At 34.4% G+C, this 44176-nt stretch carries 33 protein-coding genes (1 of these 33 running past the window's edge); 5 read left to right on the top strand and 28 right to left on the bottom strand.

Annotation, left to right across the window (positions count from 1 at the left end; translation table 11 throughout):
• The 4 genes from lpxA to AR685_RS17240 form a co-directional block, all read right to left on the bottom strand.
• Positions 1–173, bottom strand: the 5' end (the start) of a protein-coding gene (lpxA, locus tag AR685_RS17225; protein ID WP_047445360.1) for an acyl-ACP--UDP-N-acetylglucosamine O-acyltransferase. Its footprint begins 616 nt before the window's first position; the window shows 173 of its 789 coding nt (coding positions 1–173); it begins with the start codon at positions 171–173; its stop codon lies off the left edge, out of view.
• Entirely contained in the window at positions 174–1571 is a 1398-nt protein-coding gene (locus AR685_RS17230; RefSeq protein ID WP_047445358.1) for a bifunctional UDP-3-O-[3-hydroxymyristoyl] N-acetylglucosamine deacetylase/3-hydroxyacyl-ACP dehydratase, read from the bottom strand.
• Positions 1564–2595, bottom strand: coding sequence for a UDP-3-O-(3-hydroxymyristoyl)glucosamine N-acyltransferase (gene lpxD, locus AR685_RS17235; RefSeq protein ID WP_059125356.1), 1032 nt, complete (start codon positions 2593–2595; stop codon positions 1564–1566). The genes AR685_RS17230 and lpxD overlap by 8 nt, the downstream gene beginning before the upstream one ends.
• A gap of 90 nt (positions 2596–2685) precedes the next feature.
• Positions 2686–3891, bottom strand: a complete 1206-nt coding sequence (locus tag AR685_RS17240) for an HD domain-containing protein (protein ID WP_059125357.1) — start codon at positions 3889–3891, stop codon at positions 2686–2688.
• Between the two features lie 256 nt (positions 3892–4147).
• Here AR685_RS17240 and AR685_RS17245 point away from each other — a divergent pair, with 256 nt between their 5' ends.
• Both AR685_RS17245 and AR685_RS17250 read left to right on the top strand, forming a co-directional pair.
• Positions 4148–5692: a bifunctional response regulator/alkaline phosphatase family protein gene (locus tag AR685_RS17245; RefSeq protein ID WP_059125358.1), complete on the top strand. Its 1545-nt coding sequence runs from the start codon at positions 4148–4150 to the stop codon at positions 5690–5692.
• Between the two features lie 252 nt (positions 5693–5944).
• The gene (locus tag AR685_RS17250) at positions 5945–6709 is read left to right on the top strand and encodes an exodeoxyribonuclease III (protein ID WP_047445350.1); all 765 of its coding nucleotides are present in this window, start codon (positions 5945–5947) and stop codon (positions 6707–6709) included.
• A gap of 59 nt (positions 6710–6768) precedes the next feature.
• Here AR685_RS17250 and AR685_RS17255 read toward each other — a convergent pair whose 3' ends face one another.
• The 21 genes from AR685_RS17255 to AR685_RS17365 form a co-directional block, all read right to left on the bottom strand.
• Complete coding sequence (locus tag AR685_RS17255) at positions 6769–7140, bottom strand: septal ring lytic transglycosylase RlpA family protein (RefSeq protein ID WP_047445349.1); 372 nt, start codon at positions 7138–7140, stop codon at positions 6769–6771.
• A 395-nt stretch (positions 7141–7535) separates the two neighbouring features.
• A complete protein-coding gene (gene rimO / locus AR685_RS17260; protein WP_047445347.1) occupies positions 7536–8837 on the bottom strand; it encodes a 30S ribosomal protein S12 methylthiotransferase RimO in 1302 nt (433 codons plus the stop codon).
• Between the two features lie 146 nt (positions 8838–8983).
• Complete coding sequence (locus AR685_RS17265; protein WP_059125359.1) at positions 8984–10372, bottom strand: exopolysaccharide biosynthesis polyprenyl glycosylphosphotransferase; 1389 nt, start codon at positions 10370–10372, stop codon at positions 8984–8986.
• A gap of 88 nt (positions 10373–10460) precedes the next feature.
• Entirely contained in the window at positions 10461–11006 is a 546-nt protein-coding gene (gene rfbC / locus AR685_RS17270) for a dTDP-4-dehydrorhamnose 3,5-epimerase (protein ID WP_059125360.1), read from the bottom strand.
• A gap of 93 nt (positions 11007–11099) precedes the next feature.
• Positions 11100–12197 (bottom strand): glycosyltransferase, encoded by a 1098-nt coding sequence (locus AR685_RS17275; RefSeq protein ID WP_059125361.1) that lies wholly within the window; start codon positions 12195–12197, stop codon positions 11100–11102.
• A gap of 62 nt (positions 12198–12259) precedes the next feature.
• Positions 12260–13552: a GH39 family glycosyl hydrolase gene (locus AR685_RS17280; RefSeq protein ID WP_059125362.1), complete on the bottom strand. Its 1293-nt coding sequence runs from the start codon at positions 13550–13552 to the stop codon at positions 12260–12262.
• Positions 13553–13670: 118 nt separating this feature from the next.
• Positions 13671–14633 (bottom strand): glycosyltransferase family 2 protein, encoded by a 963-nt coding sequence (locus AR685_RS17285; RefSeq protein WP_059125363.1) that lies wholly within the window; start codon positions 14631–14633, stop codon positions 13671–13673.
• 23 nt (positions 14634–14656) lie between these two features.
• Positions 14657–15799: a glycosyltransferase family 4 protein gene (locus AR685_RS17290; protein WP_059125364.1), complete on the bottom strand. Its 1143-nt coding sequence runs from the start codon at positions 15797–15799 to the stop codon at positions 14657–14659.
• Positions 15800–15804: 5 nt separating this feature from the next.
• Positions 15805–17028 (bottom strand): EpsG family protein, encoded by a 1224-nt coding sequence (locus AR685_RS17295; protein ID WP_059125365.1) that lies wholly within the window; start codon positions 17026–17028, stop codon positions 15805–15807.
• A 99-nt stretch (positions 17029–17127) separates the two neighbouring features.
• The gene (locus AR685_RS17300) at positions 17128–18030 is read right to left on the bottom strand and encodes a glycosyltransferase family 2 protein (protein ID WP_059125366.1); all 903 of its coding nucleotides are present in this window, start codon (positions 18028–18030) and stop codon (positions 17128–17130) included.
• A complete protein-coding gene (locus AR685_RS17305) occupies positions 18027–19163 on the bottom strand; it encodes an NAD-dependent epimerase/dehydratase family protein (RefSeq protein WP_059125367.1) in 1137 nt (378 codons plus the stop codon). The genes AR685_RS17300 and AR685_RS17305 overlap by 4 nt, the downstream gene beginning before the upstream one ends.
• On the bottom strand, positions 19160–20092 hold the full coding sequence (locus AR685_RS17310) for a class I SAM-dependent methyltransferase (RefSeq protein WP_059125368.1): 933 nt from the start codon (positions 20090–20092) through the stop codon (positions 19160–19162). Before AR685_RS17310 ends, AR685_RS17305 begins: the two co-directional genes overlap by 4 nt.
• 197 nt (positions 20093–20289) lie before the next feature.
• On the bottom strand, positions 20290–20886 hold the full coding sequence (locus AR685_RS17315) for an acyltransferase (protein ID WP_059125369.1): 597 nt from the start codon (positions 20884–20886) through the stop codon (positions 20290–20292).
• 4 nt (positions 20887–20890) lie between these two features.
• Complete coding sequence (locus AR685_RS17320; protein WP_059125370.1) at positions 20891–21565, bottom strand: CatB-related O-acetyltransferase; 675 nt, start codon at positions 21563–21565, stop codon at positions 20891–20893.
• Positions 21558–23054 carry an oligosaccharide flippase family protein gene (locus tag AR685_RS17325; RefSeq protein WP_059125371.1) on the bottom strand — a complete coding sequence of 499 codons (1497 nt, stop codon included), beginning with the start codon at positions 23052–23054 and terminating at the stop codon, positions 21558–21560. The genes AR685_RS17320 and AR685_RS17325 overlap by 8 nt, the downstream gene beginning before the upstream one ends.
• Positions 23055–23133: 79 nt before the next feature.
• Positions 23134–25476: a GumC family protein gene (locus tag AR685_RS17330; RefSeq protein ID WP_117584651.1), complete on the bottom strand. Its 2343-nt coding sequence runs from the start codon at positions 25474–25476 to the stop codon at positions 23134–23136.
• Positions 25477–25671: 195 nt separating this feature from the next.
• Positions 25672–26307, bottom strand: coding sequence for a DUF3575 domain-containing protein (locus AR685_RS17335; protein WP_228376462.1), 636 nt, complete (start codon positions 26305–26307; stop codon positions 25672–25674).
• A gap of 14 nt (positions 26308–26321) precedes the next feature.
• A complete protein-coding gene (locus tag AR685_RS17340) occupies positions 26322–26891 on the bottom strand; it encodes a sugar transferase (protein WP_410492937.1) in 570 nt (189 codons plus the stop codon).
• 539 nt (positions 26892–27430) lie between these two features.
• Positions 27431–28567: a DegT/DnrJ/EryC1/StrS family aminotransferase gene (locus AR685_RS17350; RefSeq protein ID WP_059125375.1), complete on the bottom strand. Its 1137-nt coding sequence runs from the start codon at positions 28565–28567 to the stop codon at positions 27431–27433.
• Between the two features lie 1123 nt (positions 28568–29690).
• Positions 29691–30539 (bottom strand): RteC domain-containing protein, encoded by an 849-nt coding sequence (locus AR685_RS17360; protein WP_059125377.1) that lies wholly within the window; start codon positions 30537–30539, stop codon positions 29691–29693.
• Between the two features lie 1886 nt (positions 30540–32425).
• Positions 32426–34015, bottom strand: coding sequence for an AraC family transcriptional regulator (locus AR685_RS17365; protein ID WP_165592835.1), 1590 nt, complete (start codon positions 34013–34015; stop codon positions 32426–32428).
• Between the two features lie 753 nt (positions 34016–34768).
• Here AR685_RS17365 and AR685_RS18190 point away from each other — a divergent pair.
• From AR685_RS18190 to AR685_RS18195, 3 genes are read left to right on the top strand one after another with little or no spacing between them, the layout of a single operon-like run.
• A complete protein-coding gene (locus AR685_RS18190; protein ID WP_165592836.1) occupies positions 34769–34936 on the top strand; it encodes a hypothetical protein in 168 nt (55 codons plus the stop codon).
• Positions 34937–34963: 27 nt separating this feature from the next.
• Positions 34964–36478: a MauE/DoxX family redox-associated membrane protein gene (locus tag AR685_RS17375; RefSeq protein WP_131777652.1), complete on the top strand. Its 1515-nt coding sequence runs from the start codon at positions 34964–34966 to the stop codon at positions 36476–36478.
• A 27-nt stretch (positions 36479–36505) separates the two neighbouring features.
• Entirely contained in the window at positions 36506–36658 is a 153-nt protein-coding gene (locus tag AR685_RS18195) for a hypothetical protein (protein ID WP_165592837.1), read from the top strand.
• A 232-nt stretch (positions 36659–36890) separates the two neighbouring features.
• On the opposite strand, the gene AR685_RS17380 is transcribed toward AR685_RS18195, so the two are convergent.
• The 3 genes from AR685_RS17380 to AR685_RS17390 are packed head-to-tail and all read right to left on the bottom strand — an operon-like array spanning position 36891 to position 43812.
• Positions 36891–39386 (bottom strand): prolyl oligopeptidase family serine peptidase, encoded by a 2496-nt coding sequence (locus AR685_RS17380; RefSeq protein ID WP_059125381.1) that lies wholly within the window; start codon positions 39384–39386, stop codon positions 36891–36893.
• Positions 39376–40752, bottom strand: a complete 1377-nt coding sequence (locus tag AR685_RS17385) for a RagB/SusD family nutrient uptake outer membrane protein (protein WP_059125382.1) — start codon at positions 40750–40752, stop codon at positions 39376–39378. The genes AR685_RS17380 and AR685_RS17385 overlap by 11 nt, the downstream gene beginning before the upstream one ends.
• A gap of 60 nt (positions 40753–40812) precedes the next feature.
• Positions 40813–43812, bottom strand: coding sequence for a SusC/RagA family TonB-linked outer membrane protein (locus AR685_RS17390; protein ID WP_059125383.1), 3000 nt, complete (start codon positions 43810–43812; stop codon positions 40813–40815).
• Positions 43813–44176: the final 364 nt, after the last annotated feature.

Below are 44176 nucleotides of genomic sequence, written 5' to 3' on the forward strand. Positions count from 1 at the left end.
GGGAAAATCCTGCAGTTTTTTCCGATTCTTGCACCATCCATAATGGTCACATTAGAACCGATCCAGGTACCTTCACCTATTTCCACATCACCTGCAATAGTAGTAAATGGTTCTACAATTACATTTTTACTGATTTTTGCACGTTTATCAACGGCGGCTAATTGATGAATCATTTAGTCAACTTTATTTTTTGCAACCTGAGCCATAAGCTCAGCTTCTACAGCTATTGTATCACCAACGTATCCGTAACCCTGCATATGCACGATCCCTCTTCTGATTGGTTCAATCAATTCGATTTTAAAAATCATCGTATCTCCAGGAACTACTTTTCTCTTGAACTTTACTTTATCCATTTTAATGAAATAAGTAGAATAGTTTTCAGGATCCGGCACACTTGCCAAAACAAGAATACCTCCTGTCTGCGCCAAAGCCTCAACCTGTAAAACACCAGGCATTACAGGCTCTTTCGGGAAGTGACCTACGAAGAAAGGTTCGTTCATCGTCACATTCTTTAAGCCTACAACATGTGAATCTGATAATTCAAGAATCTTGTCAATTAATAAGAACGGTGGTCTGTGAGGCATTAATCTCATGATTCCGTTGATATCGAATACAGGCTCTTTATTTAAATCAAAATCAGGAACGTTTTTCTTTTTCTGTAATTTCCATTGACGGTTCAGTTTTTTAGCAAACTGAGTATTTACAAAATGTCCTGGTTTGTTTGCGATAATTTTACCCTTAATTTTAACTCCACATAAAGCTAAATCACCGATTACATCCAATAATTTATGTCTTGCAGCTTCATTTGGATAGTTTAAAGTTAAATTATCAAGAATACCATTGGCTCTGATTGCCACGTGATCTTTCCCAAAAGCTTTCTTTAATTTTTCTGTTGTTTCAGCAGTAAGATCTTTATCAACATATACTATCGCATTAGAAATATCTCCCCCTTTGATCAAGCCGTGATCAAGAAGCATCTCTAATTCATGTAAAAAGCTAAATGTTCTTGCAGAAGAAATTTCTTCTTTAAACTCTGAAATATTTTTTAGAGTAGCATTCTGAGTTCCTAAAACTTTAGTCCCAAAATCTACCATTGTTGTGATTTCGTAATTATCTGAAGGGATAATGGTAATCTCAGAACCTGTTGCCGGATCGCTGTAGCTTAAAACTTCTTTTACCACCAAATACTCTCTGGCAGTTTTTTGTTCCACAATTCCTACGCTCTCGATTGCTTCTACGAAATACTTAGAAGAACCATCTAAAATTGGTGGTTCCGAAGCATCCATCTCTAAGTAAGCATTGTCGATATCACAACCTACCAATGCAGCTAAAAGATGCTCGCAAGTGTTGATTTTCACGCCAAGTTTCTCCAGAGTTGTTCCTCTTTCAGTAGCTACAACGTAGTTTACATCAGCTTCGACCTGAGGGTGACCCTCCAAATCTGTTCTTACGAAGATGAAACCTGTATTTTCTTTAGCAGGTTTGATGGTCAGTTTTACTTCTTTACCAGTATGAAGGCCAATTCCGGATAGAGTAACCTCTTCCTGAAGTGTTTTTTGCATATCACTCATTAGTCTGATCTTTTGAGTTATTCTCAAGATTATTTATTCGTTTTACGAGCACCGGAAGATTCCTGAAATGAACGTAACTTCTTAGATAGTCGTTATAGCTGATTGCCGGTGAACCGTAAACGGTCTCTCTGTCATTCACATGAGAATTCACACCACTTTGAGCCTGAATTTTCACCTGATTTCCAATTTTAATATGTCCCACGATACCTACCTGACCGCCAATCTGGTTCCAGTCACCAACAATTGTAGATCCTGCGATACCGGTTTGTGAAGCTATGACATTATTCTGACCGATTTTCACGTTGTGAGCAATTTGTATCAGATTATCGATTTTTGTTCCTTTCCCGATTACCGTTGAACCAATTGTGGCTCTGTCGATACTGCAATTCGAACCTATTTCAACATCATCTTCGATAATAACGTTGCCCAATTGAGGGATTTTTTTGAAACCTTCAGCAGTCGGCTGAAAACCAAAACCATCACCACCAATCACGGTGTTGGAATGAATCACACAATTATCGCCGATAATACAGTAATCATAAATTCTTGCACCGCTGTCAATTTTGCAGTTCTTACCAATTTTCACTCCTTTTCCGATGTAGACCTGAGGATAAATCTGTGATCCTTCACCGATTTTGGCTTTCTCAGAAATATAAGTAAATGCTCCGACATACGCGTTATCACCTACCACAGCAGTGTCGTGAATAGAAGCGCCATCTTCAACGCCTTCTTTTCTTCCCTGCATTTCCTGATATAAATTCATCAGAACCTGAAAAGAAAGGTAAGCATCTTTCACAGCAATAATCGTCTGGTTATAACTGTCTTTGGTTAAAATATTTTCCGAAACTATAAGAACGGAACAATTTGAAGTATCTAAATAATGAGAAAAACGTTCTTGGGCAATAAAAGAAAGATGCCCTGCTTCCCCACTTTCAATAGGCGAAACTCCTGTTATAAGTGCATTTTCATCACCTATAATTTTTCCGTCAATAAAACTCGCAATTTGCGAAGCTGTGAATTCCATATTCTGCAAAGATAACAAATTCTATTATTCACCAACATTTTTTAGATTGAGGAATACAGATTTTAATATTCTTTAAGAAATTTAAACTCGCTAATGTCTGGGAAACGTAAGAATATACCTTGTCGTTTTATTGGTAATCAAACCCGACAAAAGCTGGTCTTCCGATTCGTCAAGTCTTAATATTGTTCCGCTTTTCTGTAATAAAAAGATGGGCTGCTTGTCTGTGTTGTAAGGTAAAAGAGTTCTTTCAATCTCGTGTACAAGTTCGTGAGCGTTATCTATTCCCAAAAATTCATTGGTGCTTTTGATCTTTTCTTCAACAAATTTTGGATCGAAAGGCTGTGAGGAAATAATTGTTTTCGGAAGGTTACGTTGGATCACGCACTGACACCAATATGACAAAAGAAAATCCTCGGAAGTCTGCCACAATTTCATTGCATGAATAATATCATTATCATCCATTTGGGTGAATCTTTGCACATCTTCGTCGGTTTCTTCACTTTTTTCACGATTCAGAAAGTACTTTAAATTTTCCGTTGCCGGTAGATCTACTCCCTGTGAAGCCAAATATTTTGCTCTCTGTAAAATTTTAACCAAAATAAATTCCGCCAAAGCTGATGTTTTATGATAATACACCTGCCAATACATAAACATTCTTGCGGTAAGGAAGTTTTCAATTGAGTAAACACCTTTTGCATCAATCACCAGCTCGTCTTCGCAGACATTCATCATTGAGATAATTCTTTGGGTATTTACATTTCCCTCAGAAACACCTGTGAAAAAACTGTCTCTTTTTAAATAATCCAAACGGTCAACATCCAATTGTGAACTGATCAGCTGATTAAAAAACTTTCGGTGATATTTACCCTGAAACATTTCTATCGCAGTCGACAGCTGGCCGTTAAATTCATCATTTAATCTGTTCATTAATAATAAAGAGAGATTTTCATGATGCCAATCGTCCATCAGCATATTTTCTAATGCATGAGAAAACGGACCATGACCAATATCATGCATTAAGATTGCCAACATTGCCCCCTTCTCCTCCTCTACAGAAATGTCAATTCCTTTTTGTTTTAAAGTTTCCAAAGCCGTAAACATCAAATGCATCGCTCCTAAAGCATGATGGAATCTTGTATGCGTCGCTCCAGGGAAAATTAAATTTAAAAGTCCGGTCTGCGAAATCCTCCTTAATCTCTGAAAATAAGGATGTTCTATAACGTCAAAAAGAATCTCGTGAGGAATTTTAATAAAACCGTGTACAGGATCGTTGATAATTTTAAGCTTGTTCTGCATTGAAATAACTGTGAGTAATGCAAAATTAAGGTAATAAACTTAATTGAGCGAAAATTGAGAAATTAAATCAAATGAATTTTTATTAATAAATGCTTTAAAACCTAGAGATTTTAACGTATCTTCATACCACACATCATGATGGAAAATAGCGATGTTTTTTAACTTAGATTTAACTTTTAACTGCATCAAATTTGGCTTTTGTTAAAGGATTTTGGTCGCAGTTTTGATACAATAACCATAGAAAAATTAAACTTTTATGTCCGAAAAAATATTATGGATCGATGATGAAATAGATTTACTCAAACCTCATATCGTATTTTTAGAAAAGAAGGGTTACCACGTAACTCCTGTAAACAATGTGAACGAGGCTTTAGAATTGATAGATTCAGAAAAATTTGCATTGACGCTTATAGATGAAAATATGCCCGGAATTTCCGGCCTTGAAGCAATTCCGATGATCAAAGAGAAAGACAGTTCTCTGAAAATAGTAATGGTTACGAAAAGTGAGGAAGAACACATTATGGAAGAGGCTATCGGTTCTCAGATTGCAGATTACATTTTGAAGCCGGTGAATCCCAACCAAATATTATTATCATTAAAGAAAAACCTGCAGGAAGATAATCTTGTAGAGCAAAAAACGATTCTTCAGTATCAACAGGAGTTTAGAAATCTTTCCATGGAGCTTTCTTATTTGAGAACATATCAGGATTGGGCAGAATATTATAAAAAAATCGTTAACTGGGAGTTGAAATTTGACAAGGTTGCCGATAATGAATTCGCTGATTTGCTACAGTCCCAAAAAGAAGAAGCCAATATTCAGTTTGCAAAATTTATTGAAAACAATTACGAAGACTGGTTGAATGGAAATGACAAACCATTAATGAGTCACACTTTATTCAGAGACAAAGTAAAACCGGAAGTTGAGAAAGACAAAGTTCTTTTACTGATGGTTGATAATCTGCGATATGACCAATGGAAAGTAATTGAGCCATTATTCACCAAATATTACAATAAAGTATCTGAAGACTATTATTACAGTATTCTTCCGACTGCTACTCAATATGCAAGAAACTCATTTTTTGCGGGAATGCTTCCTTCAGAAATTGAAAAACGTTTTCCAGACAAATGGTTTAATGACAATGAAGAAGGAAACAAAAATGAGTATGAGCGTGATTTCTTAGAAGATCAGATGAAAAGAATTGGTCTGAATTCTAAATCAATGAAATATCTTAAAGTTCTGAATGCCGATTTTGAGAAAAAGATCTACGAAGATTTTAATCAGCATAAAAATAATGACCTGTTGGTGATTGTTTATAATTTTATCGATATTTTATCTCACGCAAAGACAGACAACCATATTGTTGACCAATTAATTAGAGATGATAAAACTTTCCGTTCTTTGACCTCCAACTGGTTTGAAAATTCATCATTAATTAAAATCATCAAATTAGCAGCGGAAAGCGTCTACAAATTAGTAATCACTACTGATCATGGAACTGTTTACGTTAAAAAACCAAGTCGTGTTGTAGGAGACAGAGAAACCTCAACTAACATCCGCTATAAAACGGGGAAAAGTTTAACGTATGATGAAAAAGATGTTTGGGCGGTAACCAATCCTGAGAAAATATTTTTACCAAAAGGAAATTTAAGTTCGAAATATATTTTCGCAAAAAACAATACTTTTCTAGCATATCCGAAAAATTACAATCACTTTGTCAATTATTATAAAGAAACCTATCAGCATGGTGGAATTTCTTTAGAAGAATGTATTATTCCAATAAGTATTTTGGAACCTAAATAGTTTTTTTCATAGTTATTATTTTGGGCTCGGGAGGAAAAAATCTTTGATTTTTTCCTCCCGATTTTTTTCAAAATGATCATAGTACTTTTGCTAAAGGTAAATACTGAAGAGAAATCGCTTTTTTTAAAGCTCATAAAATAATGATTATCCCTCTCTTAAATTCATGAAGTTCTTCTTATCAAAAACTTTCTTTTGGTATTTTTGCGATAAACAAAATAGATTTTCAATATTTTAATACATACCTCCATTTAAATGAAATTAATCACTTACAACGTCAACGGAATCAGAGCCGCTTTTACAAAAGATTTTTTGGGTTGGCTGAAAACTGCCGATCCCGATATCATCTGCATTCAGGAAAGCAAAGCCGGAAACGACCAAATAGATATCGAAAGCCTTGAGAAAATCGGTTATCACAGTTATTGGCATTCTGCTGTAAGAAAAGGCTATAGCGGCGTAGGAATTGCCTCTAAAACAAAACCTCATCATATAGAATATGGATGTGGAATTGAAAGTTATGATAATGAAGGAAGAATCATTCGTGCCGACTTTGATGGATATTCTGTAATATCAGTGTATGTTCCGTCAGCTTCTAATATTGAAAGACTTGATTTCAAAATGCAGTTCTGTCATGACTTTTTAGAATACATTAAAAATTTAAAGAAAGAAATTCCAAATCTTATTGTTTCAGGAGACTTTAACATCTGTCATGAAGCGATTGACATCCATAATCCTGTTGGTTTAAAAAACACTTCCGGGTTCTTACCGATGGAAAGGGAATGGATGACGAATTTCATTAATGAATGTGAATTGATAGACAGCTTCAGGTTTTTTAATAATGAGCCTGATAATTATACGTGGTGGAGCTACAGACAGAACTCAAGAGCCAATAACAAAGGATGGAGACTTGATTATAATTTTGCCTCATACTCTTTGAAGGATAAACTTTCGCGAGCGGTAATCTTAAAGGAAGCGGTGCATTCTGATCACTGTCCCGCGATGATTGAATTAGACCTCTAGAAAACAGTAAAGCCAGCTAAATTAGCTGGCTTTATTTAATTTTAAGAATCGTATTAAATTTAATCGACAATTTCGTACTCTACTGGGATAATACCTTTACTGATTCCCCCAATTTCATCGAACGCTGCTTTAGACATATCTAATGCTCTTGATGAATGAAAAGGCCCTCTATCATTAATCGTTACAATTACCTCTTCTCCATTGTTCAGATTGGTTACCTTAATTTCGGTTCCAAAAGGAAGCGTTCTGTGTGCTGCAGTTAATTTAGAATTACTAAAAATTTCTCCGCTTGCTGTTTTTCTACCATTAAACTTGTCGTGGTAGTACGACGCATAACTTGTTTTCTTCGCATCTTCGGTACTATTTTTGAAAGAATAAATACCTAGTGTTGAAATCATCATTATGATTACGAGAATGAATCTTTTCATCATTTTGAATTATTTTATTGTTTGACAAGGCAAAAGTATACTGAAACTTTTTACTCACCTATTTTAAACGTTAACAACTGTTAATAAAAAGTTAAATTTATATTAATTACTGTTGTAACTTCCTATTATCAGGGCATTTAAGTGACTATGTTAAAAAACGTTAAAAAAAAAAGTTAAAAGTTAATGGAATTAACTGCTTTAAACTCACTCAGACAGCGATTTCAATTTCAACATATTTAAAATCAGCAATTTACAAAATGCAAATTTTGCTAAAATTCAATTTAAAACCCTAATAAATCTTCATCAAATAAACTTAAAAATAAAATCCGGGAATCTTTTTAAGCAAAAAACCAGTAAATTAATCACTGGTTTTTATTTCGTATCTATTTTCTCTTATCTTATACTAGTTCTCCATACAAATCAAATTCCTCAGCGGAAGTAATTTTTACATTCGCAAACTCACCAATCGAAATGTAGGTATTTTCTGCGGAAACCAAAACCGTATTGTCTACATCTGGAGAATCATATTCTGTTCGACCCACAAAATAATTGCCTTCTTTTCTGTCAAAAACACATTTATATACCTGTCCGATCTTCGTCTGGTTCTTTTCCCATGAAATCTGTGACTGCAGCTCCATGATTTCTTCCACTCTGGCTTCTTTAATTTCCTGCGAAATATCATCTTCTAAAACATAAGCGCCTGTATTTTCTTCATGAGAATATGTGAAACATCCCAATCTGTCGAATTTCTGATCTCTCACCCACTCTTTAAGTTCCTGGAATCTTTCTTCAGTTTCGCCTGGATACCCGACGATTAATGTCGTTCTAATTGCCATATCAGGTACTTTCTCTCTGAATTTATCTAACAACGCATTTGTCTTTTCGTGCGTGGTTCCTCTCTTCATTGATTTCAACAAATCTGAATTGATATGCTGAAGCGGAATATCTATATAATTACAAACTTTAGGTTCTTCTCTGATAATATCTAAAACATCTTCAGGAAAACCGCTTGGGAAAGCGTAATGAAGACGAATCCACTCAATTCCTTCGACTTTTACCAGCTCTTTTAAAAGTTCGCCTAAAGCTCTTTTCTTATATATATCTAAACCATAATACGTTAAATCCTGAGCAATTAAGATTAATTCTTTCACCCCCACTTTTGCCAGTTTCTGAGCTTCTTTTACCAATTTCTCAATCGGTGTAGAAACGTGACCACCTCTCATTAAAGGTATTGCACAGAAAGAACAAGGTCTATCACATCCTTCAGAAATTTTAAGGTATGCATAATGCTTCGGTGTTGTCGTCAATCGCTCTCCTACCAACTCGTGCTTGTAATCTGCCCCCAAATGTTTTAATAGAATAGGCAAGTCTCTTGTTCCGAAATATTGGTCAACATCGGGAATTTCCTTAATCAAATCCGGTTTGTATCTTTCAGAAAGACAACCTGTAACGAAAACTTTCTCTACTTCGCCTCTGTTTTTAGCATCAACGTACTCTAAAATGGTATTGATAGACTCTTCTTTTGCATTATCAATAAATCCGCAGGTGTTAATGACCACAATATCTCCTCTGTCCTCATGCACCACCTCTTTACCATTGGCTTTTAGCTGGCTCATCAAAACTTCTGAATCGTAAACATTCTTGGAGCATCCAAGCGTTACAATATTAATTTTCTTCTTTCCTACAGATTTTGTACGCATCTTTCTATTTTGAGTGTGCAAAGATACAAAATATAAATCTGTATCTTAAACATATAAAAACCACTTACAAATAAGTGGTTATGGTTTTCATTTTAATAATTTATCTTCGTATTTTCTTCAGAGCGGTATTTTATTTTATCACAAAACTAATAAGCCTGTTCGTCACCTTTGATTATATTATATAGTGTGAGAAAGATAATTTTTATATCCAAAAAAAACGACCAATTCTGGATATACCAAATATCTTTCTCGATGCGCTTTTCCATATCTCTATGAGAAAATATTTCACCTCTTGAACCCATCACTTGTGCCCAGCCAGTAATACCCGGTTTTACAATATGGCGAGTCATATACTTTTTAGTGATTTTAGAATATATTTCTGTCTGAGATACCATATGCGGCCTGGGACCTACTATTGACATCTCTCCGAGAAAAACATTGATAAACTGTGGCAACTCATCAATACTTGTTTTTCTCATAAAAGCTCCAAATCTTGTAATTCTTGGATCATTCTTCGTAGCAGTTTTAAGATCAGCATTGTTATTAACTGTCATACTTCTGAATTTTATGCAGCTGAATGTCTCATTATTAAGCCCTGATCTTTTTTGTAAAAAAAACACCGATGCATTGTTTTCTAATCTTATAATGACTGCAACGACGGGTATCAGCCACGACAATACAAATAATATTACAAAAAATGAAAAACCAATATCAAACGCACGTTTTAAAACTTGTTTTTTGGGGTTCGACAAAGGCTCTTTTAGCAATTTAAGAAATGGAATTTCATGAATTACATCTAGATAATTAGGCCCAAGATTACTATATTTAAAACTCGGCACCATATAAATCCGTATCATGTTATGTTCAGCAACATCTACAATTCGCTTATATAATTCAACGTCAATATGATCATCACAAAATATAATGCTCCTTATTTTAGTCTTTTCAATATCTTCAAATAATTGATTTATATCACCTAAATATTTGCTTGTAATTTTTGTACTATCTGATGCATAGGTGCCTCTGATTCCTATTGATCTCCTTAGATTGTTATTCGACAACAATGACGTCGACATATGGTTTTCCCCTATAAGTACAGTATTAAAAGAAATAGATTTCCTTCCTAATCTAACCCGGTTTTTCTTTCTATAAAGGAAGAGAAGAAATCGGGTTAAAGTCATAAAAAAACCAACCAGAACAAAATACAAAAACATATTTCTGTAGTCGATTTTCACTGAAAAAATCAAATTAAGGTAAATTAAAGAAGTAAAAATCAACAGAACGAAAGATTTTGTCAGTGCATTAAAATGTATTGACGATTCTTTGATTTTTAAACTTTTATATGGCTTTGTTATGATGGTAATAACTAACCATGATATATTGAGAAGGAGAAAATGCGCTCTGTAATCTTGGGCGAAATTCTTAGTATCAAATTCAAAAAAATATAATTTACCTACAACAAAAAAAAGATTGATAATAATATAATCACCTATCAGAAAAATTTTGGGTAAATGTTTTAAAAAATAAACTAGCATAAAATCCGGTAATTATAGTTTTTAATCATAAAAACTGTTGCACATCAACAATGATTAAGATTAAATACTTATCAAATTTCTAAATGTATTAAAAATTTTTCAAAGAAAAAACCGGTTGAATCCTGTCTTTGTCGGATAAGATAATATCTTCAGAAGGAAGCTGCCAATCGATCTCGAGCTCGGGATCATTCCAAAGAACACCTCCTTCTGACTCTTTATTATAAAAGTTGTCACATTTATATGAAAACACTGCCGTTTTGCTAAGTACAGAAAACCCATGTCCGAAACCTCTGGGAACATACAATTGCAATTTATTTTCCGCCGTTAATTCTAGAGAAAACCATTTTCCGAATGTGGGTGAATCTTCTCTTAGATCAACTGCTACATCTAAAACCTTTCCTTCTAAGCAAGACACTAATTTAGCCTGAGCTTTATCTCCCTTTTGAAGATGGAGACCTCTAAGGACCCCATAGCTTGATTTTGAAATATTATCCTGTACAAAATGACCGTTCATCCCGGTCACTTGTTCAAATTTCTGTTCGTTGAATTTTTCGTAAAAATACCCTCTGTCATCATTAAAAATAGTCGGTTCAATTATATAGCAATCTTTAAGCGGGGTTTCTTTTATCTTCATAACCTGTTTAGATTCGATATATTAAAAATAATATCTGTTTATAATTTTTTGTTCAAACACAAATATAGAATTAGTCTTGTGAAAACAAACAATTTATTTAAAATCTCTTTTATAAGTATTGATCAGCTGCAGAAAATTAGTATTCTTATTATATTCTTCAAAAACCTTTTTATAAGAATTATTACCCATTTCAAATCTTTTAGTTTTATCAAAATAATATTTTATTTTTTCTACAGCTTCGTGTTCTGTGTTATAAATAAACCCATTAAAATCTTCATTAACAGTATCTTTATTACCCATAACATTGCTCACCAAAAGAGGTTTCCTCATTGCCATTGCTTCTAATATTGCAATTGGAAGTCCCTCCCATAAAGACACTTGTATATACAAATCAAGTGTATTTATTTTTTGCAATAATTCTTTTCTCGTTCTCACCCAACCGGTAACCGTAATATTTTCCGATGTAATATCACCAATAAGCTCTCCATTACCAATCCACACAAAATCAATATTTGGGAATTTTGATGCAATTTCATTGAACATTTTGGGATTTTTCTGTGGTGTTAATCTTCCAACAGTACCGACAGTGAATCTTTGATTATTCACCGGAATATATATTTCATTCGGCAATTCAAAATCAACACCGTTTCTGATGAGAATTGTCTTAGCTATTTTTTTTGCTGTTTCAAATTCAGTATCACCGGAAGCAACGATTGTCCCTCCGAATAAAAACGGCATGACAAATTCTATTATCTTAAATAGAAAAATTTTTGGTTTTGAGATATTTTGCTGAACAAAAGAAAATCCGTGTGGTGAATAATAAACATTTTTTTTTGATACCAATCCAAGACAAGCTAGTCTACCGATTACTCCTGCTTTTGCAGAATGAAGGTGAATAATGTCTGGCTTTATTTTTTTAAGAATTTTTCGTGTTTCTCTGACAACAATCTGATCTTTTTTTAGACTGATTTGACGTTGCATATCCAATTCATAAAGAAAAATTTCCGGATGAATTTCTTTCAGAAAAAGTTCTTTATCCAATTCTACCCGATTGGGGCTATAAATCAGATGTACTTCACAATTGATATCTGACTGATGGGTAATTAAAAAATTGCTCAAATCTTTAACATAGGTATAAACTCCCCCTCCAAATGCTTCTACAAATTGAACTATTTTAATTTTCTTTTCCAAATCAAAGTGTATATTGTTAATAAATGAAAATTTGATATTATATAAATCTTACCTCACATTTTTCATCTTGAGATCGATATATAATAAACTGTTTTGGGGCTTATTGCTGGTATTGTGATTTCTGTAGTATTTTTAACAATATTAATCTTCTGACTTTTATTAAAAATCATTTTTTCCAATGGCTCTTCACGAGTGTTAGGAATCTCATAGATTTTTAAAAGTAATTTTTTGGTTGTCCCAAATACAGATTGCAAATTTTTGATTTTCACAACTGTATTGACTACTTTATTTCCACTATTATTATTTACAATAATGTAACCGCCTTTTTTATCATAGGAAGCAAATACAGATGTCTGATCATAATTAGTCCAATCTTTTACTCTGTTTTTTGTACTGTGATTGTAGATTTCATAAGCCCAATATATGGATCTGGGATTCCCATTTTTATCTAACAATCCATTCATAGAATTATTACAGTTAAAAACGCCATCACTTTCTGCCCAGCAAGCTTTGCAGGTACCATCAATACCGTTATTTTCAAAAGATTTAAAATTTTGCAAAGCTTCTGATGCAGATAACATGGAGTATTGGTTAAGTATTTCAGTCAAAACAATTTTTTTTACACCAACTTTTTGATATTTTGGAAGAATTTTGGTTCTTAATTTTATCATATCGTTACTGAAATCTTTCAAGCCTTCTTGATCCCTAAACTCATGCCAGCATAATACATCTACCCTTATGTTATTTGAGTTACAAAAATTTAGAAAATCATCCATTTCTTTTTCATTATAATTATCAAGAGATGGTCCCGTAATCATTGCTTTATCTCCTCCGGGAAGAGATCTTATTATATCATGTCCTTTTTTAAATATCTGATAAAATTCTTCTTTGTCAAAATCACCAAATCCTGCTTGGTGAAAAGGCTCATTCCAAATATCATAAATTACAGTATTTTTGAATTTCTGATATTCTGCTGTTATTAATGTTTTTAGCTTTTCAGTAGATAAAGGGTGTGGCCAATTTTTATTATTTTTTATTCCGGGATAACCGTACAAATCCGAGATTACCAAGATAGGAGTTATCCCAAAACTCCGTAGATATGTTATGTCATCTGGAGATTTGTAAGACCAGCCAATACGCCAATATTTTGGTTTGAGTTCTTTTATATTCTTTTCAAGAAGTCTTACATTATCGTAATGTAAAAACCCAGACATAGAGTTTACATTTCCAAGTTTTTTGCTAAAATCAACTTCTACTTTTACCGAGTCTTTGATTCTCTGACTTTTGACAGAAAAAAACATCAAAAAAAAGACAATAACGACAAAAAGCTTTTTATTTGAATGAGGTAAAATCATTTTTTTTAAATTTAATTAAATTAGGCATTTAGTATGTAAATATTTTCATTCAAGGATTCTAAATTATTTACAGGAAGAAATCCATCAAAAGACTCTTTTTTTTCCATAACCAAGTGATTTAATGTCTTGATTTGCCGTAGTTATAAAAAAATCTTAAAACCGAAATCCCAAAAAATGACAAAAGAATTGAAATTGTTGTTTTTTTTCGAGCATTAAAATCTTTTAAAACTTTTAATCTATATTTTTTTATCATATTAAAAATCATATTTTCATAATCACTATTTTTTTCTGTTTCAAATAAGAGATGAAATAGAAAATTTAAAATACGGCAATCAATAGCTTTTGAAAATTCAAGATTTTTTAGTTTATAAATTTCCAATTCTTCAATAATCTTCAAGAGGCTTTCATATTTTTTTTTGCTAAAAGGAGATCCTTCTATACTATTAGATCTTATTAAATAACAATAAGTTTCTTTAGTTGAAAAAGTAACTTTATCACTTTTCCGAATAAGCTTATATGTAGTTGCTAAGTCTTCATACAATAGTCCTACTGGATAACGTAATCCGTCTGAAAACAAAGATCTATGATACAATTTTGCCCAAGCACTGGTGTCAAATTTTTGTTGATAAAACATTTCTTTAACAGCGTTGTCTGAAGAAAAAACATATTCTTTTATTACTTCATTACCAACTTTTAAAACATCATCCTGTTCAAATCTAATAAAACCAGATGCCGATATTTTACAGTCATTCTTTTTTATTAATTCATACAAAGTCGAAGCATAATCCTCACTTATATAATCATCACTGTCAACAAATGTAATATATTCTCCAAATGCCACATCTATGGCTACGTTTCTAGCATCAGAAAGACCTCCGTTTTTTTTATGAATGACTTTAATTCTAGAATCTTTTTTTGCATATCTTTCACATATCTCACCGCATTGATCTGGAGAACCATCATCTACTAAAATAATTTCCAAATCTGGATAGTCTTGATTGATTACGCTATCCAAACATTTTTCTAAATATTGCTCGACATTATAAACTGGTATAATTACCGTTATTAGAGGGTTTTTCATAAATTTAGAATGTTTTTAGGTAATTATTTTATGTTTTCAAGTGCTTCAATAAATCGATTTGCAGAACTTGTCCAACTTTTTTCTCCTGAAAAATACAACTTTTCAATATTCTGAGACATTGTTTGTAATAAACAACTGTTATTGTACAATTCAAGTATGGTATTCTTGATTGCTTCTGAGTTTTGGGGCTCGATGATGATCCCGGTCGATCGATCTTTAACCATTTCTGGCAACCCACCGACATTTGTTGCTATGACAGGTTTTTTGAAGGCATAGGCAGACATCACCACCCCACTTTGTGTCGCATCGATATATGGGCAAACAACTACAGAAGAATTGAAAATAAGATTGGCAAGATTTTCCGGATAAATATACTGATTCAGAATTTTAATTTCTGGATGTTGTCTGTAAGATTCAATTTCAAAATCAAAATTTCCGCTACCTGCGATTGTCAGCGTCATATTTGGATATTTTTTAGTTGACAGAATTTCTACAAAAGCATCTAGCAAGAATTTGATTCCTTTATAAGGAGATATACGACCAAAAAACAAGATGTTAAAATTATCAGAAACAACAAATTCTTTCGTTTTAAAATAATTCAGAAAATCGTATACACTCAGAAAAGATGTATGAATATCTTTTGAATTATAATTATAATGTGCTATAAATTCATTTTTTTGATTTTCATTTAAGAGCATTTTTTGTTTAATCAAGCTAAAATGTATTTTTCTCAAAACTCTGTCTATGAACAAATTTTCTCCAGAGTGCAAAAAAGGATCGTGTACTACTAACAACATTTTTTTTCTTAGGGCTATTGTAGAAACAAAATAAGTGAGCATATTGTTATCGATGATGATAACATCTGGTTTGATTTCTTTTAGACATTGATGGATTTGGTAAGATATATAAAGCTTTTTAATAACATTGGAATTCCGAGTTCCTTTGATTACAAAAGTTTTGTCAAGATCAATCAAATCTCGAAAACGTTCCAGTTGATCTACCTCTGTTCCTTTGGATATGGTCTTCGTTAATTTTTTTTTATCAAGAAAATTAAATATTTCGTATAATGCTTCCGTAAAAAAATAAACATCACTGTTATGTTTAAGTGCATTTATTAGAGATATATTGGCATCCAAAGCAAATGTAGATAAAAAGGCAATTTTCATGTTTATTATTTCTTTTTAGGGTCAAGTACTTTGTCTACATGCTTATTAAAAATGAAATACGCTCTGGAAATAGTTGGCTTATTCCACAAAATATTTTCGTAATTCCTTAATATATTATTATTGGAATAAACCATTTTGTAAATCCCAAAAAACAATAACACTACCGTAAACACAACCTTTAGCTCCTGTTTTACCGTTTCATATAGATAAGGATATAATATCCAATAGGAGAAAACAAACAAGGTTGTAATCCTGTCTATAAAAACCGAATATTCTGACAAGAAGAAATAAGTAATGATATAAATAAAAAATAAATTGTAAAAAATATTAAGTGTTTTTTCGTCCTTAATCTTTTCACCAATTTTTTCGTAGGATTGATATAAAATAATAAACGTGAATACCTTTTCTAAATAACCGATAGAAATACTATAGCTACTGTTGTATAACTTATTGTTAGAGTAGCCTTCTGCCAATAAGGCGTATGCTCCACCAAAAAAATCTCCTACAGCAATTACAATTGGGGTTATGTATTTGATCTGTCCCAAAAACAGAACATTCCCTAATAGAAACGTGCCCCAAACAAAAGGCATTGGAATTTTTTTATGCAAAAAGAAATACATTGGAAAAAAGAAAATTGCTGATGAATGAAATAAAATACCGATGCCATTGCATATAAAAAATTTCACAGCATTTCTTTCTTTGATAAATTGAAGTGAATATATAAAAAGAAATATAGCCTTGGAGTTTCGTAACAAATTGATTTCTATAATTAATCCAGAAAAAATCAAGTACATAATAAAACCTAAAACATACTGTGGAGAATATTTTTTGAAAAAATAATTCAGAAAAAGAACATTTATAAAAGAAGAGAAAATCTGGAGTGTTAAATAATCCTCATTCATACTTTTTAACAGGACTAAAATGACTTTGAAACCTGGTTCAATTTTCAATAAAATATCTTCATGGATGCCAGAGAAAAATTTTGCAATTCCTTTGGTATCATCGATGGTTGGGGCCATATCATAGAGTGGATAATATACTGTAAAATCTGTATCCAAATAGCCTCTAAAGCCAAAGAAAACAAAAAAGACCAACATACATAAGTATCTTACCATCTTGATATTCCCTTCTTTCTTTCTTATTTTATTTTCCCAAAGAAAAAGAACAAAAAATATCAAGAAAAGGATAATATATGGATAAGAATACGTTGTACTAAAAGTCGGCTGCATAAATTATTGTAATATTATTGATTTATTTTTTTAATGAAATCAGCTAAAAAAATCTCTCTTTCAAATTGATTTTGAGTCTCCAATAGATTCGTTTATAAATTATCCGTACACGGGCTTACTGTTCATATACAAATCCAATCCCTCTTTATACGATTTCAAAGCAAGCCGCCACTGATTACTTGGATATTTAAAATATAATATGATTAAAATGTACAAAAAATTATATAACACAACATATCGCGCATAGAAAAAACTATAATTCTTCAATGAAAAATAGACCAAATTCCGCCACAAAAACTTAACATAAAAATCACTCATTTTTTCCGTAGAATTAGATTCGTTATGATGGATGAGCGACTCATAGGTATACCAGAGTTTCTTATTTTTTTGGATAGCCCTGTGAACAAAGTCTGTGTCATCATAATACACAAAATAGTTCTCATCCATTAAACCTACACTGTCAAAAATTTCTCTTTTGATCAGCATAAAACAAGTTGGAGAATAGGTCACATCCTGGTCTTTATCAAACTGTCCTTTGTCCTCTTCTCCCTGTCCATAATGTATTGTGAGACCGTTGCGTTTTTTATAACCACCACCAGCGCACCATATTTTGTTGGTTCCATAAAAATAGATTTTGGGAACCACCATATCTGCGTTATGTTGATCCACACCTATCAAAAGCTTTTCGATAGAGTCATCTTCCAAAGCTATATCATTATTGGACAACAAAACCAAATCACATTGATCCATTATTGCTTTTCTAATCCCAATATTATTACCTTTTGCAACACCATAATTGGCATCATTTGCAATAATTACTGTTTTAAACTGGTATTCCGAAGATAATTTTTGGCTTAATTCCAAAGAATTATCAGGCGATAAATTATCCACGACATATAATGTGAAATTCTTATATGTCTGATTATTCAAAGTCCTGAAAAATTCTTCTAGAACAGACTCACTATTATATAAGACGGTTACTATACCTATTTTTTCACTCATTTATACAAGCCTTTCTTCTTCATTTCTTCAATAGAGCATTCATATTTATCTTCTGGGATTTCTTGCTCATTAACCCATTTTGTAAATGTTTCAATTCCGTTATCAAAATTCCATTTTGGCACAAAACCTAATTCTGATTTTATTTTGGAAATATCTGCAAAATTATGTCTTATGTCTCCTAATCTATAATTACCAGAGATTTGTATCGGAATCTCTTTATTATAAAATTTTGATAAAGTGTTTGCTACAGTTATCACATCTATTGCAACACCTGTCCCAACATTATAAACCTGACCATTAGCTTCATCTTTTTCTAGTCCTAAAATTGTAGCCTCAGCAACATCTTCTATGTAAACAAAATCTCTGGTTTCTTTCCCATCTTCAAAGATATTGATAGAATTTCCGTTTTTGATTCTGGTCGAAAAAATGGATAAAATGCCAGTGTACGGATTGGACAAGGATTGTCCCGGTCCATATACATTTTGATATCTGTAACCTACCGCTGCAATCCCTAAAGATTTGCAAACCGTCAAGACCATTTGCTCTTGGTTTTGTTTGGTAATTCCGTAAACGGATGTAGGATGAATTTTGCTATCTTCTGTTGTTGAAAGTATTTCGACAGTATTATAACATATCGGACATTTGCACTGGAAATCGCCTTTTGCCATATCTTCATCCAATCTCTCTGTTGGATAAACTATTCCGTGTTCACTACATTTATATTTTCCTTCTCCATAAATAGCTCTTGAGGCAGCAACAACAATTTTTTTAATTTTATGAGGATTGTTTGCAAGTACATCCAGCATTATTGCCGTACCACCAATATTGACATCAATATATTTTTGAATCTCATACATAGATTGTCCGGTTCCTGTTTCAGCGGCTAGATGTATAATTGCGTCTTGTTCATCAATAGCTTCAGCCCATTTTTCTTTGGATGTTACAGAGCCATTAATAAAATTAACTTTATTGATGATACTTCTGTAAAGTGGTGAAGTGATTTCTGGATTGTCTCCATGAATTTGTGGTGACAGATTATCCAAAACGGTTACATTCAGTCCTTTATCAATAAGTTTCAAGGCGATATTTGAGCCTATAAAACCTGCGCCACCGGTAATCAATATATTTTTCATCTAGAAACTGTCTTTGTTTTGACAAAAGTAATTTCCATACAGTCACCTCGTTTGAATACATTGCTTAATCGAGCTATTTGATGGAAGATGATTCTATTATATTTGCTATGAAACCATCCATCACTACTTTTTTTCTTGTTTTTTAAATTAAGCAAAATCTGAATACCGCTAACAAAACTAGAATAATTAGCATTGTAGTTGATCTTTTCCATTTTGAATCCATATTGTTCGCATAATTGGATAAGATTGTCTGGGTTATATGAAAATGGATGGAAAGGAACACCCAGATAATACCAATTTTTTCCAAACAAACGAAATGTCCAACTTTTTGTGTTTGGTACGCCAATAAAAAGCCTCCCTTTTTCTTTTAAAATTCTATTGATTTCTTCTAACAATTCGCGAGGTTCGGTAATGTGTTCAAAAGAATGATTACTTCTTATATAATCAAAAAAATCCGATTGGTAATTTGCCTCAAACAAGGTGCCTTTCGATACTTTTAAACCCAGCTTTTCGCCGATTATGCAGGCTGATTCTCGAATTTCCGTTCCATACGCTTCGGCACCTTGCTTGTGTAGGACATAAAGTTGTTCACAATCTCCTACACCCAAATCAAGCACTTTTTTCCCAGCAAAAGACAATTTCAAATCTTTTGCTTTTGCTCCTATTAAAAAATCCTTAAGAAAATTTGGTTGACTTTTTTTTATAATATCATTTGCTGTTTGCATGCTTGTATCATAATAATCTTCTGGATATAGTGCAAATAATTCGCTGTCATCAATCATCGGATTCAGAAAAAGCAATTTACATTTTGTGCAAGAATAAACATCGTATTTTTTTTCTGTATGCCCATAATGTTTATCGTATGTATTTGTGTAAAAATCAATACGATTGTCGCCACATACAGGGCAGTTTTTTCTGATTTCTTTCATGTTAGTTATTTTTTTATACAGTACTTGCTTAAGGTAAAATGCAATTCATTTTTTTACGCACAAAAGTTATTTGAGTTTTATAGGTTTCTCTTTAAAGTTTAAAAGAAACTGCCTTTTTTAATTTTAAAACGTCATTTATTTTCTTAAATCTTTTGTGGCTTTTGTGCTTATAAATTTACTTTAAACAAGTCATTTATTTATTTTTTCTCCCAAATTTTAGTGTCTGAATTGTACTTTTTAACAATTTTCGCTGGCGCACCAACGATGACACAATAATCGTCAAAATATCCGGAAACTACACTGTTAGCTCCTATTGTACAATGTTTTCCAATTTTTGTTCCTTGCATAATAACAACATTATTATAAATTTTACAACCTTCTCCTATATATACAGGTTTTGTTGTTATATTCTGTTGTTCTATTGGCACATGAATATCATCATAAGGATGATGAATATCCGTTATGGTTACATTGGCCGCAATTGCAGTATTTTTACCAATTTCTATAGATTCTGCACAAGTCAAATGTAGATTTTGTTGAATAGTTACACCATCATTAAGAATAATTTTCGGATCAAATTTTTCAGCTTCATAGTGTTGTACACCTTCTATTCTTGCATTATTTCCTATAGAAACTCTGTCACCCAAAATAATTGATTCTGGAGTAATTTTTAATGGGTTTATTACAACACAATATTTTCCAATTTTTTTAAATAAAAACCGATACCAAAAAACAGCCTTAAGTCTATGCCACTTACCGTTAAAAATCAACATCAAATTATATATTAATGTCATAGTTTTACTTTTTATGAAAATGACAATAATCTTCTATATTCAAAAATAATTGAGCATTTTCATCAATCCAATCAATATTTTTATCCCACCATTTGGATTCATTCAAAACATCTATCTGTTCATCTTTAAATCTTTTTCTGATAAATTTTGCAGGAATACCACCCATTATCGAATAAGGCTCAACATCTGCTGTTACAACTGCATTTGCAGCGATAATAGCTCCATCTCCAATTTTTACTCCATCCGCAATCACTGCATTGGCACAAAGCCAAACATCGTTACCTATCACAACATTTCTTGTTGGATTATGTTGATCTTTGGTTTGAAAATTTTTGAGACAACAGTCTGGATTAGAATATATTGCAGGATGAGTACTAACAAAAGTATGTGTTGGATGTTTTCCTGGTGCTATTCTGACATTGGGACCTATTGAACAAAACTTGCCCATAATTGTTTCATTAATAACTGAACCATCAGATATATATGAAAAATCGCCTATAGAAGAATTTATCATTATTACATTATTCCCAGTCCAATTATATTTCCCGAAAGTAGTATTAAATAATTTTGACATGTACCCAACCCGAAGATATTTATACTTAGACTGGTATTTTATTTTAGTCACTATCCAATTAAAATATTCTCGCAATGGACTTTGTAAATATGATCTATCAAACATATTTTTTACTTTTTACGGATGAAATTGTTTCTTTAACGTTTTTATTCTTTAAAATGAAAGGTAAATATAGAAAAAGTGTAGATAAGCTAATGGCTATTTTAATAATTTTATTGTCAATAGGTACGAATTGATAAAATAAAATATTAAAAATAATAATTCCCAAACCAACTAATATCAACTTAAATTCTTCTTTTTGAAAAACGTCGAGTATACTAATTTTCAGTGTTTTATTATAATTGAAAATCAGAACCAAAGAACCGCCTGCAAGAGCAATAGCCCATGCAATAATAATTCCATATCCACCTGCATAAAGTCCTAAAATTATCCCAATGACAATATTTGCAAACGCCATTCCTACATGTACTAATACTAATATATTTAATCTACCTTGCCCCATCGAACTGAAATAAGCCGGACCACACATCACATTAAAAAAAGTTGCTACGGAGAGAATTAATACAGAAAAAATAAAATCAAAATTAAAATTACCAAGCCATAATAAAGAAATTAAAGGTGCGGCTATAATTAATGATGTTGATAATGGTAAATTAAATAAAAGCAAAACACGATTCATTTTTATATAAAAAGCTTGCATGAAAGAAGCTTCTTCTAATTTTGCTTTTTCTGCAACAACAGGAACTACAACTTGATTTGCATTTGTTAACAAAGCTCTGAACTGGCTCACTACTTTGTTTGCCATCTCATAATGTCCAAGAAATGCGAGCCCTCCATATTTACCTAGTAGCAACTTTGTTGCAGGTTCATAGAGCATTTGGCATACGGAAACCAATTGGAATTTATAGCCGTAATTGAATAGTTCTTTGAAAGATTGTGTACTCCATCTCCAATGACGGATTTTATTATTTGGATTAATTTTTATAGTAAAGATCATGGCTGCTAAAAAAATAAAACCCGATTGTAAAAGTTGTGCAATAGCAACACCTTCTAGCTGGTATAACGGCGTTAATAAAATAGCCCCTACATACATTACAATACCAGAAATAATATATATAAAGTTTCTGATGTAATTTTTCTGATGGCCTTCTAATACAGACGTAAACACGCCTCCTATTGCATTAATACACAAAGAGCCTAATGAATATGGGAGTATTACTAATGCAATATCCAAAAATTTTTTATCAATTACATATCCTAAGAAAAATTGCGCTCCGGAAAGGATAACTAAACTAAGAAATATAAATAAAATGGACATCGATACAATAGAAGTAAAAATGAGTTTGCCTAGTTTACTTTTATCATCTTCTAGTATATATTCCGCAACAAATTTTACTAATCCTGAAGTTAGCCCCATATTAGCCAAGTTAGCAATCGAAGAAAATGATAATATTAGCGACCAAATTCCTAATTGTTCTACACCAATGGATCTTAATAAATATTTATACAAAAAAAAATACAAAAAAGCTGTAAAAATAACCTGTATAACAGCCGACATGGCATTAATTGTAAGTTTTTTTGAAGAAAAATTCATTTATTATGTATTAAAGACAGCATAGCATTTTGCAAAAAATAATTTTAATTAAATATAAAGATTTTGATATTTAACTAAATTATTTTTTCCACCATTTTTTTTCTTCTGCCTGATAGCCATATCCATACTTGTTTCCATATCCGAAATTTGATTCTTTAACTTCGTTTAATACAATTCCTACATTTTTAAGTTTATTATCTTTAACAGAATTATTTAAAAACTCCAGATAACTTTTTTCTGTAACTTCAGATCTTGTAACATATACTATAACATCTGCCATATCAGAAATAAGGAATGAATCTGTCACTAATAAAAGAGGAGCAGTATCCAGAACAATATATTTATATTTGTTTAGTTCTTTTAGAATCGACAAAAGCTCTTCTAGTCTACCGTTCTGCAATAAATCTGTCGGATTTGGAGGAATAGAGCCTGAGTAAATAAAATCACAGTTTTCATTGTATCCGCTCGGATGAATGATCCCTTCAACCGAAGTTTCATCTCCACTCAAAAACTCAGTTAAACCTTTCGCTGTTTTCATAGAGGGATTATAACGCTGGAGCTGTGGATTTCTCACATCTGCACCAATTACCAATACTTTGTTACGGGAAGAGGCCAGTATAATTGAAAGATTTGATGATACAAATGTTTTTCCCTCACCTTTCACAGATGACGTAACCATAATCACCTGAGTAGTTTCCTTTACCGGCAGTAAAAATCTTAAATTGGTAACAAAGATCCTGAAAGCTTCAGCCATAGGTGAAACGTCGTTAAATGTTAGAAGCGCATCCTCTTTATTTTTCAATCTAGGAATTTCCGCTATTACTGGAAGGTCTGTAAGTTTCGTAAGATCTGATCGTGTAATGATTGTGCTCTGAAGAAGCTGTCTTAAATAAATGATTGCAAATGGTATTACCAGACCTAAAAAAAGAAATACTCCCAACGTAAACATTTTTCTTGGAGCAACCGGTTTTTTAAATATAAATGCTTTGTCTAATACTCTGGCTTTTTCAGCAGTAATTTCCATGCTGATTGCAGCTTCCTCTCTTTTCTGTAAAAGCAGTAAATATAGATTTTCTTTGATTTGCTGCTGTCTCTCAATACTTCTGAACAGTTTTTCCTGAGACGGGATTTTACTAATCATCTGTTCAGAGCCGCCTAGCTGAGTTTCCACTTTTCTCTTCGCCAACTCTAATGTAGTTGCATTTCTTTGAAGAGACTGTGTTAAGGAAGACTTCATTTCTTCTATCTGCTTCGTAGCAGTTATCACCAAAGGGTTATCCGGAGTAGCCTGTTCTAAATACTTATTCCTCTGTAAAACAAGTGCGTTATAATCCTGAATTGCCTGACCTGCAGCTTCACTTTCCAAACCAATATTAAGAGGTAAAACATCACCACTCCCTTTTCTGTTCAGAGCACCCTGTAACATTCTGGTCAATTCAATTTGCGTCCCTAACTCCAGCATCTGCGCTTTACTCTGCTCCTTCAGCTGTAGATTAATCTTAGCTTCAGTACCAAGATCAACTATGTTATTGCCTGATTTAAAACCTTCTTTCTGAGTTTCAACATCCCCTAATTCTCTTGATATCAGCATAATTCTTCTATCAATAAAATCTTTCGTTCTTTTAGACTCAATATTTTTATCACTGATTGCGTAGACATTATATTGTCTTACTAAACCATTCAGAAAATCTTTAGCTTTAGCTTTATTTTCAAAATCCACAGATAGACTTATAATCGTTCCGTCCTTATCTAATAAATCAACATTTAAAGCTTCTTGAAAATCATTAACTGTATTATCAAAATCACTATAATTAAAGTACACCTCTGATAAGTCTACTTTTTTCTGTACTTTATATTCCGGATTTTTGCGGATCATAATTACGGCAAACGGCAAACTGGTACTTTTACCAAATGAAGTTGATATATCCTTTTCCCACTCATCAGAAGAAAGAATCACATTATTGCCTTTCGCTTTTATTGATATGGACTTTTTTGGCAATTCGTTATCCTTTTTTTCCTGAATAACATTGATGATATACGGACTTGTCTCTCCGTATAATTCAAGATTATTGAATGTCTGTTTTGCATAAAGAGGAGTCTGAAAATTATGATCCTTTACAACATCAGAAACAATGGTCTTAGATTCAAAAACACCGACTTCATTTTCAATACTGTTGGTTCCCATACCGCTTAGCCCACCAATACTTTGAAGAACGCCAATATCTCCTGACGCTGCCGACATTTTCTTGGCATCTTTAATTAGAACAGATGTTTGAGCTTTATATATTGGAGATGTTGATTTTATGTAATAAACTGCCATCAACAACATTAAGAAAACAGTCCCAACGAAATACTTCCAATTTTTTAAATACGGAGCTATAAGTTCTTTAATATTAATTTCTTTGCCTTTTTTTTGATCCATCTGTTGGATTATATTTTGAGAATTAGAATTTATTTTCAGGTTTAGTAAAACTCTGCAAATATATCTATATTTTATAAAAGGCAGGTGTTAATCTTAATTTTTAAATATTATTCAATAATCATCATGAATATTCACTTATCAGATAAGGTAACTGTAGTGAAAGTATTGTTATGAATCTGTATTGTGACAAAAATATTAGTTTAATTTATACGTCAACATCAACCCTCCTCTCGTTGGGATGACTTCTCCACTTTTATTCCAATTGGCCGCTTTGTCGTAGCGTTGGTTATTATCTTTGAAATATCCTCTGTAAATTGACTGGCTCGTTCCTATACCTGCATATACATCCAATCCTAATTTCTCGCTGATGGTAAAGTGGTATCCGCCACTTATACCCATAATTAGAGCCAGTCCTTTTTGATATCTTTCCGTGATGCGTACCGTTCCATCTGCTAACAATTGCGGAGTCCCGTCATCATTTAAGACCGGTTGTGCTTTTAGATAATTCCATTTCTGAAGATTGTAGGCAGCAATACTTCCGTAAGCCCCCACATACCAGCCTTTCATCATTTCTTTGAAATAATATCTTCCTTCTAAAGTCCCCATGTAGATTTGAAGATTTTTGCCGGCAAACGATTTCCAAGGTGATATAAAACCTTCTGCCTGTAAAGAAAATTTGCTATTTAAAGATTTCTCAACTGCAAGGTTAATCATTCCTACGGGTAAAAAAGGGGCATTCACTTTTAATTCTGTTTGGGCATTGACGTTAAGAATTAAGAAAAACGCCAGGGTAAAAGTCATTTTCGAAAACAACCGCATTGTATACATCATAATTTAAGATGGTCTTATTTACTCAAAACCGAGAATGTCGTAAGCAAAATCTGTGCATCTTTTTTAAAAGAGAGATGATGATAGTAATTTAAGTTCATTTTCACCTTCGCAGGGAACAGAATTTCGTCATTATATGTAAGCGGATCTTTTTGTTGATCTAAAAGATCTTCTTCATTTCGAAATTCAATACCTGCTTCACTCGTCAAACCGGGTTTTAACTGTAACACCAATCGGTCTTCCCCTTTCAGCTTGTCATAGTATCCCGGAATATCGGGACGAGGTCCTACTAAAGACATATCTCCTTTCAAAACATTAAAGAGCTGTGGAAGTTCATCCAATTTAGTTTTTCGCAGCCAGCAACCAATCTTTGATTTGGTGAATGTTTTAGAATGATAGGTTTTAAATTTATAAATGATAAAAATTTTACCTTCTCTTCCAATTCTTTTCTGTCTAAAAATTCCAGGGAAACCTGTATCTATAGATGCCACAGTAAATAAAACAAGCAAAAAAGGCATTAAAACAATCATCGCTGCGAAACTTAGTCCGTAGTCCATCACTGCTTTCCACCATGGGTATTTTTTCACCTGTGCCAAATCGATTACAAATATATGGAAAGATGATGATTTTCAAATTGAAGTTTCATTTTATTGCACATACAATTTAATCTGTTGCGGAAATTTACCAATTATTTAACATTAAACTCCACAAATATTAATATCTTTAATAAATCACTAACCATAAACTATTATTTTTACGATGCTGAATAAGATAATTGCTTATTTTAATTTACGTTATAAAACTTTCGACAGTGGTGTCTGGAAATCTCACCCTGAAAAAAGAAAAAATTTAATCCAAGATGTTCTTCGTCAAAATATGGCCGTAGGGAAAAATCAAGAGCAAATACTCATGCTCTTTGGAAATGAGAGACGTATCTATTCCAACGGTTCCTGGAGTTATCCCATTTCATTTTTTAGAGACGGTAACCCAAAAAAATTTTTACATCTGTATTTTAACAACATGAATGTAGTTACTCATATGAGGATTAAATTCATCATAAAAAACTAAAGGAGCAAAATGTTGCTGCTCTAGTTTTGGCAAGTATCTTAGTTATTTGCGGCTATGATCATTTCCGTAAAAAAAGTCTTATCACATTTCCGATTCTTATTCTGTCATCATCGGAAAGATTAGATCCTGAAGGCAAACATAATCCATTGTCAAATAATTTTTCTGCGATATTCGTTCCGTAGTAAGGTGCATCAGCAAAAACCGGCTGTAAATGCATTGGCTTCCACAACGGTCTGGATTCTATATTATCTTCTAAAAATGCTAATCTCAAATCTTCACGGTTTTTCCCTGCTATTTTTTCATCAATTACGATTGCCGACAACCAGTGATTGGAATAAAAATCGTTCGAAGGTTCTGAAAATACGTCTACTCCATCAATATCTTTGAATACTTCAACATAGAAATCGTGCATTTTTCTGCGAGCTTCCACCCTATCGGATAACACTTCCATTTGTCCACGACCGATTCCCGCAACAATATTACTCATCCGGTAATTGTAGCCAATCTGTGAATGCTGATAATGAGGTGCACTATCTCTTGCCTGTGTCGATAAAAATACGGCCTGGTCTTTATCTGCCTGATTATGGCAAACCAAGGCACCGCCGCCGGAAGTTGTAATAATTTTGTTTCCGTTAAATGATAATATCCCGAAACGACCGAAAGTTCCGCAAGCTGTCCCTTTGTAAGTAGAGCCTAACGCTTCGGCAGCATCTTCTATCACAGGAATATCATGCTTCTGAGCGATTGCCAAAATTTCATCCATTTTGGCCGGCATCCCGTACAGGTGAACAACAATAATAGCTTTTGGCTTTTTACCTTTAGAAATTCTGTCTTCAATTGCTTCTTCTAAAGCGAGCGGACACATATTCCAGGTATACTTTTCTGAATCTATAAAAACAGGAGTTGCTCCGCAGTAAGTGATTGGATTTGCAGATGCGCAGAAGCTGAAAGTAGATGTAATAACTTCGTCATCACATTTAACTCCTAACATTAATAACGAAAGATGGATAGCAGAAGTCGCAGAATTTAAAGCACAAATTCTAACATCATTTTTTAGAAATAACGACAGTGACTGTTCAAATTCATTAATGTTTTCTCCCTGGGAGGTAACCCAGTTTTTTTCAAAAGCATCCTCAATAAAAAATATTTCTCTTCCCGAAAGATGTGGAGATGAAAGCCATATTTTATTTTGCATGGAATTATTTTAAAAAAGCAAATTTAATATATCTCCATTGAAATAAAATGTTTTTTTTCCAAGTTATCATGATTCTTTTCTTTCAGTAATTAGTTTTTGACATTGAGAAACCCAGCACTCCAATCAGCAGGTGCTTTTCCCCAACCCTTACTTTGACAGGCTCAGCATCAGAAAGGGAGGTACTTTCCTCTGGTTCGTGGTTCTGAGAGTTTCAGCCACCGACAACCATATTCAGCAACCAGTACACCAAGTGCTTTGCCCGAACCTAAAAGAATTTTCTTCCCCGACCCTAAGGTCAGTTTTTACGAGGCGATGCAGTACTTTATTTTTTTGATGTTTCTTTCTGCTGTGTGGTCTTTTTTATTGTTGATTAAGGTTCTAGAAAAAGGAGCTGAAAAAAATTAAATCTTTAGTTCTTTTGTCTTGAAACAAAAGAACCAAAAATTCAAGACTTGGATTCTTCAGCTAAAAAACAATGCTGTTCTCTAAAAATTCTAAACTTGCGCGAATTCACAGTTAGTTCTTTATCTCAAAATTTGTCTCGCGCTTCAGACAATAGAATTTTATTAACGTTCTCATCATTATTTTTTTTTAACGCTTCAGACTCCTAAGTCATATTTCCTAACGCTTTACCAGATTTTATTATGAACGAGACGAATTTAGCACGTAGAATATTTTAAAAGTCCTTTTGCTTCTATTTCTGTTTATTATTTTATTTGAATCAGCGAACCTTTTCAAGGTTTGGCTTGATCCAAAAGAAGGAAAAAGATCAAGACTTAAAACTTTTACGCTACAAATTGAGCCAATGCTGAAAAGTTTAAACTTGCGCGAATTCGATATCAGTTCTATTATTCCAAATTTTAGTCGCGCTTCAAACAATAAACTTTTCTTAGTGGCCTTTGCTTTCAATTTGTTTAACGCTAAAAGTTTAAGGTCTGTTTTTACGAAGTGATGAAGTACTTTATTTTGGTGTCATTTTTTTATTTGAATCAAGGGTAGGGATCTCGAATGAAAATGAGATTCTTTATTTCACTTCGTCACATTCGTAATTACAACAACCGGCAAAATGCCGGCTATTGATGTTGTTGTTCTTGTGTTATTTTGGTTTATTAATGAGCCATTTTTATCCATCAAGGTCGGTGAAATGCTGTTCGAGATTTTCTTCCAGCAAATGGAGGAATTTTGTACGTCCTGTTTTCCGAAGCCTGATTTCCCCGAGAATTTTATGGAAATTGCTTAAATCTACTCCCAGCATTTTTTCAAATGTTCTTGTAATTTCGCTTAATTCTATATTTCCGCCGTTGAAACACCTCATTAAATGCAGACCGTATATCAGCTCAATAAGAGAAACTTTTGATGAAGACCATGATAATGGTGAAATAAAGGTGCTTTTTTCTGAAACAGCATTTCCAATCTTATCCATCTCATCTCGCAGGTATTCTTCGATCCTGTTATTTGCTATAATATGGGCAATATACTGATCATGAGAGGTTGTGAATCCCGAGTCGAAATTGTAAAAACTGAAAGACAGCTTCATCTTCATATCATAAGAATTTCTCACAAAGTATTTATGATCCAGATAGGTGGCATTCCGTCTGTAGTAACTGTAAAAATCTGCATTATCTCTGTAAAAGGATTTTAATTTCTCCTGTTCGTTTTCATAATATTTTCTCAAAACTTTATCCCCAGCCTCAGGTCTATAGGATTCAATGCTTAAAATTTTTGAATAATAAATGAATTTTGAAATAAAAAGAGGTTTCCAATCTTTGAAAAAATGAACTTCATCTGCAATACTTTGAAATTGATTATCAACAATCAATGACTTCAAGATCCTTACTGATTCATCTACTTTCATTAAGGACGCTTCACAGATGCCAATCCAATTATCATACTGTGTATTTGCTTCTTTGATGTTTTGAAGGAGTTTATCATGTAAATCCTCGATCTTCTTAAAAACTGTTTTCTGTACCATGTCCGATTTTTTTTTGGAAAATTACGAAAATGGTTGAGGGGTTGAGGTTTAATGGATTCATTGTTTAATAAGAAAATATAATTAATGGGTCAGGGGGATTTCTGTTCTTTTGCTTCTATTCCTGTTTATTGTTTTATTTGATTCAGCGAACCTTTTCAAGGTTTGTATTGAAGCAAAAGAACCAAAAGTTCAAGACTTGGATTAATTGACTCAAACTTTATATTCCAATCTAAAATTTCCAAAACTTGAGCGAAATCAATATTGGTTTTTCGGTTTGCACTTTGTGTCGTTCTTCAAACAGTGGAAATTTTAAAAATTATTCTGATTTTTACGATTTCCACTTAAAGTTTTTAACGTCAATTATTCCCAGGTCGGTATTTACGAGTTGGTTAAGGACTTTATTTTGGTTTCAATTTTTTTATTTCCTGATGGGTTGGATTTTTTGTTGGTAATGGAGGTTCTCTAAAAAAGGAGCTGAAAAAATTAAGTCTTTAGTTCTTTTGCTTCTATTCCTGTTTATTGTTTTATTTGATTCAGCGAACCTTTTCAAGGTTTGTCTTGAAACAAAAGAACCAAAAATTGCCTCCGGAATGTCGGCGAATGATATTTCAAGACTTGGATTCTTCAGCTAAAAAAAAATAAATCTTTAGTTCTTTTGTCTTGAAACAAAAGAACCAAAAGTTCAAGACTTAAAACTTTTACGCTACAAATTGAGCCCGTGCTGAAAAGTTTAAACTTGCGCGAATTCGATATCAGTTTTTTCTTTCCAAATTTTAGTCGCGCTTCAAACAATAAACTTTTCTTAGTGGCCTTTGCTTTCAATTTGCTTAACGCTAAAAGTTTAAGGTCAGTTTTTACGAGGTGATGAAGTACTTCATTTTGGTTTGATTTTTTGATGTTTTTTTCTGATAGGTGGTCTTTTATTGGTGATTGAAGTTCTCTAAAAAGGAGCTGAAAAAATAAATCTTAGTTCTTTTGCTTCTATTCCTGTTTATTGTTTTATTTGATTCAGCGAACCTTTTCAAGGTTTGTCTTGAAACAAAAGAACCAAAAGTTCAAGACTTGGATTAATTGACTCAAACTTTATATTCCAATCTAAAATTTCCAAAACTTGAGCGAAATCAATATTGGTTTTTCGGTTCGCACTTTGTGTCGTTCTTCAAACAGTGGAAATTTTAAAAATCATTCTGATTTTTACGATTTCCACTTAAAGTTTTTAACGTCAATTATTCCCAGGTCGGTATTTACGAGTTGGGGAAAGACTTTATTTTGGTTTCAATTTTTTTTATTTCCTGATGGGTTGGATTTTTGTTGGTGATTGAAGTTCTCTAAAAAGGAGCTGAAAAAATAAATCTTAGTTCTTTTGCTTCTATTCCTGTTTATTGTTTTCTTTGAATCAGCGAACCTTTTCAAGGTTTGGCTTGAAACAAAAGAACCAAAAGTTCAAGACTTAAAACTTTTACGCTACAAATTGAACCAATGCTGAAAAGTTTAAACTTGCGCGAATTCGATATCAGTTCTTTCATTCAAAATTTTAGTCGCGCTTCAAACAATAAACTTTTCTGAGTTGCCTTTGCTTTCAATTTGCTTAACGCTCAAAATTTTAAGATCAGTTTTTACGGGGCGATGAAGTACTTCATTTTTTTTGATGTTTTTTTCTGGTGGGTGGTCTTTTTTATTGTTGATTAAGGTTCTATAAAGAGGAACTAAAAAAAATAAATCTTAGTTCTTTTGCTTCTATTCCTGTTTATTATTTTATTTGAATCAAAGGGGGATCCTGACTGACAGTGAGACTTTTAATTTCACTTCGGGACATTCTAAATGACCACAGCGAGCAAAAATGCCAGCTAACGACAGCCAGAGCGTTGGAGGTTAAGGCTTAGGGGCTAAGATGAGGGTGGATTGGAGTTTTCCTGTTTTTTTTGTTTGATGAAGTCGGTGGGGCGGATGCCGGTGACTTCCAGAAATGCGTCGGAAAATTTTTGTCTGTACTGAAATCCCACTTCTCTGCCCATGGCCGAAATGGTGTATTTGATACACTGATCATCTTCATTCAATAGTTTTATGATATAACCAATTCGTAATTCATTAATATAGGTTTTAAAATTCACCCCCTTAACATCGTTGATATAGGCTGAGAGGTATTTTGAATTGGTACCCAATTTTTTCGCCAACCCATGTAATGTTAATCCCACCAATCTAAAACCTCCCTCATCTTCAAATTTTTTCAGCTTTACAGAGATATCGCTCAATATATCCTCAGGTAAAGCTGTCTTTCTCTTTTCCTTAGATTCTTCATTATTTTTCATTTTCCCTTGCTGAAATTTCTGTTGTAACAGCTCATATTTCCGTGCTATTTCTTTTTTATTTTTCTTATTAATGATCAAAACACCCATAAATATGATTGACAGAACAATAAAAAAGAGCATCAACCTAAAACCGGTAAGGTTTGATTTTTCCAATTTCTTTTTTTCACCGAGTAATTTTTTCTGATCATATTCACGGTGAATCTTTGATGATAAATAAGCAAAATCCTTTTGAAGCATGTTGTCTACCTTCAGCAATTGTTTGGTATAAAAAAGTTCTTTTTTTACATCCTTTTTCTCTTCATAGTATTGGATCATTGATGCGTAAGTTTTCCTGATCTCAGGAAGTATAAACTGATGGACAGTAAAGACAGAATCTACCTTCCTGTAATTTTTCAGTGCTTTTTCTTTATCTCCATTTATCCAATAGGTATTTCCGAGGTAATAATAAATTACCGAAGCCCATGCGAAATCATTTCTTTCCAAAATTTTCGGTAAAGACTTTTCAAGATAGTAGATTCCATCATTGTAATTTTTTTTCCGGTATTCCATTATGCCTCTGCATTTCAAAAAATAGGCATGCTCCAGTTGATAATCCGCATTATCTGACATCATCAACCCTTTTCTAATTATACTATCTGCTTCCGAAAATTTGTTAAGGTGCCTGTACGTAACCGCCAGCTGGTGCATACTATTGAAAGAGGCCTTTTTGTAATTATATACTGTCTCCGCATTCTTTTCCTTCTCCATCTGTTTTTCGGAATAGATCAGGCATTGCCTGAAGTGTTCAGATGCTTCATCATAGTAACCCAAATAAGACTTTACCACTCCGATGTGGTACAAAACCTTATTTTTAAGGTATCCATCATCTGTCTGGTCTGCATACTCCTGTGCTATCAAGTACTGATCCAATGCCGGTTTGAACTTTTTGATATTGAAATAGAACACAATTCCTTTGCCCAAGTAGGCGTTGGCTATTAAACCTGCATTTTTGGATCGTAATGCCACAGCAATTGTAGAATCGGCATAGTTCATTTTTTTGTCAACTTTCTTTGAAAACTGAACCCCATCCCTATACCCCTGTACCCATTTTTCATAGTTCTTTTCGGCTTTCGCTTTTGAGATATATTGACGAACAAACGGTAAAGCCTTTTCATCATCCGTGTCCATTTTTTCGTATTTTTTTCTTATCCCGATATATGAATTACCAGAAGTCTTCTGCGAAAATACAGAAGCAGAAAACAGGAATGTAATGAGAAAAAAAACAGAACGGTTTATCATATGAAGTGCATGGGGTTTATTCAAAATTAAAAAAAAATTCTTCTCTATCCATCAGAAGTGACGGGAAGTCGTTCCCATGAAGCCATTTGTAAAAGATTGCGCCTTTTTAAAGGATCTCAAGCCTATTTTTTGTCTGTCCTCATTCGCAAATCAAGACGTCTTTATTCACGAAAGGCTCCCTGAAACGCTTTTTATTTGCTCAGTACCCTTCTACATTTGACTTCAGAATTCTCAATGATCCGGCCGGAATTTTTTTAATCAAAATTCCAAACAACATGAAAAAATCAATTTTAATATTCAGTTTATCGCTATGTACCCTTATCATTCATCAGTGCAGATCTTCCGACGAAGAACTTTTAGAAGAGCAAGATTCATTTCATTCAGAGTCGCAAGTACAGATGAAGGAATCGGATTCCCTGAAAGATGTACACCTGGATACTGATCCCCCGATACGGGATGGGCATGACTGGGTAGTAGAAAATGCCTTTCCCCAGCCCTAAAGGGAGACACTTTCCTACAGTCTGCAATTCGAGAGGCTCAGCATGAAAAAGGGAGGCACTTTCCTGTAGTTTAAGGGACGATGGTTAAGGTCGTTTTATCCGTTTATCCCTATTTTTTTCACTTTGTAAAACTTTATTATCAATGAATCCCCATACTTCTTCTTTTTGTACAACAGGTCAACCATGTCCGATCAGTGGTATTTGGCAGAGTATGGGGTATTTTAAGACGACCGTTCCCCTTTCAAAAGGAATGAAAATGCCCAGCTACTGTGGAACTAAAGTACGATGGGTCTTAGTATTCGCCGGATAAATGACTTTAATTATTAAAAAAATGGTTATGAAAAATTTTCTAAAATACTTCCCGGTTTTTGTGGTTTCTTTTTTCATTTTACTTTTTTGCTATGCTGCTATCAGTAAGGCAATCGATTTTGAGAATTTTCAGGTTCAGATTGCACAATCTCCACTTCTTAGTGCCTATGCAGGAGTTGTTTCATTTGCAGTTATTGTTTTAGAAATTGTAATAGTTGTTCTGCTCATATTTCCTAAGAGCAATCTCTTAGGATTATACTCATCTACTGCATTGATGTCAGCATTTACAATCTATATCTACCTTATTCTTAACTACAGTGATTTTGTTCCTTGTTCATGCGGCGGTATTCTTGAAAAGCTTGGATGGACAGAACATCTTATTTTTAATATCATCTGTGTCATTTCAGGAATAATTGGAATTTTGATTGACCGTCACTTAAAACAACAATCTAACAAACAATCTTTATTTTGGCTCAGTGTAACAAATATTGTGAGCATTGGAACAGTTGTTATCATGTTCCTTTCATCTGAACGTCTCATCAAAGCGGAAAACGCTTTTCAGAGAAGATATTTACTTCCCCCCATTACTGAAACGAAAAACATGACGCTCGACAATCAATCCTATTATTTTGCAGGAGAACATAATGGTAATATCTATTTGGGTAACAGAATTTTTCCCCTATCCATAACTAAAACCGATACGGATTTATCTCAACTCGCTAAACGTTATGTAAAACTTAATCCATCAAAATTTGAATTCAGGAATATATCATTAAAGGTCAACGGCTCAAATGTATACATCACTGACGGTACAGTTCCCATTATTTACAGAGGAGACATCGAAGCGGACACTGCTCAGGTTATTAGTTTTCATGATGCATACTTTAATAACATCGGTATAATTAATTCAACATCATTTGTTGTTCGTGCTCAGAGTGCCCAGACTAAAAATTTTGTGCTTGGACAATTAGATTTACATAAAAATCCCAAATTTATCATGCATTCAAATATTCTCGAAAAACAGGTTGACGGCGTTTTTGATTTGGATGGAATGCTACTCAATGACCAACATCAAAAAGAAATACTATATGTCCATGCATACAGAAATCAGTTCATTGTCATGGATCATAAGTTGAACATCAAACATAAGCTGCATACGGTAGACACCGTAACCACCGCTCATATTAAAAGTGTTACGATGAAAGATGGCAGTAGGAAAATGGGTCAGCCACCTATAAAAATCAATAATCATTCTTTTGCTCATCGAGGACTACTCTTTATTCACTCATTGAGAATGGGGAAACTAGAATCCCAATCTACATGGGACAATGCTGATGTTATTGATGTGTACAAAACGGATTCACAATTGTATGTAGGCAGCTTTTACATCCACCGAAAAAACAGCAAAAAATTAAGCACCTTTTTCATTAAAGATGATTTACTGTTCACCATCACTGAAAATCAGCTGACAAAATATAAAATATCCGGATTAATTACGAAGTACTTCAGAAAGGGGAACGCCGAAAACCCTGACCAAGAGTAGGCGCAAATCATTAATACTTTTATTACTATGAAAAAGTTCATTCTTCCTGCCATTCTGGTATCACTGGGATCAGGAGCAGCGTTTGCAGGAAATGCAAACAGTGGGAAAGCCAAAGCATTAACTGCAGGCTACAGAATTGTTAGCGTAGGTCCCAACGAGACCGTATGCGTAAACGCATAGCAACAGTGCGATAATGTAGAATCAGACGAAATTTGCACATGGAATGTGGACGGTGTTACACAGTTGCACAGTCCGGATAACCCTACCATGTGCGGATCATTTCTGTACAAAATTCCAGAAACTAAATAACAAAGGAGGACGCTTTAAAGCGTCCTTTTCCATTAACTTTAATCTAAAAACAGGAAAGAACTGTTAGATACTAATTAACTTATTTACTATCATTATATGCCGTTTAATCATGTTCATTTATAATCTGCTTATTAATCCAATCAACATTCTTTTTTCCTTTCAAAAAATAATCCCACCATTCCATCGATTTCTCCAACGCATCCTTATGAGCCAAACTTCCTTTAGACAATCCATGTCCCTGATCTGCGTAAATAATAGCAACTACATCTTTCCTATATCTCATCAATGCGGTAAAGAACTGCAGACTTTGGGAAGGTAAAATATTTCCATCTTTCTCACCCGACCACAAAAATATTGGAGCTTTCACCTGATCAGCAAATAAAATTGGATTATTGTTGTTGTACAACTGCGGATCATCTGCATAACTCTTTTTCATTCCGTATTGTCCATTTTCAATTCTTGAATATTCATTAATCTCAAAATCTGAGTTATAGGTGTAATACTGACTGACGAGATTAGCTACTCCTGCTGAGGAAATGTAAGCCTTAAAACGGTCGGAATGGGTGGCGATAAAATTCGTTTCATACCCTCCAAACGAATGCCCCGTCAGTCCAATACGATCAAAATCAATGTGCTCATTTCCGGCCAAGGCATCCAATGAGTGATGCACACAATCCAATGCCGAAAGACCACTTCCTTTTTGATCCATCACAATATCTGGGAAGTAAACAATATATCCTTTTTCCAGCAGCTTTCTTGCATTAAATCCTGCATCTCCACCGTGATGCAGATACTTATTACTCATATCACCCTGTCTCATATAAATTCTTACAACCATTGGATACTTTTGATTAGGCTTCATGTCAACAGGGAAAAACACCAACCCTTTCAAATTCTGCCCCGATGAATTTTTAAAACTTACCAATTGTCTCGTAAATCCAAGATCAGATTGAACTCCGGAACTGCATGTCAGACATTGTTTATCTCCCGTCTTTGCATTATACCGAAATACCTCAGGGCTTTTATTATAAAATTCTTCTATGGAGAAAGCTGTGTCACTAAAAAGCCCGCCATCTTTAAAATCTATTGTGAAATTTGGATTTTCATGAGTGATACGCTTCATCTTTTTACCGTTCCAATGATAAAAAGAAGTTATATTATTTTCTTTTTGTAACGACCTAACGACCAGACATTCAGAAAACTTTTCTTTACTGATTGTAAAATCTGTTTGGTATTTTCCGAAAACAGATGAAAAATTCTTCTTTTTAATGCTGATGCTACGACCCGATAGCGGAGACGGCAAAAAATTATCATCTGTCAAATTATACACTTTGATCCCATCTGTACTTTCAAAGGCTACCATTCTCTGATCGTCAGAAAAAACAGGTTGCGTCATATTCTTACCCAGCATCTTTTTAGTTTTCTGATCCGTATCATACAACTCCCACTCGTCATTCAGTTCATTTTCCATCACCACATAACGTCCCCGATCTGAGATGATAACAGTTCGGATTCCCGTAGCTATCTCTAAAGAAGTCTTCATGATACGATCATATAAAAAGAGTGCGAAAAGAGACTTGGAAAACCTATAATCAAACTGCTCTTTTTTATTGATAGCTAATAAATAGCGCTCATTGTTTATGGGAATATAGTCAGAATAAAGAGTCATAGGAAGTATCTCCGTAAGTCCCGTCTGGCTATTCCAAATCCAATATTGACTTTCTGACAACCCTCTCCTCCGAAATCCCAGATAAGGATCATTGCCGTATCTAATCTCTGAAAAACTTTTCTCAGGTCTCTTTTTTTTATCCGATTCAATCAATACCAGATCGGTGTGATTTATCGGAGTTACTTTTAAAAAATCAGCATCTGTATAATAATCTTTAAGAGGAATGCTGACCGACGAATTTTCAGTGTTGATCAGTACAGTTCTGATTTTACCCTTTGCCCCGTCCTTTTCAGTAAAGGCAGAATATTTACCTACCTCAAATTGCGGAATGGCAGACAGCTCATTAACTGACTGATACACACTTACAGGTTGAACATCTTTGATAGTAAAGATCTCATACAACTTGCCCTTTTTGGTTATAGCTGTTAAAACAGATTGACCATCCGTAGCATAATCAACGACATCCTTAACCTCCATTATCTTACTGGAATCATCATTAAATACTGATAAGACTTGGTCGCTGCTTAGAATAACATACCTTCGCAACAACGAAAGAACTTCCGATTTGAGGACATTCTGATATGCAACTTTTTTAAGAGATTTAAGCTGAATATATTCGGCGACTCCATTTCCCTGAGCAAACAATGCCTTTTCGCCTAAAAAACCCTGACTGACATTCATCTTATTCAATTTCGTCCAAATCCGATTACTCTTCGCAGTATTAAAAACCAATATCGTATCTAAATTAGATTTATAATATTTCCTTACCGTCAGCCACTGTCCTTTTTCTGAAAGCTGAAGATTTCTATAGGTATTGTATCCCTTCTCTTCAGAATCCGGAACTTTACTGATCGATTGCCCAAAACAACAGTAAGTAAAAAGCACATTCAACAACACGGCTAAGCGCATCCACCTTCGTTTAATATCCATTGTTCTGCGGTTTTAAATTAGGATTGAGAAGCAGCTCTTTTTCGGGAATAGGCCATAATTCGAAACTGGCTTTCCAGTTGGGCTTCACACTGCTCAGCTGATCGAGTTGATTCAACCGCTTCAGATCAAAGAAACGATGCCCGGTCTCTGTGAAGAACTCCTTTCTGTTTTCTTTCAAAATCTCAGAGAGCAGCACGTCTGGCGCCACGGTTACAGGTAATGCGTTCAGACCAGCCCGCTGCCGTATGGTATTCAGATACGGAACTGCTTCTGCTATTTTGCCTTGCTTTGCCAGTGATTCAGCCAGCAGGAGATAAGCTTCCTCAATTCTCAGTACCACCGAATATTCATCTGTATTTCCGGTCAGATTTTTATATTTGGCAGCTCTATACCAGGTCGTAGATCCAACCGTAACAGGGATCATCCACCGTAACTTTCTTTGGTCAGCTGTTGAAAAACTGCTGACCAAAGCATTGGACAGGGCATAGTTATAGGGTGGAACATAATCAAAGTAATAGGCAAAGATCTCCTTCGTTGCATCTCCACTGTTCGCAGGCTTCAGCTGCCAGATGATATTGGTGCTGCTTTTTTTAAATGTTTTGGTCAGATCATTCTGAACCTGATACAGCGGACTTTGAATCACCGTTTTCAGATGATCTTCTGCCTCTGAGTATTTATTTTGAAGCATACACACTTTTGCAAGCAACAGCTGCGCTGATTTTTTATTCAGATAGATCCGTTCAGTATTTCGGTACTGATCAGAAAGAGCAGGAATCACATCATCAAGATCGCTTTCTATCCTTTCCAATACTTCAGCAGAGGGAGTTTTGGAGATTGACTGATTGATCAGGTAATTGGTTGTGACCGGATACGGGATATCACCAAAAACCTGCTGTAGATATGAAAAAAGAAGCGACCGTATCAGGAGTGCCTCTGCACTGATCCTGTTCTTATCCTGAACAGACATCGATGCTGAATTTTCACAGCCTTCAATGACTGCATTACAAGAATAGATCAGTTGGTAAGCGGATGCCCACTGTCCGTAGACCACAATATTGGACGGGATCAACTGGTTGCGGAAGATCTCATTCACCCCATTGGTTGCTGAGGGCGCATAGAAATCCAGATCATCGGTATAGAGGCTCAGCAAAAGACTGAGCTGATCTCCTGCAACAGGAGAATTGCTCCAAAGTCCGGCATAGATTCCTGCTAAAGCTGCCTCTGCGGTCTGTGCGTCTGCAAAGACCATTTCAGAAGCAATCTGATTGGCAGGAATTTCTGCATCGATCATCTTCTCACAGGATACTGCAATACTCATAGTACCGATCAGTCCTGCATATAATAAGGTTTTTATTGTTGTTTTCATTGTTTGCGCAAGGAGATTAAATAATTAAAAATTTTAAAAAACAGGGTTCATTCCTATTCACTAGAAAGTCAGCTGCACGCCCATCGACCAGGTTTTTAAAGGAGGAATAAAGCTCATGGAAGGATACTCGGGATCATAGCCAAAGTATTTTGTAAAGGTTAAAAGATTCTGACCCTGAACATAGATTCTTGCATTTCTGAAAAAGGTATGGGATACTGGAATCTGATACCCCAGCTGAACATTTTTCAGACGGATAAACGATGCATCAGAAACGGATGCCGTTGAACTCTGGAACGTCGTATGAAGCGTATTGACAGAAGACTGATAAGGCATATAAATTCCATCCGGATTTTCTGCTGACCACACATTCAGAACATCTACCGGAAAATTATTCATCAATCCCGGTGAGGGCATAATGGAATTAAAATTTCGGCTCTTCTGCTTGACAAACTGAAACAGAAATGAGAGCTCAAAGTTTTTGTAATTAATCCTGTTAGACCACCCTCCAAAATACCTGACACCCAAGTTCTCTACCGCCTTATTGTCATCCGGTGCTGAAATTTTTCCATCCCCGTTATAATCGGTGAAAATGTATTTTCCAGTTTTGGGATCTATCCCTTCCAGATTATACAGCTTAACAATCGTGATTGGCATTCCGATCATGTATGTATTGGAGTAAGTCGATCCTTCCAATCCCGGAAAAGAGCGCAGCATATTCTTCGGAAAACTGATGTTAAAAGAAGTATTCCATTTCAGTTCCGTATCTTTCAAAGGGTCCGCATTCAGTTCAAATTCCCAGCCTTTGTTTTCAACCTCAGCGGGAAGATTGGCAAGCACGGACGTAAATCCGGTCATCGCAGGAAGCTGATACCCCACCAATTGATTTGAAGATCGGTTTCGATACCATGATGCGGTTAGGTTCAGTCTGTTTTTAAAGAATCCTGCTTCCACGGCAGTCTCCAGTTTGAAAGTATTTTCCCAGCTGTAATCAGGATTATACAATCGTGACGGGATCAATCCTGCAGTTCCATTATAAATTAATGTGGAAACGGTATAGGTATCCAGATACTGATAGTCCCCGATGTTATCACTTCCCGTCACCCCATAGCTTCCTCTCAGTTTAGCAAAGCTCAGCCAGTTTACATCTTTAAAGAAATTCTCCTTTGAAAATAACCAAGCCGCACCTATTGCTCCAAAGTTCGCAAATCTATTATTGGGTCCGAAACGGCTACTGCCATCCCTTCTCCCTGTCAGGTTAACGATGTATTTATCGCGGTACTGATAATTGAATCTAGCAAAAACCGCAGCATATTTATATTCTGTCGTCAGATGATCACCGATCGTCTTAACTTTGGCAGCAGCAATATTTTGGATAAAGACATTGCTTTCGAATCCTGTGCCGGTCATAGATCCTTGATCATAACTGTCCTGCTGAATCGTTGATCCGGCAATAACACTGATCTTATGGTTCAATTGTTCAAAATCCCATGTCAGCTGTGGTTCAAGCATCAACGAAAATCTGCTCTGATTGCTTTGATAGGCTCTTGAGGTAGCACTTGAAATTCCCAGACTTGTCGTGGGACTGTACATCGTATGCGGCTGCAATGACCATTCTTCAAAATTCTGATAATTGATCCCGCTGCTTAACTTCAACCGCAGATTTTTAAGGATCTCATACGATGCCGTAATATTAGTCATCATCTGTTTGCTCTCATTGCTGTACGTGCTTTTGTACGCAGCAACGGGATTGGTAAAAGTTCCGTTTTCCCAGTTGACGTTGCCATCAGGAAGATATAATGCAGGCGCATTGGGTGATAACAGATAAGCCTGTCTTGTAATATCGGCATTGACGATATTATTATCCAGGACTGAAAATATATTGGAAACACTCAGATCAAATTTCCGGTCTTTGGAACGGTGAGAGACTGATGATGATAGCGTATTGGTCTTGTATCGGAAACTATTCCCGAAAGGAGTCGTCTGTTCTGTATGCCCATAGCTTACCAAAAATCCGGTCTGTTCACTTCCACCACTTACTGACGCTCTGATATCAGAAATCGTGGTGGTATTACCTATCAATTGATCAGGCCAATCCGTATTGCGCAAGGGATCCCATTTACCGTTCACATCATAAGCATTTGCAGGATAAACGGATACATTGCTGTTCGCAAAAGCCTTGCGGCGCATACCGAGGTACTGCTCGGTGTTCATCATCTTCAGATTGGAGATCACAGAACTCAGTCCGTAATTACTAGTAAAAGAAAAACTGATCTTTCCTGCTTTTCCTCTTTTCGTCGTGATCAGTACTACTCCATTGGCCCCTCTTGAACCATAGATGGCTGTAGCATCGGCGTCCTTCAGGATTTCAAAGCTTTCGATATCATTTGGATTAATACTGTTCAGTGGATTAATACTCCCCGTAGGAATCGATGATCCCGCATATAAAGTACGAACTTCTCCACCCAGCACTACTCCATCCACTACATACAGAGGCTGGTTTCCATCAAACTCCGAATTGGATCTTGTCCGGAGACTGTTTCTGCCACGGATCTGGATCTGATATCCTCCTCCCGATGCTCCCCCATTCTGACTGATATTCACTCCCGCCATTCTCCCCTGCGCTGCTGCTAAAACATTGGTCACAGGTTGGTTTTCGATATCCTTAGCGGAGATCCTGGCAATGCTTCCGGTTCTTTCTTTGTCTTTGACTTTGTAGTAGCCGGCGTTGAGGACGACTTCTTCGATGGCTTTTACTTTATGGTCGAGGGTGATGCTGATGACGGACCGATTGTTGACGGAGATTCTCTGTTCTGCATATTCAGGATGTCTGAAGATAAGAACAGGGTATTCTCCTGTGATCTGGAGTTGGTAGTTGCCTTGGATACCCGTGACAGTGGTCTGATCACTTCCTTCCTGGGAGACTGAAACTCCTGAAAGAGGCTGGTCATTCACGGTTACTGTTCCCGTGACGGTTTTGGTCTGGGCCTTTAGGCTGCCGTAAACAAGGGTCAACATACAGGCAAAGCCAATACTTCCTATAGTATTATAGGATTTTTTCATAGTTTTGTAATGTTTTTAATTAAACGATTCAATCCAATGCTCCTTCCCAGGTCTCAAACTTTATGGAAGGGGCTTTTTTATTGAATACTTTTCTTGTCAGGCTGAGCCTGATGTTCTATTTCATTTTCTTTAATTTAACAGGCTGCGGATGGTCAGGCTGAGCCTGCCGAAGCCATAACTACCGGATTCATGTATTTGAAAACAAAACTTTCCTAAGTGCCTTTTGGTTTGAAAAAGGACATGGTGAGGTCTTTGAGCAGTGACCAAAAGACACCGGAAAGCATTAATTAATAGGTATGAAAATTTGTCCCGTGTAAGCTTTAAAAGCCGCAATAGGTTGTACACCCTATTGTATCATGTCAAG

It is taken from the genome of Chryseobacterium sp. JAH, assembly GCF_001507335.1.
Classification (GTDB): domain Bacteria; phylum Bacteroidota; class Bacteroidia; order Flavobacteriales; family Weeksellaceae; genus Chryseobacterium.

What these genes read in the sequence shown, in the direction of transcription:
- AR685_RS17230 (WP_047445358.1), bottom strand. Translation starts at nt 1,571, where the DNA reads ATGAGTGATATGCAAAAAACACTTCAGGAAGAGGTTACTCTATCCGGA.
- lpxD (WP_059125356.1), bottom strand. Translation starts at nt 2,595, where the DNA reads ATGGAATTCACAGCTTCGCAAATTGCGAGTTTTATTGACGGAAAAATT.
- AR685_RS17240 (WP_059125357.1), bottom strand. Translation starts at nt 3,891, where the DNA reads ATGCAGAACAAGCTTAAAATTATCAACGATCCTGTACACGGTTTTATT.
- AR685_RS17245 (WP_059125358.1), top strand. Translation starts at nt 4,148, where the DNA reads ATGTCCGAAAAAATATTATGGATCGATGATGAAATAGATTTACTCAAA.
- AR685_RS17250 (WP_047445350.1), top strand. Translation starts at nt 5,945, where the DNA reads ATGAAATTAATCACTTACAACGTCAACGGAATCAGAGCCGCTTTTACA.
- AR685_RS17255 (WP_047445349.1), bottom strand. Translation starts at nt 7,140, where the DNA reads ATGATGAAAAGATTCATTCTCGTAATCATAATGATGATTTCAACACTA.
- rimO (WP_047445347.1), bottom strand. Translation starts at nt 8,837, where the DNA reads ATGCGTACAAAATCTGTAGGAAAGAAGAAAATTAATATTGTAACGCTT.
- AR685_RS17265 (WP_059125359.1), bottom strand. Translation starts at nt 10,372, where the DNA reads ATGCTAGTTTATTTTTTAAAACATTTACCCAAAATTTTTCTGATAGGT.
- rfbC (WP_059125360.1), bottom strand. Translation starts at nt 11,006, where the DNA reads ATGAAGATAAAAGAAACCCCGCTTAAAGATTGCTATATAATTGAACCG.
- AR685_RS17280 (WP_059125362.1), bottom strand. Translation starts at nt 13,552, where the DNA reads ATGATTTTACCTCATTCAAATAAAAAGCTTTTTGTCGTTATTGTCTTT.
- AR685_RS17285 (WP_059125363.1), bottom strand. Translation starts at nt 14,633, where the DNA reads ATGAAAAACCCTCTAATAACGGTAATTATACCAGTTTATAATGTCGAG.
- AR685_RS17290 (WP_059125364.1), bottom strand. Translation starts at nt 15,799, where the DNA reads ATGAAAATTGCCTTTTTATCTACATTTGCTTTGGATGCCAATATATCT.
- AR685_RS17295 (WP_059125365.1), bottom strand. Translation starts at nt 17,028, where the DNA reads ATGCAGCCGACTTTTAGTACAACGTATTCTTATCCATATATTATCCTT.
- AR685_RS17300 (WP_059125366.1), bottom strand. Translation starts at nt 18,030, where the DNA reads ATGAGTGAAAAAATAGGTATAGTAACCGTCTTATATAATAGTGAGTCT.
- AR685_RS17305 (WP_059125367.1), bottom strand. Translation starts at nt 19,163, where the DNA reads ATGAAAAATATATTGATTACCGGTGGCGCAGGTTTTATAGGCTCAAAT.
- AR685_RS17310 (WP_059125368.1), bottom strand. Translation starts at nt 20,092, where the DNA reads ATGAAAGAAATCAGAAAAAACTGCCCTGTATGTGGCGACAATCGTATT.
- AR685_RS17315 (WP_059125369.1), bottom strand. Translation starts at nt 20,886, where the DNA reads ATGACATTAATATATAATTTGATGTTGATTTTTAACGGTAAGTGGCAT.
- AR685_RS17320 (WP_059125370.1), bottom strand. Translation starts at nt 21,565, where the DNA reads ATGTTTGATAGATCATATTTACAAAGTCCATTGCGAGAATATTTTAAT.
- AR685_RS17325 (WP_059125371.1), bottom strand. Translation starts at nt 23,054, where the DNA reads ATGAATTTTTCTTCAAAAAAACTTACAATTAATGCCATGTCGGCTGTT.
- AR685_RS17330 (WP_117584651.1), bottom strand. Translation starts at nt 25,476, where the DNA reads ATGGATCAAAAAAAAGGCAAAGAAATTAATATTAAAGAACTTATAGCT.
- AR685_RS17335 (WP_228376462.1), bottom strand. Translation starts at nt 26,307, where the DNA reads ATGATGTATACAATGCGGTTGTTTTCGAAAATGACTTTTACCCTGGCG.
- AR685_RS17350 (WP_059125375.1), bottom strand. Translation starts at nt 28,567, where the DNA reads ATGCAAAATAAAATATGGCTTTCATCTCCACATCTTTCGGGAAGAGAA.
- AR685_RS17360 (WP_059125377.1), bottom strand. Translation starts at nt 30,539, where the DNA reads ATGGTACAGAAAACAGTTTTTAAGAAGATCGAGGATTTACATGATAAA.
- AR685_RS17365 (WP_165592835.1), bottom strand. Translation starts at nt 34,015, where the DNA reads ATGGACACGGATGATGAAAAGGCTTTACCGTTTGTTCGTCAATATATC.
- AR685_RS18190 (WP_165592836.1), top strand. Translation starts at nt 34,769, where the DNA reads ATGAATCCCCATACTTCTTCTTTTTGTACAACAGGTCAACCATGTCCG.
- AR685_RS17375 (WP_131777652.1), top strand. Translation starts at nt 34,964, where the DNA reads ATGAAAAATTTTCTAAAATACTTCCCGGTTTTTGTGGTTTCTTTTTTC.
- AR685_RS18195 (WP_165592837.1), top strand. Translation starts at nt 36,506, where the DNA reads ATGAAAAAGTTCATTCTTCCTGCCATTCTGGTATCACTGGGATCAGGA.
- AR685_RS17380 (WP_059125381.1), bottom strand. Translation starts at nt 39,386, where the DNA reads ATGGATATTAAACGAAGGTGGATGCGCTTAGCCGTGTTGTTGAATGTG.
- AR685_RS17385 (WP_059125382.1), bottom strand. Translation starts at nt 40,752, where the DNA reads ATGAAAACAACAATAAAAACCTTATTATATGCAGGACTGATCGGTACT.
- AR685_RS17390 (WP_059125383.1), bottom strand. Translation starts at nt 43,812, where the DNA reads ATGAAAAAATCCTATAATACTATAGGAAGTATTGGCTTTGCCTGTATG.